At 70.5% G+C, this 56,526-nt stretch carries 53 protein-coding genes and 2 riboswitches (1 of these 55 only partly in view); of the genes, 29 read left to right on the top strand and 24 right to left on the bottom strand.

Annotated features, from left to right (window positions below; genetic code table 11):
* Nucleotides 1-304: 304 nt before the first annotated feature.
* The 3 genes from FHS07_RS07850 to FHS07_RS07840 form a co-directional block, all read right to left on the bottom strand.
* On the bottom strand, nt 305-1,318 hold the full coding sequence (locus tag FHS07_RS07850) for an aldo/keto reductase family protein (protein WP_183419269.1): 1,014 nt from the start codon (nt 1,316-1,318) through the stop codon (nt 305-307).
* Nucleotides 1,319-1,509: 191 nt separating this feature from the next.
* A complete protein-coding gene (locus FHS07_RS07845; protein WP_183419268.1) occupies nt 1,510-2,313 on the bottom strand; it encodes an ABC transporter permease in 804 nt (267 codons plus the stop codon).
* The gene (locus tag FHS07_RS07840) at nt 2,310-3,185 is read right to left on the bottom strand and encodes an ABC transporter ATP-binding protein (RefSeq protein WP_183419267.1); all 876 of its coding nucleotides are present in this window, start codon (nt 3,183-3,185) and stop codon (nt 2,310-2,312) included. The genes FHS07_RS07845 and FHS07_RS07840 overlap by 4 nt, the downstream gene beginning before the upstream one ends.
* Nucleotides 3,186-3,464: 279 nt before the next feature.
* Here FHS07_RS07840 and FHS07_RS07835 point away from each other — a divergent pair, with 279 nt between their 5' ends.
* From FHS07_RS07835 to FHS07_RS07820, 4 genes are all read left to right on the top strand, one after another.
* On the top strand, nt 3,465-4,943 hold the full coding sequence (locus FHS07_RS07835) for a glycosyltransferase family 2 protein (RefSeq protein ID WP_246383149.1): 1,479 nt from the start codon (nt 3,465-3,467) through the stop codon (nt 4,941-4,943).
* Entirely contained in the window at nt 4,940-6,919 is a 1,980-nt protein-coding gene (locus FHS07_RS07830; RefSeq protein WP_183419266.1) for an ArnT family glycosyltransferase, read from the top strand. Before FHS07_RS07835 ends, FHS07_RS07830 begins: the two co-directional genes overlap by 4 nt.
* A 62-nt stretch (nt 6,920-6,981) precedes the next feature.
* The gene (locus tag FHS07_RS07825; protein ID WP_183419265.1) at nt 6,982-7,884 is read left to right on the top strand and encodes a DUF4397 domain-containing protein; all 903 of its coding nucleotides are present in this window, start codon (nt 6,982-6,984) and stop codon (nt 7,882-7,884) included.
* Nucleotides 7,881-9,509: a class F sortase gene (locus FHS07_RS07820; protein WP_183419264.1), complete on the top strand. Its 1,629-nt coding sequence runs from the start codon at nt 7,881-7,883 to the stop codon at nt 9,507-9,509. The genes FHS07_RS07825 and FHS07_RS07820 overlap by 4 nt, the downstream gene beginning before the upstream one ends.
* A 110-nt stretch (nt 9,510-9,619) precedes the next feature.
* Here FHS07_RS07820 and rlmN read toward each other — a convergent pair whose 3' ends face one another.
* On the bottom strand, nt 9,620-10,933 hold the full coding sequence (rlmN, locus tag FHS07_RS07815; protein WP_183419263.1) for a dual-specificity RNA methyltransferase RlmN: 1,314 nt from the start codon (nt 10,931-10,933) through the stop codon (nt 9,620-9,622).
* Between the two features lie 298 nt (nt 10,934-11,231).
* On the opposite strand from rlmN, the gene FHS07_RS07810 reads away from it, so the two are divergent.
* From FHS07_RS07810 to FHS07_RS07795, 4 genes are all read left to right on the top strand, one after another.
* Nucleotides 11,232-12,140: a PRD domain-containing protein gene (locus FHS07_RS07810; RefSeq protein ID WP_183419262.1), complete on the top strand. Its 909-nt coding sequence runs from the start codon at nt 11,232-11,234 to the stop codon at nt 12,138-12,140.
* A 191-nt stretch (nt 12,141-12,331) separates the two neighbouring features.
* Nucleotides 12,332-14,191, top strand: coding sequence for a beta-glucoside-specific PTS transporter subunit IIABC (locus tag FHS07_RS07805; protein ID WP_183419261.1), 1,860 nt, complete (start codon nt 12,332-12,334; stop codon nt 14,189-14,191).
* Between the two features lie 19 nt (nt 14,192-14,210).
* Complete coding sequence (locus tag FHS07_RS07800; protein ID WP_183419260.1) at nt 14,211-15,626, top strand: glycoside hydrolase family 1 protein; 1,416 nt, start codon at nt 14,211-14,213, stop codon at nt 15,624-15,626.
* A gap of 58 nt (nt 15,627-15,684) precedes the next feature.
* Nucleotides 15,685-16,530, top strand: coding sequence for a Cof-type HAD-IIB family hydrolase (locus FHS07_RS07795; RefSeq protein WP_183419259.1), 846 nt, complete (start codon nt 15,685-15,687; stop codon nt 16,528-16,530).
* 233 nt (nt 16,531-16,763) lie between these two features.
* On the opposite strand, the gene FHS07_RS16815 is transcribed toward FHS07_RS07795, so the two are convergent.
* Entirely contained in the window at nt 16,764-17,465 is a 702-nt protein-coding gene (locus tag FHS07_RS16815) for a GntR family transcriptional regulator (RefSeq protein ID WP_183419258.1), read from the bottom strand.
* A gap of 187 nt (nt 17,466-17,652) precedes the next feature.
* Between FHS07_RS16815 and FHS07_RS07785 the strand changes: the two genes are divergently transcribed.
* The 6 genes from FHS07_RS07785 to FHS07_RS07760 are packed head-to-tail and all read left to right on the top strand — an operon-like array spanning nt 17,653 to nt 24,913.
* Nucleotides 17,653-18,570, top strand: a complete 918-nt coding sequence (locus FHS07_RS07785) for an ABC transporter permease subunit (RefSeq protein ID WP_183419257.1) — start codon at nt 17,653-17,655, stop codon at nt 18,568-18,570.
* Nucleotides 18,567-19,466 carry an ABC transporter permease gene (locus FHS07_RS07780; protein WP_183419256.1) on the top strand — a complete coding sequence of 300 codons (900 nt, stop codon included), beginning with the start codon at nt 18,567-18,569 and terminating at the stop codon, nt 19,464-19,466. The genes FHS07_RS07785 and FHS07_RS07780 overlap by 4 nt, the downstream gene beginning before the upstream one ends.
* Nucleotides 19,463-21,169 carry a dipeptide ABC transporter ATP-binding protein gene (locus FHS07_RS07775; RefSeq protein WP_183419255.1) on the top strand — a complete coding sequence of 569 codons (1,707 nt, stop codon included), beginning with the start codon at nt 19,463-19,465 and terminating at the stop codon, nt 21,167-21,169. Before FHS07_RS07780 ends, FHS07_RS07775 begins: the two co-directional genes overlap by 4 nt.
* Complete coding sequence (locus tag FHS07_RS07770) at nt 21,166-22,704, top strand: ABC transporter substrate-binding protein (protein ID WP_183419254.1); 1,539 nt, start codon at nt 21,166-21,168, stop codon at nt 22,702-22,704. Before FHS07_RS07775 ends, FHS07_RS07770 begins: the two co-directional genes overlap by 4 nt.
* Nucleotides 22,701-23,924, top strand: a complete 1,224-nt coding sequence (locus tag FHS07_RS07765) for an amidohydrolase family protein (protein WP_183419253.1) — start codon at nt 22,701-22,703, stop codon at nt 23,922-23,924. Before FHS07_RS07770 ends, FHS07_RS07765 begins: the two co-directional genes overlap by 4 nt.
* On the top strand, nt 23,924-24,913 hold the full coding sequence (locus FHS07_RS07760; RefSeq protein WP_246383146.1) for an ornithine cyclodeaminase family protein: 990 nt from the start codon (nt 23,924-23,926) through the stop codon (nt 24,911-24,913). The genes FHS07_RS07765 and FHS07_RS07760 overlap by 1 nt, the downstream gene beginning before the upstream one ends.
* Before the next feature lie 465 nt (nt 24,914-25,378).
* On the opposite strand, the gene FHS07_RS07755 is transcribed toward FHS07_RS07760, so the two are convergent.
* Genes FHS07_RS07755 through FHS07_RS07740 form a run of 4 tightly spaced genes read right to left on the bottom strand, consistent with a single transcriptional unit; the run spans nt 25,379 to nt 28,811 of the window.
* Entirely contained in the window at nt 25,379-26,269 is an 891-nt protein-coding gene (locus FHS07_RS07755; protein ID WP_221189144.1) for an SDR family oxidoreductase, read from the bottom strand.
* On the bottom strand, nt 26,266-27,042 hold the full coding sequence (locus FHS07_RS07750) for an enoyl-CoA hydratase/isomerase family protein (RefSeq protein WP_183419252.1): 777 nt from the start codon (nt 27,040-27,042) through the stop codon (nt 26,266-26,268). Before FHS07_RS07750 ends, FHS07_RS07755 begins: the two co-directional genes overlap by 4 nt.
* Nucleotides 27,039-27,800 carry an SDR family NAD(P)-dependent oxidoreductase gene (locus FHS07_RS07745; protein WP_183419251.1) on the bottom strand — a complete coding sequence of 254 codons (762 nt, stop codon included), beginning with the start codon at nt 27,798-27,800 and terminating at the stop codon, nt 27,039-27,041. Before FHS07_RS07745 ends, FHS07_RS07750 begins: the two co-directional genes overlap by 4 nt.
* A gap of 45 nt (nt 27,801-27,845) precedes the next feature.
* Nucleotides 27,846-28,811: a hypothetical protein gene (locus FHS07_RS07740; RefSeq protein WP_183419250.1), complete on the bottom strand. Its 966-nt coding sequence runs from the start codon at nt 28,809-28,811 to the stop codon at nt 27,846-27,848.
* Between the two features lie 141 nt (nt 28,812-28,952).
* Between FHS07_RS07740 and FHS07_RS07735 the strand changes: the two genes are divergently transcribed.
* A complete protein-coding gene (locus FHS07_RS07735; RefSeq protein ID WP_183419249.1) occupies nt 28,953-29,447 on the top strand; it encodes a GNAT family N-acetyltransferase in 495 nt (164 codons plus the stop codon).
* Between the two features lie 185 nt (nt 29,448-29,632).
* A complete protein-coding gene (locus FHS07_RS07730; protein WP_183419248.1) occupies nt 29,633-30,367 on the top strand; it encodes a phosphotransferase in 735 nt (244 codons plus the stop codon).
* 93 nt (nt 30,368-30,460) lie between these two features.
* Here FHS07_RS07730 and FHS07_RS07725 read toward each other — a convergent pair whose 3' ends face one another.
* From FHS07_RS07725 to FHS07_RS07715, 3 genes are all read right to left on the bottom strand, one after another.
* Nucleotides 30,461-31,234 (bottom strand): energy-coupling factor transporter transmembrane component T family protein, encoded by a 774-nt coding sequence (locus FHS07_RS07725; RefSeq protein ID WP_183419448.1) that lies wholly within the window; start codon nt 31,232-31,234, stop codon nt 30,461-30,463.
* Nucleotides 31,235-31,242: 8 nt separating this feature from the next.
* On the bottom strand, nt 31,243-32,691 hold the full coding sequence (locus tag FHS07_RS07720; protein WP_183419247.1) for an ABC transporter ATP-binding protein: 1,449 nt from the start codon (nt 32,689-32,691) through the stop codon (nt 31,243-31,245).
* Entirely contained in the window at nt 32,691-33,323 is a 633-nt protein-coding gene (locus tag FHS07_RS07715) for an ECF transporter S component (protein WP_183419246.1), read from the bottom strand. The genes FHS07_RS07720 and FHS07_RS07715 overlap by 1 nt, the downstream gene beginning before the upstream one ends.
* Nucleotides 33,317-33,426, bottom strand: a riboswitch (TPP riboswitch). Its footprint overlaps the gene before it by 7 nt.
* A 36-nt stretch (nt 33,427-33,462) precedes the next feature.
* Between FHS07_RS07715 and FHS07_RS07710 the strand changes: the two genes are divergently transcribed.
* The 6 genes from FHS07_RS07710 (at nt 33,463) to FHS07_RS07685 (ending at nt 39,206) form a co-directional block, all read left to right on the top strand.
* Nucleotides 33,463-34,992: a D-alanyl-D-alanine carboxypeptidase family protein gene (locus tag FHS07_RS07710; protein ID WP_183419245.1), complete on the top strand. Its 1,530-nt coding sequence runs from the start codon at nt 33,463-33,465 to the stop codon at nt 34,990-34,992.
* Between the two features lie 3 nt (nt 34,993-34,995).
* Complete coding sequence (locus tag FHS07_RS07705; RefSeq protein ID WP_183419244.1) at nt 34,996-35,352, top strand: GntR family transcriptional regulator; 357 nt, start codon at nt 34,996-34,998, stop codon at nt 35,350-35,352.
* Nucleotides 35,353-35,489: 137 nt separating this feature from the next.
* Nucleotides 35,490-36,155, top strand: coding sequence for an SDR family oxidoreductase (locus FHS07_RS07700; protein ID WP_183419243.1), 666 nt, complete (start codon nt 35,490-35,492; stop codon nt 36,153-36,155).
* Between the two features lie 38 nt (nt 36,156-36,193).
* Nucleotides 36,194-36,286: riboswitch (TPP riboswitch) on the top strand.
* Entirely contained in the window at nt 36,278-37,099 is an 822-nt protein-coding gene (thiM, locus tag FHS07_RS07695) for a hydroxyethylthiazole kinase (protein ID WP_183419242.1), read from the top strand. Its footprint overlaps the riboswitch before it by 9 nt.
* Entirely contained in the window at nt 37,096-37,740 is a 645-nt protein-coding gene (thiE, locus tag FHS07_RS07690) for a thiamine phosphate synthase (protein ID WP_183419241.1), read from the top strand. Before thiM ends, thiE begins: the two co-directional genes overlap by 4 nt.
* Nucleotides 37,737-39,206 carry a bifunctional hydroxymethylpyrimidine kinase/phosphomethylpyrimidine kinase gene (locus FHS07_RS07685; RefSeq protein WP_183419240.1) on the top strand — a complete coding sequence of 490 codons (1,470 nt, stop codon included), beginning with the start codon at nt 37,737-37,739 and terminating at the stop codon, nt 39,204-39,206. The genes thiE and FHS07_RS07685 overlap by 4 nt, the downstream gene beginning before the upstream one ends.
* A gap of 84 nt (nt 39,207-39,290) precedes the next feature.
* Here FHS07_RS07685 and FHS07_RS07680 read toward each other — a convergent pair whose 3' ends face one another.
* Nucleotides 39,291-39,473: a DUF5302 domain-containing protein gene (locus FHS07_RS07680; protein WP_055951754.1), complete on the bottom strand. Its 183-nt coding sequence runs from the start codon at nt 39,471-39,473 to the stop codon at nt 39,291-39,293.
* Nucleotides 39,474-39,734: 261 nt separating this feature from the next.
* Between FHS07_RS07680 and FHS07_RS07675 the strand changes: the two genes are divergently transcribed.
* Complete coding sequence (locus FHS07_RS07675) at nt 39,735-39,920, top strand: SHOCT domain-containing protein (RefSeq protein WP_343054639.1); 186 nt, start codon at nt 39,735-39,737, stop codon at nt 39,918-39,920.
* 40 nt (nt 39,921-39,960) lie between these two features.
* Here FHS07_RS07675 and FHS07_RS07670 read toward each other — a convergent pair whose 3' ends face one another.
* The 6 genes from FHS07_RS07670 to FHS07_RS07645 form a co-directional block, all read right to left on the bottom strand.
* Entirely contained in the window at nt 39,961-40,644 is a 684-nt protein-coding gene (locus FHS07_RS07670; RefSeq protein WP_183419238.1) for a collagen-like protein, read from the bottom strand.
* A gap of 52 nt (nt 40,645-40,696) precedes the next feature.
* Nucleotides 40,697-41,389: a GAP family protein gene (locus FHS07_RS07665; protein ID WP_183419237.1), complete on the bottom strand. Its 693-nt coding sequence runs from the start codon at nt 41,387-41,389 to the stop codon at nt 40,697-40,699.
* Between the two features lie 106 nt (nt 41,390-41,495).
* Nucleotides 41,496-42,551, bottom strand: coding sequence for an AI-2E family transporter (locus tag FHS07_RS07660; RefSeq protein WP_183419236.1), 1,056 nt, complete (start codon nt 42,549-42,551; stop codon nt 41,496-41,498).
* Complete coding sequence (locus FHS07_RS07655) at nt 42,551-44,074, bottom strand: leucyl aminopeptidase (protein WP_183419235.1); 1,524 nt, start codon at nt 44,072-44,074, stop codon at nt 42,551-42,553. The genes FHS07_RS07660 and FHS07_RS07655 overlap by 1 nt, the downstream gene beginning before the upstream one ends.
* A gap of 21 nt (nt 44,075-44,095) precedes the next feature.
* Nucleotides 44,096-45,655 (bottom strand): SLC13 family permease, encoded by a 1,560-nt coding sequence (locus FHS07_RS07650; protein WP_183419234.1) that lies wholly within the window; start codon nt 45,653-45,655, stop codon nt 44,096-44,098.
* Nucleotides 45,656-45,664: 9 nt separating this feature from the next.
* Entirely contained in the window at nt 45,665-47,293 is a 1,629-nt protein-coding gene (locus FHS07_RS07645; protein ID WP_183419233.1) for an MFS transporter, read from the bottom strand.
* A 134-nt stretch (nt 47,294-47,427) separates the two neighbouring features.
* Here FHS07_RS07645 and FHS07_RS07640 point away from each other — a divergent pair, with 134 nt between their 5' ends.
* The 3 genes from FHS07_RS07640 (at nt 47,428) to FHS07_RS07630 (ending at nt 49,693) form a co-directional block, all read left to right on the top strand.
* Nucleotides 47,428-48,411: an AraC family transcriptional regulator gene (locus FHS07_RS07640; RefSeq protein WP_183419232.1), complete on the top strand. Its 984-nt coding sequence runs from the start codon at nt 47,428-47,430 to the stop codon at nt 48,409-48,411.
* Nucleotides 48,412-48,557: 146 nt separating this feature from the next.
* Nucleotides 48,558-49,286 carry an META domain-containing protein gene (locus tag FHS07_RS07635; RefSeq protein ID WP_183419231.1) on the top strand — a complete coding sequence of 243 codons (729 nt, stop codon included), beginning with the start codon at nt 48,558-48,560 and terminating at the stop codon, nt 49,284-49,286.
* Nucleotides 49,287-49,300: 14 nt separating this feature from the next.
* The gene (locus tag FHS07_RS07630) at nt 49,301-49,693 is read left to right on the top strand and encodes an SHOCT domain-containing protein (RefSeq protein WP_183419230.1); all 393 of its coding nucleotides are present in this window, start codon (nt 49,301-49,303) and stop codon (nt 49,691-49,693) included.
* Between the two features lie 68 nt (nt 49,694-49,761).
* Here the strand turns inward: FHS07_RS07630 and FHS07_RS07625 are convergent, their stop codons facing one another.
* From FHS07_RS07625 to FHS07_RS07610, 4 genes are all read right to left on the bottom strand, one after another.
* On the bottom strand, nt 49,762-50,688 hold the full coding sequence (locus FHS07_RS07625) for a DnaJ domain-containing protein (protein ID WP_183419229.1): 927 nt from the start codon (nt 50,686-50,688) through the stop codon (nt 49,762-49,764).
* An 85-nt stretch (nt 50,689-50,773) separates the two neighbouring features.
* Nucleotides 50,774-51,259: a hypothetical protein gene (locus FHS07_RS07620; RefSeq protein ID WP_183419228.1), complete on the bottom strand. Its 486-nt coding sequence runs from the start codon at nt 51,257-51,259 to the stop codon at nt 50,774-50,776.
* Nucleotides 51,260-51,351: 92 nt separating this feature from the next.
* Nucleotides 51,352-52,188, bottom strand: a complete 837-nt coding sequence (locus tag FHS07_RS07615; protein ID WP_183419227.1) for an LssY C-terminal domain-containing protein — start codon at nt 52,186-52,188, stop codon at nt 51,352-51,354.
* Nucleotides 52,189-52,195: 7 nt separating this feature from the next.
* Nucleotides 52,196-53,260, bottom strand: coding sequence for a 3-hydroxyisobutyryl-CoA hydrolase (locus FHS07_RS07610; protein WP_183419226.1), 1,065 nt, complete (start codon nt 53,258-53,260; stop codon nt 52,196-52,198).
* Between the two features lie 109 nt (nt 53,261-53,369).
* Here FHS07_RS07610 and FHS07_RS07605 point away from each other — a divergent pair, with 109 nt between their 5' ends.
* The 3 genes from FHS07_RS07605 to FHS07_RS07595 all read left to right on the top strand — a co-directional run bounded on the left by FHS07_RS07605 (nt 53,370) and on the right by FHS07_RS07595 (nt 56,370).
* On the top strand, nt 53,370-54,599 hold the full coding sequence (locus FHS07_RS07605; protein WP_183419225.1) for an ABC transporter ATP-binding protein: 1,230 nt from the start codon (nt 53,370-53,372) through the stop codon (nt 54,597-54,599).
* Nucleotides 54,596-55,414, top strand: a complete 819-nt coding sequence (locus FHS07_RS07600) for an ABC-2 transporter permease (RefSeq protein WP_183419224.1) — start codon at nt 54,596-54,598, stop codon at nt 55,412-55,414. Before FHS07_RS07605 ends, FHS07_RS07600 begins: the two co-directional genes overlap by 4 nt.
* Before the next feature lie 137 nt (nt 55,415-55,551).
* On the top strand, nt 55,552-56,370 hold the full coding sequence (locus FHS07_RS07595) for a TSUP family transporter (protein ID WP_183419223.1): 819 nt from the start codon (nt 55,552-55,554) through the stop codon (nt 56,368-56,370).
* Between the two features lie 133 nt (nt 56,371-56,503).
* Here the strand turns inward: FHS07_RS07595 and FHS07_RS07590 are convergent, their stop codons facing one another.
* On the bottom strand, nt 56,504-56,526 hold the end of the coding sequence (locus FHS07_RS07590; protein WP_183419222.1) for a hypothetical protein. Its footprint extends 367 nt past the window's final position; only the last 23 of its 390 coding nucleotides appear in the window; the start codon falls outside the window, past its right edge; its stop codon occupies nt 56,504-56,506.

Here is a 56,526-nt window from a genome sequence, read left to right as displayed (position 1 = left end):
ACAGGGTACGACGCGATCCCTGCTCTCTCCTGAGCGGCGCCTGAGGCGCTGCCCAGCGGCGCGCGGGATCACATCCCCCGCGCGAGATCACATGCGATTACGACCCCGATCGTGTCACCTCGAGCGGAGCAGATCATCTCGACGAATGACCGGCGCCCCGCAGAACGCCGCCTGCGAAGCCCGCGCCGCCTAGCCGCACCACGCCACGGTGCCCCGCGCCGCCTAAACACTCCACGGCGCCCCGCGCCGCCGGGCACACGGTGGAGCGGGCCGGCCGCGAACGCCCAGCCCGCTCTCGCCGTCGTCAGATCAGTCGTTGCTTCGGCGAAACCTCGTACGTGTTCTCGGGGTCGGAGAACACCGCGCCGCCCAACGCCTCGTCGATGGCGGTGAGGGTGTCGGCATCCAGCGTCACGCCCGACGCTTTCACGGTGTCGGCGAGTTGCTCGGGCCGGGAGGCTCCCACGAGCGCCGCGGCGATGTTGGGGTTCTGCAGCACCCACGCGATCGCAAGCTGCGGCATGGCGAGCCCGGCCTCGTCAGCGATGGGCTTGAGGCGCTGCACGGCCTCGAGCGTGTCGTCGTTCAAGAAGCGCTTGATGAAGGTGGCGCCGCTCTTCTCGTCGGTCGCGCGCGAGCCCTCGGGCACCGGTTGGCCGGGCAGGTACTTGCCGCTGAGCACGCCCTGCGCCATGGGCGACCAGACGATCTGCGAGATGCCCAGCTCTTCACTGGTGGGCACGACTTTGCCCTCGATCACACGCCAGAGCATCGAGTACTGCGGCTGGTTCGAGATGAGCTGGATGCCGAGCTGCTTCGCCAGCGCGTGACCCTCGCGCAGCTGTTCAGCGGTCCACTCCGAGACGCCGATGTAGAGGGCCTTGCCCTGGCGTACGACGTCGGCGAACGCCTGGAACGTCTCTTCCAGCGGGGTCTCGTAGTCGAAGCGGTGCGCCTGGTAGAGATCGACGTAGTCGGTGCCGAGGCGCTTCAGTGACCCGTTGATGGAGTCCATGATGTGCTTGCGGCTGAGACCGGTGTCGTTCGGCCCCATCGGGCCGGTGGGGAAGTACACCTTCGTGAAGATCTCGAGCGACTCGCGCCGCTGACCTTCCAGCGCCTTGCCGAGCACCGTTTCGGCCGCCGTGTTGGCGTACGTGTCGGCGGTGTCGAACGTCGTGATGCCCGCGTCGAGCGCCGCATGCACGGTCTTGATCGCCGCGTCGTCACCGACCTGCGAGCCGTGGGTCACCCAGTTGCCGAGGGTGATCTCCGAGATCTTGAATCCACTGTTTCCGAGGTAGCGATAACCGACCATTCCTCCACGCTAACGCTCCCCTCCGACACCGGGGCCGTGGCATCCCTCGCCCTCCGTCGAGAAACGCGGTTCGCGCGAAGAAACGCCGGCAGCACGCGTTTCTTCCGGCAGATGGCGTTTCTCACGACGAACCAGCCGCCCCCTGAAGCCCGCGCGCACCCCGCCGAACACCGAGGCACCCGGGCGCAGCGTCAGGAGTCCTTGCGGATCCACCGGAACGTCACGCGCACCAGGGCGAGCCCGACCACCAGCCAGATCAGGGTCACCAGCAGGATGAGGGGGTGATCCCACGAGCCCGACGGCTCGGCATCCGCGAAACTCTCCGGCAGGAACACCGAACGGAAACCCTGCGCCAACCACTTCAGCGGGAAGATGCTCGCGACGTTCTGCAGCCAGTCCGGGAGGGCTGCGAAGTTGATGTAGACGCCCGAGATGAATTGCAGCAGCAGCACGATCGGGATGACGACGCCGGTGGCGCTGCGGCCGGTGCGCGGGAGCGCCGACAGGCCGATCCCGAGGATAGCGCACGTGGTGACCCCCAGCAGGAACACCCACGCGAAGGTCAGCCACCGTTCCGGCTCGGTCGGGAGCGGCACGCCGAAGAACACCGCGGCCACCACGATGAGCAGCACCGATTGCAGGAAGCCCGTCACCAGCACCTGCCCGAGCTTGCCGATGAAATAGGACACCGGGCTCAGCGGGGTTCCACCGAGGCGCTTGAGGGTGCCGTCGCTGCGCTCCATCGCGATGTCGATCGACATGTTCTGCAGTCCCGACAGCAGCACGCCGGCAGCGAGCATCGCGGGGAGGTAGAACTGCGCGGCATCCACTTCGTCCCCCGGCGGACCGAACGTCTGCGCGTCGAAGGCGACGGCGAAGATGAGCAGGATCATCACCGGGAACAGGAACGTGAAGAACACCGAGTCGCCCTGGCGGAAGTAGGCGCGCACCTCGAACGCGACGCGCGCGGCTCCCAGTCGCAGCACCCGGCTCATGCCACACCTCCCGCGGAGGTGGTGCGACGTGCTTCGTCGCCGAGGAACGAGAGATACACGTCTTCGAGGCTCGGGCGAACGACCTCGAGGCGATCGGGCTCGCCGCCTCGGGCGTACAGGGCGGAAACGAGCGCTCCCGGGTCGTCGGTTCGCTCCTCGCGCGTCACCCCGCCCTCGCGCCACCGCACGAGCGGCACACGGGCGTCGGGCCCGCCGAGCTCGTCGATACGACCGACGGATGCCATCTGCCCGCCGACGATGATCGCGGCGCGCTCCGCGAGTTCGGCCGCCTCGTCGAGGTAGTGGGTGGTGAGCAGGATCGTGGTGCCCTCGCGCTGCAGGTCGCGGATCAGGTCCCAGAACTGCCGCCGCACCTCGGGATCGAACCCCGTCGTGGGCTCGTCGAGGAACAGCAACTCGGGACGACCGACGATGCCGAGCGCCACGTCGACGCGGCGACGCTGTCCGCCCGAGAGCTTGCGCACCGAGACCTTCGCCTTCTCGGTCAGCCCCACCGAAGCGATCACCTCGTCGACGTCGCGGGGCCGCGGGTAGAACGAGGCGAAGTGGGCGAGCAGCTCCCGCACGCTCGCGGTGGGCGCCTCGCCCGTGTTCTGCAGCACGATGCCCAGTCGTGCCTTCCAGTCGAGTCCGCCGCGGTGCGGGTCGATGCCGAGCACGCGCACCTCGCCGCTCGTGCGATCGCGATAGCCCTCGAGGATCTCGATGACCGTGCTCTTGCCCGCCCCGTTGGGCCCGAGCAGCGCGAACGTCTCGCCGCGATGGATGTCGAAGGTCACGCCGCGTAGCGCTTCGACGCCTCCGCGGTAGGTCTTGCGCAGATTCTCGACCTCGACGACGTTCTCGCTCATGCCTTCAGTCTGGTGGTGGGCGGCGTCGACCGGAACGCCCGACCGGCGGAACTGGCATCCGCCCCGGCCCCGGGCGAGGCGGTGGGCCCGACTCCGGCGGAGGGGCGATCGACGCGTGAGGCGGTCCCCGGTCGTCGACGCGAACCTGGCAATCGTCTGTGCCGCCCAAACCATCCCCCCCACCCGCCCCCGAAGGACCCGTGCGAGGCGTTTGTCGCCCGGCCGTCGTCGCATCCCCTTACCGCCCTCGAACCGTCCACGTGGACGCTGGAGGCTCCTTTGTCGTTCCCTTACGCCCCCCTCGCGCAGACCGCCCCCGATCCGACCCCCGAACCCCTCCTGACCCCGGTCGCCCCCGCCCCCGGGCAGGGCTCTACCGGTATCAGCGACACCGTCATCCCTGCCCAACCCGGCACCTCCACCACCGGCGGGTTCCTTCCCGACTGGTCGATCGGAGAATGGCTCGGCTACAGCGGCATCATCGTGCTCGCGCTGGTCCTGACCGTCGTCGCGACGACGACGCTGTGGTGGATGCTGCACGCGTGGCGTTCCGCCGACGACCTGCGGGCCACGCAGTTCAGTTCGTCCCCGCGCCCCGCTCGGCACCGCTTCACCCTCCTCGTCCCCGGTCGGCACGAGGAGGAGGTCATGGGTCAGACCCTCGACCGCCTCGCTCAGCAGGACCACCCCGATTTCGAGATCATCGCGATCGTCGGGCACGACGACCCGGGCACCGAGCTCGTGGTCCGTCAGGCGGCGGCGCGGCATCCCGACCTCATCAAGGTCGTCGTCGACGACAGCGTCCCCAAGAACAAGCCCAAGGCACTCAACCGTGCTCTGCAGATCGCCACCGGCGACGTCGTCGGCGTGTTCGACGCCGAAGACGAGGTGCACCCCGGACTCCTCACCGTGGTCGACTCCAAGTTCCAGGAGACCGACGCCGATGTGGTTCAGGGTGGCGTGCAGTTGATGAACTTCGAAACGAGCTGGTGGTCGCTGCGCAACGTGCTCGAGTACTACTTCTGGTTCCGCTCGCGCCTGCACTTCCACGCCCGGTCGAAGTTCATCCCCCTCGGTGGGAACACCGTGTTCGTCACCCGCGAGCGCCTGACGTGGTCGGCCGGTTGGGACGACCAGTGCCTCGCCGAGGACTGCGAGCTGGGGGTGCGCCTGTCGAGCGACGGCGCGAAGGTCGTCGTCGCCTACAACCCCGAGTACGTCACGCGCGAAGAGACCCCGCCCACGCTCACGTCGCTCTACAAGCAGCGGACTCGCTGGAATCAGGGTTTCCTACAGGTGCTCGGCAAGGGGGAGTGGAAAGCTCTCCCGACCCTCCGCCAGCGCATGTACGCCCGCTACTTGCTGAACATGCCCTTCCTTCAGGCGGCGACCGGACTGCTGATCCCCATCTCGCTCGCGTTCATCCTGCTGGTCAAGGTGCCGACGCCCGTCGCCCTCATCACGTTCCTCCCCCTGGTGCCGACCGTGATCACCCTCGTCGCCGAGGCGGCGGGGCTGACGGAGTTCGGACGCGTCTATGACAAGAAGGTGCGCGTGCGCGACTACGTCCGTCTCGTCCTCGGACTCGTCCCCTACCAGGTGTTCCTCGCGGCCGCGGCCGTGCGGGCGGTCGTGCGGCAGCTCAAGGGCGACGGAAGCTGGGAGAAGACCGAACACACGGGCGCCCATCGGGATGCCGCTGCGACCCCGGCCACGACCCCCGAACTCGCGACCACGACGGTGGGGGTGGCCGGATGACCTCCACCCTCGACCGCCCGTCCCCCGCCCCCCATCACGCAGAGCGTGTCTTCGAGACCCGGAGCCCGCGATGGCGCCGCCGTCTCATCGATGCCGCGTGGCTCCTCCCGCCGCTGCTGATCGGCATTCTCGTCAATGCCGTCAATCTGGGCGGCTCGCCCCAGCGCATCGACGACGAGGGCACGTACACCGCCCAGGCGTGGAGCCTCAGCAATCTCGGCGAGCTGACGCACTACACGTACTGGTACGACCACCCGCCCCTCGGATGGATGCAGATCGCGGCGTGGGCCGGGCTCACCGGCGCGTGGGACCGGTACGACATCGCCGTGATCGCCGCTCGGGAAGCGGTGCTGGTGGCGACGGCCATCGCGGCCGTGCTGCTGTGGTACCTCGCGCGACGCATCGGTTTCGCCCGACTGACGGCCTCCGTCGGCGTGGCGATCTTCCTGCTGTCGCCCCTGGCGGTGCAGTTCCACCGTCAGGTGTATCTCGACAACATCGCGACCGCGTGGCTGCTGGCCGCACTGCTGCTGGCGATGAGCCGGCGTGCTCAGCTGATCGGCTACATCGGCGCGGCGGCGGCCTTCGGTGTGGCCGTTCTGACGAAGGAGACCTACCTGCTGGCGCTTCCGCTGGTGGCGTGGCTCATGTGGCGCGGCGCCGATCGCACGACCCGTCGATACACCCTGCCGGTCTCGGCGTCGGTGCTCGGTCTGATCGGCTTGACGTACGTGGCGTTCGCTCTGGTCAAGGGCGAGGTCGCCCCCGCCCCCGGTCGGGTGAGCCTGTGGGACGGTCTCGCCTTCCAGCTGTCGTCTCGAGAGGGCAGCGGCTCGATCCTCGACCCCGAGAGCCTCATGTCGCGGACGGTCGGTCTGTGGTGGCAGCTCGACGCCGTACTCATCATGACCGCTCTGGCCGCGGCCGTGGCCTCATTGTGGGTGCGGCGCCTGCGCCCGTGGGCGATCACCCTGCTGGCGCTGACGGCGTTCATGTTCCGCGGCGGCTACCTGCCGGTGCCCTACGTCATCCTGCTTCTTCCGTTCGCGGCGATCGTCGTCGCCGGCATGGGACAGCTCGCCGTCGAATCGTTGCGCTCACGTGCGACGCTGCGCCGCTTCGGCGGTGTCGCCCTGGCATCCGGGCTCCTCGTCGCCCTGGTGTCGGCGGGTCCGCTGTGGGCCGCGCAGCTGCGCGGCTTCCTCCTCGCCGACCTGGACCGCCCGCTCCGCGACGCCGAGGCGTGGATGACCCAGAATGCGCCGGGAGACGCGCGCATGCTGGTCGACGATGCGATGTGGGTCGACCTCGTCGACGCCGGCTTCGGCCGAGAGAACGTGGTCTGGTACTACAAGGCCGACACCGACTCCGATGTGCAGGAGCTCGCTCCCGACGGCTGGCGGGACTACGACTACGTCATCACGACCGACTCGATGCGCACGTTCCCCACCGAGTTCCCGACCGTCCGACAGGCCATCGAGAACAGCGCGGTGGTGGCCTCGTTCGGCGAGGGCGCCCAGCAGGTCGATGTGCGACTCGTCGATCGCGATCAGGCGGCGCTCGCCCAGGCCTCCGACGGCGGGCTGTACACCGCCCGCTCGGTCGCCGGCCAGCAGCTGCTGCGGAACCCCGACGTCGGCGTTCCCGGCGCGGAGCAGGACCTGCTCACCTCCGGCATCGTGGACGGCCGCATCCTGGTCACGCTGGGCCAGCTGTCGTCGACCGGTCGCATCGACGTCGCCGACATCACGCAGCTCGAAGGCGATCCCTCGGGTGTGCACCGGCAGCTCGTCGTGAGCTCGTTCGCGGGCCAGGACGTGCGCGGTGACGCCCCGGGATCGGATGAGGTCGTGCGGTTCTACTCCTCGCTCGCGGGCCCGTTGCGTCCGGTCTCGGTCGAGCGCGGGGACTCCGGCGTCGTCGTCACGTTCTCCCCCGATGAGCCGACCGACCTCCTGCCGCGTCCGACGACGTGATCGTCCGACGATGTGTTCCCCCTTCCCTTCCTGATCCGCACCGCCCGACGAAAGGATCCCTCATGACCCGCATGACCGACACTCCCCGCCCCTCGATCCGCACACCCCGGAGGGGCCTGCGCGGCCTCGCTCTGACGGCCGCGGCCATGGCCCCGTTGGCGCTCGGCCTGGGCATCGCGCCCGCGGCCAACGCGGCGGCGCCGGCCGAACCCGGCGGATGGGCCCGCGTGGCCCATCTCTCGCCCGACACGAAGTCGGTCGATGTGCAGATGACGGCCCTGGCCGGCGGCGCCGTCGTCTACGAGCTCGACGACGTGGCCTACGGCGCCGTCAGTGACTACATCCCGCTCGCCGAGGGCACCTACGTCGTGTCGATGGTCCCCTCCGACGCCGCCGACGACGCCGAGCCCGTCGTGCAGCAGTCCGTCGATGTCTCGCAGGGCGCGCCCGTCACGGTCGCCGCCTACGGCCGGAACGCCGAGCTGACGACGACGGTGTTCGCGGACGACCTCACCGCCCCCGCCGAGGGACAGGCCCGCGTGCGGGTGGTCCAGGCGTCCACCACCGAGCCGACGGTCGACGTGGACACGACGGCGGGCCGCGCGATCGCCCGGGGCGTCGCCACCGGGACCGCGACCGACTACGCCTCCGTCTCGGCAGGATCGTGGGACCTGGAGCTGACCGGGGCGGATGCCATGGCATCCTCGGCCGTCGACCTGCCCGCCGGGTCGGTCTCGACCCTGTTCGTGCTCGATGACGCCGCCGGGTCGCTGACCGCCCGCGCCGTCACCGACTCCGCCACCCTCGCGGACATGCCCATCGGCGGCATCCACACCGGCGGCGGGGGGACGGCTGCGTCCTCATCGGACACCGCGGGCGTGCTCGCCGGTGCGGCCGCCGTGCTCAGCGGCCTCGTCGCGGCGTTCGTCGTCGTGCGCCGTCGCACGGCCCGGGGCACCGCGTGACGAGCGTCCGCACGATCCTCGCGGCCGGCGCGTCGGCCGTCGCCGTCGCGCTGACCCTGACCTCCTGCGCCGGACCGGCCGAGCCGGACCGCGGGGGGAACGACCGGACCGTCGAGACGGCATCCGCGTTCCTGTCGACCTATGTCGATGACGGACGCGTCGTGCGAACCGACCAGGGTGGCGACACCGTGAGCGAGGGGCAGGCCTACGGCCTCCTCCTCGCCGTGGCGGCCGGCGATGAGGGCCAGTTCGACAGGATCTGGTCGTGGACCACCGAGAACCTGCAGCGCGATGACCTGCTGCTGTCGTGGCGGTGGGTGGACGGCGCGGTCGTCGACGACGAGCCCGCCTCCGATGCGGACCTGGATGCCGCCCGCGCCCTTGTGCTCGCCGCGGACCGGTTCGACCGCGATGATCTGCGCGCCGAAGGCATCGCGCTCGGCGCGGCACTGCTCGACGAGATGACGGCCGAGACCGCCCTCGGACGGATCCTTCTTCCCGGTCCGTGGGCGACGTCCGCACCGCACGCCTACAACCCCTCGTACGCGTCCCCGGCGGCCTATGCGGTGCTGTCCGAGGCCTCGGATGATCCGCGGTGGGAGGAGCTGGCCGAGGGCAGCCGATCGGTGACTTCGGCCCTTCTCGATGCGAACCCGCTGCCCACCGACTGGGCCACGGTCGCCACCGACGGGACCGTCGCGATCGCCGGCGCCGCCGACGGACAGGGCGAGCCCGGGTACGGCTACGACGCGACGCGCACCCCGATCCGTCTCGCCGAATCGTGCGACGCGGCCGACCGGGCCCTCGCGGGCCGCATCGCCACGGCACTCCCCGCGGACGACACGCTGGCGGCCGAGCTCGACACGGGGGCGGGGGCGGTCACGGGTGACCAGCACGCGGTCGCGTACGCGGGCCGCGCGGCCGCCTACGCCGGCGACGGACGGATGGATGCCGCTGCCGCCGACCTCCAGCGGATGTCCGAGACCTCGTCGACCACGCCGACGTACTACGGCGACGCGTGGAACGCTCTGGCCACGGCGATGCTGAGCGATGACGTGCTCGCCGGGTGTCCTCCGCTCGGCGAGTCGGCATCGGCCGCGCCGGCGGGGGCCGCGGACGCGGCGGCGGGCACGTCCAGCGCCGCCTCGGGCTTCCAGGACCCCGTCGCCGCCCCCTCGGCGTCGACCGCGACGCCCGTCCACCTCTCCATCCCCGCCATCGGCGTCGAGTCGGACCTCATCGGCCTGGACCGCGGGGCGGACGGCTGGATCGAGGCCCCCACCGACTTCGACGCGGTCGGCTGGTACGAACGGGGCGTGCTCCCCGGCGAGGTCGGCCCCGCGGTCATCGCCGCGCACGTGGACTCCCCCACCGGACCGGCGGTGTTCTTCGATCTGCCGAAGTTGGCCCCGGGCGACACCGTGTCGGTCCGGCGCAGCGACGGCACCACGGCGGACTTCGTCGTCACGGGGCTGCAGACGGTCGAGAAGGACACGTTCCCGACGGCATCCATCTATGCCCCCGTCCCCACCCCCGAGCTGCGCATCGTCACGTGCGCGGGAGCGTGGGACCCGGCAACCGGTCACTACGTCGACAACCTCGTCGTGACCGCCGTCGCGGCCTGACGCCCGCTCCGCCCGCGCCCGAGAAACCGGCCCCACCAGGACGCCCGCCGTGACTCTCGCGAAGCACGGGGTGACGGCACCCGCGGAGGCCGGCGAATCCGCCGCGGATCTCAGCCCACGGGCGTCGCGGCGGCGGCGACCTCGTCGTCCTCGGTCGCGACCAGCTGACCGCACGCCCCGTCGATCTCCTTGCCGCGGGTGTCGCGCAGGGTCGTCGGGATGCCGGCGTCGTTGAGCCGGCGAACGAACTCGTTCTGCACCGGCACCTCGGATGCCGTCCAGATCGACCCCGGAGTGGGGTTCAGCGGAATGGGGTTCACGTGTACCCAGCCGCGGCCGCGGGCGTTGAGCTTCTCGGCCAAGAGGTCGGCGCGCCACGCGTGGTCGTTCATGTCCTTGATCAGGGCGTACTCGATCGACACACGGCGCCCGGTCGCGTCGAAGTAGGCGCGCGCGGCATCCAGGGCTTCGTCGACCTTCCACTTCGAGTTCACCGGGATGAGCTCGTCGCGCAGGTGGTCGTCGGGGGCGTGCAGCGACAGGGCGAAGGTCACCGGGATGTCTTCGTCGGCGAGCTTCTTGATCGCGGGGACGAGCCCCACGGTCGACACCGTGATGCCGCGGGCGCTCATGCCGAGGCCGTGCTCTTTGTCGACCATGACGCGAACGGCCTGCATGACGCGGTTGTAGTTCGCCAGCGGCTCCCCCATGCCCATGAAGACGATGTTCGAGACGCGATCGAGCGAGTGATCAGTGCTCTTCTTGCCGCCCAGGCCCCCGGCGGCGATGAGGGCGTTGGCCCGCACGATCTGCTCGATGATCTCGGCCGCCGACATGTTGCGGGTCAGCCCCGCCTGACCGGTCGCGCAGAACGGGCAGTTCATGCCGCACCCGGCCTGGCTCGACACGCACAGCGTGATGCGGCCGGGGTAGCGCATGAGCACGGACTCCACGAGCGCGCCGTCGTGCAGCTTCCAGAGGAACTTGATGGTGTCGCCGCGATCGGTCTCGAGCCGGCGCACCTCGGTGAGCAGCGGCGGGAGCATCCCCGCGACGAGCTCTTCGCGACCGGATGCCGGAAGGTCGGTCATCGCCGCCGGGTCGGAGGTGTAGTGCGTGAAGTAGTGCTTCTCGAGCTGCTTGGCGCGGAAGCCGGGCAGGCCCAGCTCCTTCAGCTTCGTGATCCGCTCGTCGTGCGTGAGGTCGGCGAGGTGAACGGGCGGCTTGCCGCGCTTGGGGCTGGCGAACTGCAGGAGCGGGCGACCGGTCTCGTCTTTCGCCTGCTGCCATCCCTCTGTCTTCGGCCGCACCTGACGGACGCCGGTGTCTTTCGGCCGCGTCTCGCGGACGGCGGTGTCGGCCGGGGCCCCCGCGGGGCGCGCCTGCCGGGGCGTGGTGGAGCGCACGGGGGGCTGATCGGTCATGTTTCCAGGGTACCGGGGCGCGCCTGCGCCGCGGCTGGGCGCGGTCACGCGTACACAACGCAGGAGATTCGCATGCGAGGCGGCACCGGACCGCGGCGTTTCGGGCCGGCCCACCCTCGGATACCCGAAACTCCTGCGTTGTGTCCGAGCACGGCCGCCGACCCGATACGTGCGGATCCCCGAAACTCCTGCGTTGTGTCCGAGCACGGCCGCCGACCCGATACCTGCGGCTCCCCGCAGCGGGACGGCCGCCCGGGTGCCCGCCGACGGCACGGCGCCGCACTCTAGGATGCATCCCATGCCCGGTGCCGGTGACGCCTCCCTCCCGCCCGGCGGCGTGCAGAGGCTGCTGAACAACAACGTCGTCGTGGCGATCGACGCCGACGGCCGCGAACGCGTGCTGATGGGCCGGGGCATCGGCTTCCAGCTCAAGCACGAGGGGCGCGTCGACCCCGCGAAGGTCGAGAAGACCTTCGTGCTCGATCAGGCCACCGACACCGCGCACGCGCAGAAATTGCTGACCGACGCACCGTACGCGCTCGTGCAGGCGGTGCTCCACGCCGTCGACGAGGCCGAGCGCGAGCTCGGCCGCGATCTGGGCCGGCGTCTTCCGCTCGCCGTCATCGATCACGTGAACTATGTGATCGAGCGCCTCGACCAGGGCATCCGCATTCCGGGCACCTCGATGCCCGAGCTGCGCATCCTCCACCCCGACGAGTCCCGCGCGGCGGAGCACATGGCGGCCTCGATCGCGGCATCCCTTGATCGCGAACTGCCGCCCGAAGAGGGGGTGTTCCTGACGATGCACCTGCTCAACGCCACGCGCGACGAACCCAACGGGACGGCGGCGTTGCTTTTCCGGCGCGTGCAGCACGTCGTGCGCACCGTGGAGACCGGTCTCGGCGTCATGCTCGACGCCGAGGGTCCCGACTACGCGCGGTTCATCCTGCACGTGCGTTTCCTGCTGCAACGTCTCGTGAACCGCGCGATGCTCACCAGCGGCGACTCGTCGTTCTTCGAGTTCGCGAAGCATCGCTACCCGCGGGCTTTCGGCATCGCCGAGGCCGTGAAGGCTTACGTACTCGCGGCGACCGGCTCGACTCTCACCGACGAAGAGGTGCTCTACCTCACCGTGCACGTCGAACGGTTGGCGACGAGCCTGGGTCGAGCAGACACCACTGGCGGGCCCGACGCACCGGTGCTATAGTCACCGACGCAGGCTCACACCTGCCGACGATTTCCGGATTGTTACCGCGCGAGCGGGCAAGACCTGAATCCACATCGCTGACGAGCGATGAACGGATTCGGGTCTTTTTTATTGCCCGAAAACACTCCCCAGTCGTCGCCACAGAACATTCGACAGGCCGCACCGATGCGGCGAAAGGCAGGCGGATTCCGATGGCGGATCACGCGAAGACAGCGGCGGCGGTTATCACCGGCGTCGGCGGAGAGACCAACATCACCTCGATGGTGCACTGCGCGACCCGACTCCGGTTCGTCCTGAAGGACGAGAGCAAAGCGGATGCCGCAGCCCTCCGCGCCACCCCGGGTGTCATCACCACCGCGCAGGCGGGCGGGCAGTACCAGGTCGTGATCGGCAACGACGTTCCCGACGTCTATGCGGCCATCCAGGCGCAGACGAAGCTCGGCGGCGCCGGCGGTGAGGGCGGCGATGAAGGCCCCCGGGGCAACCTCTTCAACCGCTTCATCAAGATGATCTCGTCGATCTTCACCCCGATCCTCTGGGCGCTGGCCGGCACGGGCCTGCTCAAGGCGTTCCTCGCTGCGGCGGTGACCTTCGGATGGCTGGATGCCACGACGACGACCTACACGATCCTCAACGCGCTCTCCGACGCGTTGATCAACTTCCTGCCGATCGCCCTGTCGATCACGGCGGCGCGGTACTTCAAGGCGTCGGAGTTCACCTCGTTCGCGATTGCCGCAGCCCTGGTCTACCCCTCGATCGTCGCGCTCAACGGCCAGCCGGACATCACCTTCTTCGGCATCCCGGTGACGATGGTGAGCTACGTCTCCAGCGTCATCCCGGTCATCATCATCGTGTGGCTGCAGAGCCACGCGGAGCGGTTCCTGCTGAAGGTGCTGCCGGGTGCCGTGCGACGGTTCATGACGCCGATGATCGTCGTGCTCGTCGCCGTGCCGCTGGTGTTCCTCGTCATCGGCCCGATCTCGAGCCTCGTCGGTGGTGGCCTCGCGGCCGGTATCGGCTGGGTCTTCCAGACGCTGCCGTGGCTGGGTGGCGCCATCATGGGCGGCCTCTGGCAGGTCTTCGTGATCTTCGGTCTGCACTGGGGTCTCGTGCCGCTGTTCCAGCTCGAGTACCAGACCACCGGAATGATCCTGCTCCTCGGACCCGTCTTCGCCGCCGTCCTCGCCCAGGCCGCCGCGGTCGCCGGTGTGCTCGTTCGCACCCGCAACAAGAACCTGCGGTCGCTCGCCGCCCCGGCCACCCTCTCGGGCTTCCTCGCCGGCATCACCGAGCCCGCGATCTACGGCATCAACCTGCCGCTGAAGCGCCCCTTCGCCTTCGGCATCGTCGGCGGTGCGCTCGGTGGCGCGCTCATCGCGATGGGCGGGGTCTTCTCGAAGGCATTCGTGGTCCCCTCGGGCCTGGCGCTGCCGGCCCTGCTCGGCAACGGCAACATGGTCATGCTCGGCATCGGTCTCGCCGTCGCGATCCTCGTGCCGTTCCTACTGGTGGTCCTTCTCGGCTTCAAAGATCCGGTCGACGCCACCGCCACCGCGACTCCCGTCGCCGCCACCGACACCGTGGTGCGCAACCCCGTCGACGGCACCGTCGTCGCCCTGAGCGAGGTCCCGGATGCCGCCTTCGCCGACGGCTCGCTCGGCAAGGGCGTCGCGATCCGCCCCACCTCGGGCGCGGTCTACGCCCCCTTCGACGGCACGGTCGTCGCCGCGTTCCCCACCGGTCACGCGATCGGTCTGCGGGGCACCGACGGCGTCGAACTCCTCATCCACGTCGGCCTGGACACCGTCAAGCTCGGCGGCACCCACTTCACCCTGAAGGTGCAGTCCGGCGGCGAGGTCAAAGCGGGCGACCTGCTCGTGGAGTTCGACGGCGCCGCCATCGAGAAGGCCGGATACGACCTGATCACCCCGGTCATCGTCACCAACGGCGACCTGTACCCCGACGTCGCCGACGTGGCATCCGGCCCCCTCTCGCACGGCGAGACGCTGTTCCGCGCCGTCTCCGTCGACTCCCTCACCACCGCCCGCTGATCCCCCGGAGACACGAACAATGACGAACACCCCCTTCCCCGACGGCTTCCTCTGGGGCGGCGCGACCGCCGCAAACCAGATCGAGGGCGCGTACGACGAGGGCGGCAAGGGACTGTCGGTGCAGGACGTGATGCCCCGCGGCATCTCGGCCCCCCGCAGCGAGCAGCCCACCCCCGACAACCTCAAGCTCGTCGGCATCGATCACTACCACCGCTACGCGGAGGACATCGCGCTCTTCGCCGAGATGGGCTTCGGCGTCTACCGCTTCTCGATCGCGTGGAGTCGCATCTTCCCGAAGGGCGACGAGACCGAGCCCAACGAAGAGGGCCTCGCCTTCTACGACCGCGTGCTCGACGAGCTCGAGAAGCACGGCATCGAGCCGCTCGTGACGATCTCGCACTACGAGACGCCCCTGCACCTGGCCGAGACCTACGGCGGATGGACCAACCGCGAGCTGATCGGCTTCTACGAGCGCTACGCCCGCACCCTGTTCGCCCGCTTCGGTGCGCGGGTGAAGTACTGGTTGACCTTCAACGAGATCAACTCCCTGCTGCACGCGCCGTTCATGAGCGGTGGCATCCCGATCCCCGAGGGCGGCGTTCCCGCGCAGCAGCTCTATCAGGCGATGCACCACGAGCTCGTGGCATCCGCCCGCGCCACCCGGATCGCCCGCGAAGTGGCCCCCGAGGCGAAGGTCGGCTGCATGGTGCTGTCGATGCCGATCTACCCGCTGACCCCGTCGCCCGACGACGCGCGCGCCGTGATGGACGCCGACCACGGCAACCTCGTCTACGGCGACGTGCACACCCGCGGCGCGTACCCCGGGTACTTCCTCCGCACGCTCCGCGAGAAGGGCATCGAGCTCGAGATCACAGAGCAGGACCGCGACGACCTGACGAACACCGTCGACTTCGTCTCGTTCAGCTACTACATGTCGATCGCCGAGACCGCCGACCCCGCGAAGCGCGCCCAGGGCGAGGGCAACATCATGGGCGGCGTCTCGAACCCGACGCTCGAGGCGAGCGAGTGGGGCTGGCAGATCGACCCGGTGGGGCTCCGCCTCGTGCTGAACCAGTTCTGGGACCGGTGGCAGAAGCCGCTGTTCATCGTTGAGAACGGCCTGGGCGCACGCGACCAGCTCGTCGAGGTCGACGGGGAGAAGACGGTGGTCGACGACTACCGCATCGCCTACCTCAACGACCACCTCGTGCAGGTCGGCGAAGCGCTCGAGGACGGCGTCGACGTGCTCGGATACACCTCGTGGGGCTGCATCGACATCGTCAGCGCCAGCACCGCGCAGCTGAGCAAGCGATACGGTTTCATCTACGTCGACCGCAACGACGACGGAACCGGAACGCTGGATCGCTACCGGAAGAAGTCGTTCGGCTGGTACGCCGACGTCATCCGATCCAACGGCGCATCCCTCACCCGCTGACCCCCGTCCGGTTCGGCCCCGGGCCCTCTGGGTCCGGGGCCGACCCTTTGGAGTGCACATGACCCGCATCGCCTTCCTCGACGTCGACGGCACGATCCTCGAGCACGGCTCGGTGATCGCGCCCTCCACGGTCGAGGCCATCCGCCAGGCCCGCGCGAACGGGCATCTCGTGTGGCTGTGCACCGGCCGAGCCGAGGCTGATATCCACCCCGACGTCACGGCCATCGGCTTCGACGGCGCCATCTCCAACGGCGGCGCGTACGCCACACGCGGGGGCGAGACGCTCATCGAGCGACCCCTGCCGCGCGCTGACGTCGAAGCTCTCGAGGGCTACTTCCGGTCCCACGGCATCCATTACTTCCTGCAGACGCACGACGCCGTATACGCCTCGCCCGGCATGGCCGAGACGATGGAGGAGTTCCTGCGCGCCCGTCACGCCCAGCAGGTGGAAGAACTCGCCGCGCTCGGCATGCCGTCCGACGTCGACCACCGCCAGCGCGACCTGCGGGCCGTGGCCGAGGTCGACCGCGATCGCGTCGCGAAAGCGGTGTTCGTCAGCTCTTCCCCCGACACCGTGGCCCACGCCGCCGCCGAGCTCGGCGCCGGATTCCATGTCATCCCGGGGTCGATGCCCCTTCCCGGCGGGTCGAACGGCGAGATCGGCCAGGCCGGGGTGACCAAGGGCTCGGCCATCATCGAGGTGCTCGACGTGCTCGGTCTCTCGGCGACGGATGCCATCGGCATGGGCGACAGCTGGAACGACGTCGAGATGTTCGAGGTCGTCGGCACCCCCGTCGCGATGGGCAACGCCGAACCCGAGTTGCAGCGCCTCGCCGGCCGTGTGACCACCGCGGTGCTGGAGGACGGCGTGCACAACGCGTTCGCGGAGCTGGGCCTGATCTGAGGCGCGGCTGCGGCTGCGGCTGCGGCTGCCACCTCGTCGAGAAACGCGATTCGCGCGCAGAAACGCGTTGACGGGGCGTTTCTGCCCGCGGATCGCGTTTCTCGGCGGGAGCGGGCCGGGCCACACGGCCCCGCGCGCGCCTCGGCGTCGACCCGGCGCGACCCGGCGAACCGGCAGGGGCGGGGCGCGCCTCGGCGGTACCCCGGCGCGACCCGGCGACCGGCACGGGCGGGTCAGACGTCGGCGACGACCCGGCGCGGCCGGCGACGACGCTCCGCCCGCTCGACGGGGTGAAGCCGCTCGGTGAGGCCGGGCATCGACTCCACGCGGGCCCGCTCGACGTGGGCGGCGGCGAGCGTCTGCGCCAGCGACACGTGCCCGCCCACGATCGCCTCCACCATCTCGGCGTGCTCGTCCCATCGACCGACCGTGTCTCGTTCGGGCGTGAGACGGAAGAGCCATCGCGTGCGCCCCGTGAGCAGACCGCTCATCCGCGAGAGCAGGGCGTGACCGGCGAGGGCGAAGATCTCGTCGTGCAGATCGGAGTTGCGCGACGACGCCGACGCCGCAGCGACCGAAGCGACGTGCGCCACGTCGAGCGCGGCCCGGAGCGCTGCAGTGTCGGCGCCGGCTGCGGCGCGCTCCGCGGCGAGCGCCGCGGCGAAGGGCTCGAGGTGCATGCGCATGTCGAACAGCTCCTTCGCGTCGTCGACCGTGAAACGGTGTACGACGGCGGCCCGGCGATGGGCCGACGACACGAACCCCTCGGCCTCGAGCACGTGCAGCGCCTCCCTGACGGGGACGCGCGAGACGCCGAGCTCCTCGGCGATGTCGCGCTCGCCGAGCCGGTGCCCCATGTCGATCTCGCCGGTGATGATGCGCTCGCGCAGGATGTGCGCGATACGCCGGCCGGTCGCGTCGATGTCGTCGTCCACGCCTCCATCCTGACAGGGGTGGGACGTGGGGAGAAACCGCCGTTTGGTATTCCAGAAGCACGTTACGAGGGCTATCACCGGCCTCGGAACGCTCTTTGGTACTCCAAAGTGACGCCCGCGTAAGAACTACATTGCATGTTCGTTGCATCGCCTTGGTATACCCGTTGCGCACCGTAGCGTCACCTCCGTGCTCGCCTTCCTCCTCCGCCGCCTCGCCCTGGCCGGCGCCACGGTCTTCCTCGTGGTCACGATCGGCTTCGTCCTCGGTCGCCTCACCGGCGCCCCCGGCGCACTCCTCCTCCCCGACAACGCCAGCAGCGCCGACGTCGACGCGCTCAACGCCAGCCTCGGCTTCGACCGCCCGGTCCTCGTGCAGTACCTCGACTTCCTCCGCGGCGTCGTCGTCGGCGACCTCGGCGACTCGTACCGCCTGCACGAATCCGCGCTCGGACTCGTGTGGGAGCGCCTCCCCGCCACGGTGGAGCTCGCCTTCTGGGCGTTCCTGGCCGGCTTCGCCCTCGCGCTCGTGGCCGCCGTCGTCATCCACCTCAGCGGCAGCCGGATCCTCCGCGCCGTCGTCGGATGGCTCGGCGCCACCCGCCAGGCGGTGCCCGACTTCTTCTTCGCCCTGCTGCTCGTGCTGATCTTCTCCGTGACGCTCGGCCTGCTGCCGTCACTGGGCCGCACGAGCCCGGCGAGCCTCGTACTCCCGGTCGTGACCCTCGCCACCGGCCAGTTCGTCATGTACCTCCGCCTGCTCGACGCCGCGCTGAGCGATCAAGCGGAGCAGGACTACGTGCGCACGGCCTTCGCCATCGGCCAATCCCGACCGACCATCTTGTTCACCCAGATGCTCCCCAACGCCCTTCCGCCGGTGCTCGGCATGGCCGGCCTCAACCTCGGCGGGCTGCTCGGCGGCACGGTCGTGGTCGAGGTGGTGTTCGCGTGGCCCGGGCTGGGCAGCCTGCTGACCGCCGCCGTGAGTCAGCGCGACTTCCCGATCGTCCAGGCGGGGCTCCTCTTCGTCGCCGTCGCCTTCGTCGTCGTCAACACCCTCGTCGACCTGCTCGTCGCCCGCATCGACCCCCGAACGGCCACCTCATGACCACCGTCGCCCTGCCCCCGATCCCCGAGGCCGCGACCTCGGCACCGCCCCCTCGCTCCCGTCGTCGGCGCCTGCGCCCCTCGGCCGTCGTCGGCATCGTGATGCTCGCCGTCGTGATCGGCGCGACCGCGCTGCGTCCCGTCCTGCCCGGCTTCGACCCGTTCGGGCAGGACCTGTCGCGCGCCCTACTCCCGCCCTTCGTCGACCCGGCGCACCCGCTCGGCACCGACCCGCTCGGGCGTGACCTGTTCAGCAGAATCGCCCTCGCCTCGGCCGTCACCCTCGGCATCACGGTGGCCATCGTGTGCCTCAACGCGGTGATCGGCACCACGGTCGGCATCCTGGCCGGCTTCTTCGGCGGGCGGATCGAGTCCGCTCTGTCGGTGCTGTCGAACACCGTGCTGGCGATGCCCGTCGTGCTCCTGCTCATCGCCGTCTGTGCCGTCGTCCCGCCCAGTGCCGGACTGACGATCCTCGTCGTCGGCTGCACCTGGTGGGTGGGCTACGCGCGGGTCACCCGTAACGTGGCCGCCGCCCTTCGGGCGCAGGACTTCGTGGTCGCACCGCGCACGCAGGGTGCCGACCGCTTCTGGTCGCTCACCCGACACGTGCTGCCGAACGTCTGGCCGCACACGCTCATCATCGCCGCGACCGACATCGCCACCATCGTGCTCATCGAAGCCTCCCTGGAGTACCTCGGTCTCGGTGTGCAGCCGCCCACGCCCAGCTGGGGCGCCATGATCTACGACGGCCAGAAGTACCTGGCCACCGACCCCTGGCTGGTGATCCTGCCCGGCGTGGCGATGTTCCTCGCCGTGGGCGGCGTGCAGTTCCTCAGCCAGCAGTTCACCGCCGAGGCGCGTGGCGCCTTCCTGCGCAAGGGAGCCCGCCGATGACCCGTCCCGTCCTGTCCATCGAGAATCTGCGTCTGGATGCCACGACGGACGAGGGTCACCGCACCGTCGTGCACGACGTCTCGTTCGAGGTCGCGCCCTCGGCCGCCCTCGGCGTCGTCGGGGAGTCCGGTTCCGGCAAGAGCCTGACGATGCTCGCCGCCCTCGGCCTGCTGCCCCCGGGCGTGCGCGTCGCCTCCGGGAACGTCTGCATCGACGGCCGCGACGTGACGTCGATGAGCGAGCGCGACCTCCGCAGTATGCGCGGGCGGGTCACCGGAATGGTGTTCCAAGACCCGATGTCGGCGCTGAACCCCCTGCGCTCGGTAGGGGCGCAGGTCGCCGCCGCGGTCCGGGCCCATTCCCCCGCCACCTCGCGCGCTGCCGCCCGACGACGCGCGGTCGAGTTGCTGCAGTCGGTGGGAGTGCGAGACGCCGCGGAACGCGCGGCGTCTCGGCCCCACCAATGGTCGGGCGGCATGCGCCAGCGCGCGGTCATCGCCATGGCCATCGCCAACGACCCGCTCCTGCTCATCGCCGACGAGCCCACGACGGCTCTGGACGTGACGGTCCAGGCGCAGGTCATGGCCCTGTTGGACGAGGTGCGCGAGCGCACCGGGTCGGCGTTGGCGCTCATCAGCCACGACCTGGGCCTCGTTGCCCAGCACACCGACGACCTCGTCGTGATGCGCTCAGGACGGGTCGTCGAACGCGGGGGGACCCGCGCAGTGCTGTCGGCCCCCTCTCACGAGTACACGCGTCGGCTGCTCGCGGCGGCGCCGTCGACCCGGACCGGGGCGAACCGCCCGGTGCTCGTCGAGACCGCCGAGGAGCCCGCCCTCGACGTGACCGACCTCGTCGTCGAGTACCCGGGTCGACGGGGCCGCCGCACCCGGGCGGTCGACGGCGTATCCCTGCGCATCCGCGCGGGAGAGACGGTCGCCGTGGTCGGAGAGTCCGGATGCGGCAAGTCGTCGCTGCTGCGCGCCATCCTGGGCCTCACCCCGGCGAGCGCCGGCACCATCCGCTTCGAGGGGCGCACCGTCTCACCCGACATCGCCGGTCGCAGCGCCGAGCTCCGCTCCCGTGCCCAGGTGGTCTTCCAAGACCCGTCGTCGGCGCTGGACCCGCGGATGAGCGTCGCCCGCTCCGTCGCAGAACCGCTGAAGATCCGTCGGAGTTTCACGTCGGCGCGCGTGCGCACCCTGCTCGACGGGGTCGGCCTCGACAGCTCCTACGACGACCGTCTTCCCACCCGCCTGTCCGGTGGGCAACGCCAGCGCGTCGGCATCGCCCGGGCGCTCGCGCTCGATCCCGCCATCGTGCTGCTCGACGAGCCCGTGTCGGCGCTCGACGTCTCCATCCAGGCGCAGGTGCTCGATCTGCTGGGCGGCCTGCAGCGCGAGCAACGGCTCGCCTACCTGTTCGTGTCGCACGACCTGGGCGTCGTCCGAGGCATCGCCGACCGCGTCGTCGTCATGCAGTCCGGCCGCATCGTCGAGGAAGGCCCGACCGAGCGCGTCTTCGCCGAGCCCCGGCATCCGTACACCCGGACCCTGCTCGACGCCATCCCGCACCTCTTCTCCGAATCGCCCACCCGCTCCTCGTCGCCCGATCTCGCCCCCTCGCCCGCCCTAGCCCCCTCGCCCGCCCTCTCCGACTCACCCACGCTCTCCGGCTCACCCACCCGAAAGGCCCTCCCATGACCCGCTCGACAGCCCGCCGCGCCCTCGCCGGCGTCGCCACCTTCACCCTCGGCAGCGTGCTCCTCGCCGGATGCGCCGGAGGATTCGACGCCCCCACCGGCTCGGGCGAAACCGCCCGCACCAGCCTGACCGCCGCGCTGCCCACCGACCCCAGCTCGATGGACCCCATCCGCTCCGGGGCGCTGGTGGTGCTGTCGGTGTTCTTCCACACCCACGATCAGCTGGTGAAGATCGCCGCCGACGGCACCCTCGAGCCGAAGCTCGCGACGGACTGGAAAGCGAACGACGACCTCACCCAGTGGGAGTTCACGCTCACCCCCGACGTGACCGCGAGCAACGGGGAGGCCATCGACGCCGACGACGTGGTCTTCACCTACGAGACGATCCTGAGCGATCCGAGCGGGGAGAACTACGCCTACCTCTCGTCGCTCGACAGCGTCGAGGCGGTGGATGCCACCACCGTGCGCTTCACCCTCAAGCAGCCCTTCTCAGCCTTCCCCCGCAACACCTCGCTCATCTCGATCGTGCCCGCCGACACCTACCAGGACATGGGCGCGGACGCCTACGCCCGGGAGCCGATCGGATCGGGGCCGTACGTCTTCGACAGCATCACCACGGGCGTGTCCTACGACCTGAAGCGCAACGACGATTACTGGGGTCCGGCGCCGGCCATCGAGGAGATCTCGCTGCAGCCGGTGTCGTCCACCGAGTCGCGCGCGAACGGCGTGCTCTCGGGCAGCCTCGACGTCGCCCAGATCGGACCGACGCAGGTGGCGTCGGTGCAGGCCGCGCCGTCGGCCCAGACCTTCTCGGCCGCCTCGAACGGGGTCGTGTTCCTCGGCGTCAACTCCACCGCCGGTCCCCTGCAGGACGTGCGCGTGCGCGAGGCGGTCGCCAAGGCCATCGACACCCGGGCGATCGTCGACTCGCTGCTGTCGGGACTCGCCGAGCCCGCGAAGGCCATGATCGCGCCAGCGGTCGAGGGCTTCTCCGATTCCGTCCAGCCCGTCGGCTACGACCCCGACGGTGCGCGAGCGCTGCTGGCCGAGGCCGGCTACGACGGCACGCCGATCCCGTTCGACTACGCCACCGACGGCCGCATCCCGCTCTCGAGCGAGGTGGCGCAGAGCATCCAGGGCTACCTGCAAGACGTCGGGGTCGCCGTCGACATGCGCGGCGCCGACCAGCAGAGCCACACGCTGAAGGTGCGCGGCCGCGAGATGCAGGGCGTCTACCTCAACACCTGGGCACCCTCCACGCTCGACGGCGACCTGCCCCTCACCGACTTCTACGAGACGGCCGGCAACAACAACTACGCGCAGGACCCCGCCACCGCAGCCTGGGCGGCGGAGCAGCGCGGAGTCGAAGGCGACGCACGCCAGGAGGTGTTCGCGAAGCTGCTGGACTACAGCAACACGCAGGGGTACTTCGTGCCGCTGTACGTGCCGTTCAACAACTTCGCGGCGGTGAGCGGACTGCGCTGGACGCCGCGTGCCGACGGACTGTACGACTTCACCGGAACGAGCTTCGAATGACCTCCACCGTCGTCACCGACGTCCGCCCCTGGGGCGGCCCTCTCTCCGACGTCGTCCTCGCAGACGGCCTCATCACCGGCATCCATCCGGCGGGCACGGAGTCCATCGACGCCTCGACCGAGACGGTGTCGGGCCGCGGACGCATCCTGCTGCCGTCTTTCGCCGACGTCCACGTGCACCTCGACTCGACCCGCATCGGCCTGCCGTTCCGACCGCACACCGGCGTGCCCGGGGTGTGGGGGATGATGCTGAACGATCGCGACAACTGGCGCCACGCCGAACGGAGCATGGAGCACCGCGTGGCGACGACGCTGGAGAGCGCGATCGCCCGCGGCACGACACAGGTGCGCACCTACGCCCAGGTCGACGTCGACGCCGATCTGGAGAGATTGGATGCCGTGCTCGCGGCGCGCGAGGCCAACCTCGACCGGTGCGAGGTCGAGATCATCGCGTTCCCGCAGGCGGGTCTGCTGCGCGAGGCGGGGTCGATCGATGTGCTCGATCGGGCGATGGCCCGCGGTGCCGATGTGGTCGGCGGCATCGATCCGTGCGCTCTGGATCGCGACCCCGTCCGTCATCTCGACGCCGTGTTCGGCATCGCGGAGCGACACGGCGCCCCCGTCGACATCCACCTGCATGAACCGGACCAGATGGCGAAGTTCTCGGCCGAGCTGATCGTCGAGCGCACCCGCGCCCTCGACATGCGCGGTCGCGTCACCATCTCGCACGGCTACGGCCTGGGGCGCCTCCCCGAGGCGGAACTGCGCGCGCTCCTCGAGCAGTTCCGCGACCTCGGCATCTCGATGGCCACGGTCGCCCCTCAGGCACCTCTGCCCACACACCTGCTCGACGAATACGGCATTGCACTCGGCCTCGGCCAGGACGGCCAGCGCGACTACTGGTCGCCCTACGGCAACACCGACATGCTCGACCGCACCTGGCAGCTCGCCTTCACCAACGGCTTCCGCCGCGACGACGACATCGAGCACTGCGTCGCGATCGCCACAGTGGGGGGCCGCGCGGTGATGGGCCGCGCGGCCATGCCGGCCCGCGGCGCCGAGCGCCCCGGCGTCGGCGTCGGCGACCCCGCCGACCTGCTGCTGGTCGCGGGCGACACCGTGACGGCGGCCGTCATGGACCGCCCGGCCGACCGCACCGTGATCTTCCACGGTGACGTGGTCGCCGACGCCCTCGAGCTGACCGACGGGAGCCGCGCCTGATGCTGCTGCTGAGCACGCCCCAGTTGGAGGGTCTCGTCGACCGCGGGGCCATCGCCGACGCCGTCTCCCGGGGGTTCGCCGAGATCGCCGAGGGGCGCGCCGATCAGCCCGGCCCGACCTCGATGGCCACCCCCTCGGACTCGGCCCGGTTCATCCTGATGTCGGCGGTGTCGGAGGCCTCCGACCTCGCGGGGGTCAAGCTCCTGGCCGACGTGCCCGACAATGCGGGGCGCCGGCTGCCGACCCAGCGCTCGATGATCCTCGTCGTGGACCGCGTCGACGGATCGCCGGTCGCGCTGCTGCACGGCGCCGTCCCGACCCGGGTGCGCACCGCGGCCGCCAGCGCGGTGGCCACCCGCACGCTCTCCCGGCCCGACAGCCGGACCCTCGGTCTCATCGGCGCAGGGGCCTTGGCCCGCGAGCACGCCCTGGCCCTCCGCGACGTGCGGCCGTTCGACCGCGTCGTGGTGTGGTCGCGTACGCGCGAGCGCGCCGAGGGCCTCGCCGCCGACCTGCTCGGCGAGGGGTGGCCCACGGCGATCGACATCGCGGCATCCCCTCGCGAGGTGGTGGAGACGGCCGACGTCGTGTGCACGCTGACCCCGTCGGTGGAGGCCATCGTCGAGGGCGCGTGGCTGCGCCCGGGGCAGCATCTGAACGTCGTCGGAGCCCGCCCTCGCGCGGACGAGCGGGAGGTCGACGGCGAGACCATGGCGCGCTCCTCGATCTGGGTCGACGACCGGGCGACGGCGCGCACGAAGTCGGGCGACCTGTTGCGGGCGATCGCTGAGGGTGCGATCTCCGAGGCCGACGTGGTCGGCACGATCGGAGAGGTCGTCGCCGAGCGGGTGCGGGGCCGCCGCTCGCCGCAGGAGATCACGCTGTTCGACTCGGTGGGGATCGGCGCGCAGGATGTCGCCGTCGCCGACGTCTTCATCCGCGCCGCTCGCGCGCAGGGCCTCGGCACCACGGTCGACCTGAGCGCCTGACCGCTGCCCCTCGCCCCCCCTGCGCTAGGTCCTTGCGCTAGGTCCCTTGCGCCGAGAAACGCGATTCGCGCGAAGAAACGCACTGACAAGGCGTTTCCTCGCGCGGATCGCGTTTCTCGATGCCCTGCGCCACTCGTCCGCGCGCCCGCACCTCGCACTCGCGCGCGGTGCGCTCGGCCGCCGATGCGTCGAGCGAGCGGCATCGTCCGCCGAGAAACGCGATTCGCGCGAAGAAACGCACTGACAAGGCGTTTCTTCGCGCGGATCGCGTTTCTCGATGCCCTGCGCCACTCGTCCGCGCCACCCGCAGGTCCGCAGCGCACCACACTCCCGCGCCACCCGCAGGTCCGCAGCGCACGACACCCCCGCGCCACCCGCCGGTCCGCAGCGCACCACACCCCCGCGCACCACACCACCGCGCCACCCGCCGGTCCCTCAGCGCGACGAGGGACCCGAACCCCGGCGTCAGTCGAGGAAGATGTCGGGGTACATCGCCTCGTCGGGCGTGCCCGGCACGGCGGCGTAGCCCGCGAAGTCCGTCGCACCCGCGGCGAGGAGCACGTCCTCGACGATGAGCGTCTGACCGGTCCGCTCGCGCGAGGGGGTTCGCAGCACCTCGTACGCGGCATCCGCGTAGATCTCGGGCGTCCGCGACACGCGCATGAGCCGGTCGCCGCCGATGACGTTCTGCACGGCCGCCGTCGCGATGGTCGTGCGCGGCCAGAGGGTGTTGGCCGCGATCCCGGCATCCGCGAACTCCGCCGCCAGGCCCAGCGTCGCCATCGTCATACCGAACTTCGCGAGGCTGTAGCCCGTGTGCGCCCCGAGCCATTTCGGCGTGACGTTCAGCGGCGGCGAGAGCGACAGGATGTGGGGGTTCGTCGCCTCGCGAAGCTGCGGCACCGCGGCCCGCGAGAGCAGGAATGTGCCGCGGACGTTCACGTCCTGCATGAGGTCGTACTTCTTGGTCGCGAGCTCGAGCGAACCCGAGAGGTCGATGACGCTGGCGTTGTTTACGACGATGTCGATGCCGCCGAACTCTCCCACCGTCCGCATCACCGCCTCGGTGATCGACGCCTCGTCGCGCACGTCGCCGACGATGGGCAGCGCCCTCCCGCCCGCCGCACGGATCGCCTCGGCCGCCGTGTGCACCGTGCCCTCGAGCTTGGGATGCGGGGTGTCGGTCTTGGCGAGCAGCGCGACGTTCGCACCGTCCCGGGCTGCGCGGAGCGCGATCGCCAGGCCGATGCCGCGGCTTCCGCCCGACATGAGCATGGTCTTGCCGGCGAGTGTTCCCCCTCCCCCGGAGGCTCCGGGCGACGCGCCGGCGGCGGCTGGAGGGTCGGCGGGCGTCATGGGCGTCCTTTCGCGGAGGCGGCGGCGAAGGCGGACACGCGCGCCTGCGCCTCGGGGGTGTCGAAGGCGGCGCCGATCGTCGTGGCTTCATCGTCGAGGTTGGCCGCAAGGGTGCGCCCGGCACCGACGCGCACGAGTCGCGTCGCCTGACCGAACGCCGCGGTCGCCCCCTCGAGCCAGAACCGCGCGATCTCGTCGACCCGCGACGAAAGATCTCCGGATGCCACGACCTCGGCGACCAGACCCCACTCCAGCGCCTCGGCGGCCGAGAGCATCCGGTCCTGCAACAGCAGCTGCAGGGCCCTCCGCTGGCCGACCGCCGCGGGCAGCAGCGTGGACACGCCGAGGTCGGGGGTGAGTCCGATGTTGGCGTAGCGACTGACGAAGCGGGCGTTCTCGCTCGCCACGACGTAGTCGGCGGTGAGCATCAGCCCGAGCCCGCCGCCGGCGACGGCGCCCTGGACGGCGGCGACCATCGGCAGCGGCGCTTCGGCGAAGGTGCGGATGCCGTCGTGGATCGCCCCCGCCGTCTCGGTGACCTCACGACCCGACGCACCGGTCGTCGCCATCGCCACGACGTCGCCGCCCGCGCAGAATGCGGGGCCGTTGGCATCCAGGATCACCGCTCCGACCGACGGATCGGCGGTCACCTCGTGGGCGACGGATCGCCAGCGCCGCGCCATGGGGAAGTCCATCGCGTTGAGCGATGCGGGGCGGTCGAAGGTGACGCGCGCGAGTCCGCTCTCGACGTGGAGCAGGATGCCGTCGGTCATTTCGGTGCCATCCGGATCGCGCCGTCGAGGCGGATCGTCTCGCCGTTGAGGTAGCCGTTGTCGACGATCGCGAGCACGAGGCGCGCGTATTCGTCGGGGGCGCCGAGGCGGGAGGGGTACGGCACCTGCTGGCCGAGCGAGTCCTGCGCCGCCTGCGGTAGGCCCTTCAGCATCGGCGTCTCCATGATGCCGGGGGCGATGGTGACGACCCGGATGCCGTGGCGGGCGAGCTCTCGCGCGATCGGCAGCGTCATGGCGTGCACGCCGCCCTTGCTCGCGGAGTACGCGGGCTGACCGATCTGCCCGTCGAAGGCCGCGACGCTGGCGGTGTTGACGATGACGCCGCGGTCGCCGCCCTCGGCGGGGTCGGTCTGCGCCATCACCGCCGATGTCTGGGCGATGACGTTGTAGGTGCCGATGAGGTTGACCCGGATGACGCGCTCGAAGTCGGCCAGTGCGGAGGGCACCCCTTCGCGGTCGAGCACCTTGGCGGGAGGAGCGATGCCGGCGCAGTTCACGACCACTCGCAGGGGGCCGGCTTCGGCGGCGCGGGCGGCGGCGTCCGCGATCTGATCGGCATCCGTGACGTCGGCGGCGATGAAGGATCCGCCGAGCCCCTCAGCGACGGTGGCGCCGTTCGAGGAAGGAAGGTCGACGATCGTGACGTTCGCGCCCGCTGCGGTGAGACGGCGGGCGGTGGCCAGGCCCAGGCCCGAGGCACCGCCGGTGACGAGGGCGGAGGCTCCTGCGATATCCATGCGTTCTCCTTCGAAGCTGAAACCGGGTCCCACCCTAGTCGAGACTCAGGACCGCGCCGAGCGTCTCGGAAGGCGCAGCCCGCGCCACGGGTGGGTGCGGATCGCGGCCGTCTCGCCCCCGTCGACGAGCAGGATCGTCTGCTCCGGTTCCCAGCCGTAGGCCGATCGCAGGTGCTCACCCAGGACGACGGCGGCGTTCTCCAGGGCGATCTCGACACCGCTCGGGACGTCGACGGCATCCGGACGAAGTTCGCGTGCCGCGGCGCGTAGTTCAGCGACGAGGGTGCGCATGCGGTCGGGACCGTAGGCGGCGGATGCCAGGTCCCAGTCGCCGATGACGACGGCCGCGCCCGCCGGGCAGCGTTCCGGCTGCTCGGCACGAGGCGGGCCGGTACGCAGATGGACGACGGCGGACCCGATCAGCAGGACCGCCAGCGCCCCGAGGATCGTCGCCGGGGCGAACGAGAACGCGGCGAGATACACGGCGGAATCCCATCCGGCCGCGATTCCCACCACCACGCGTGCGACGCAGTACACCGCGTACACCGCGGTGGTCAGAGCGATGAGGCGGAGCGGACCGCGGCCCGGCACGTTCGAGCGGAACGCCGTCCACGCGGTCGCCGCGCACGCCGCTGCCAGAGCGAGCGCCTTCACGGCCAGCGAGCCCGGCAGGGGCACCGTCGCCGAGACCACGGCCACCACCAGAGCCAGCCCCCCGGCCGTGAGCGACGACCCGACGGCTCGTCGGCCGGCGAGCACGCTGAGGGCCACGAACATCAGGACAGGAGCGAGGACCATCGCCACGTCGCCCATCACCAGACTGAGTGAGCCGCCACCCGCGCCGTAGATGAAGTACATCGCGCTGGAGCCCACCGCGCACACGCCCGAGACCGCCGCGAACCGCAGGAACAGGGTCATCTCCCCGGGGGTGCCGACGCGCGGCACCGCAACGAAGAGCACCGTCGTCGCGACGGCGACGCTGACCGCCAACAGAACGACCGACAGCTCCATGACACCCCCTCGTGCCATTGTGCCCCGTGGCCGCCTGGGGACCACCCGCATGCGACGGGTCGACCGTCTGTGCAACGCTCGATCGCGACCACGGCCGTTCTCCCCCGACGCGGGCTGATCTTCCGCACGTAGGCTCGTGGCGTGAGCGAGCGGCGGTTGCGCATCGAGCGGGTGGAGGTCGACGATCCGCGCGCGGCCGCACTGCGCGGCATCCTGGATGCCGACCTCGACGAGCGTTACCGCGACGCCGATGACGGCGAGGCCCCCGCCTTCGCCGCGAAGCGCGAGGCGGCCCTCGCCGTGCACCCCGAGCAGGTGGTCGCGACCCTCCTGGCGGTGGATGCCGACGGCACACCGCTCGGACATGTGATCCTCCGCCGCCTCGGCGACGAGTGGGAGCTGAAGCGTCTCGTCGTTGTCGGGTCCGCCCGTCGGCGGGGCGTCGGTCGCGCCCTCACCGCCGAGGTGGTCGACCTCGCCCGCCGCGGCGGCGCTGCGCGGGTGATCCTGCAGAGCGGGCGGATGCAGCCGGAGTCGCTGCGGCTGTACGCCGCCGTCGGCTTCACGCCGATAGCGGTGTATGAGCCGTACGTCGAGACGATGCCGAGCTCGTTGTGCTTCGAGTACGTGCTGTGAGGGCGGGTATCGGCATCGGCCCCGCCGCGCCACCGTCGGGTGCGGGGCCGCAATCCTCCAGCTGAGCGTCCTCGACACTCGGACGCCCCTGACGGTTCGTCCCGGTGTTATCGACGCCCGACGGGATCGACCGCCGATGAAGCCCGCCCCGTGACCCCGCCGCGCTCATTCGCGATGATCGAATCGTGAGCATCCCCGACGAGAGCGAGCCCGTCCCCGACCGTGTCCGCGCACTCGCGGGGGACGCGACGCTCGAGCCGGTCTGGCGGAACAACATCGGCGGCGTGACGTTCCGCGCCACCGACGCCGATGGCATCCGGTTCGTGAAGTGGGGGCCGCGCAACGCCGAGACGTCGATGCGTGCCGAGGCCGAGCGCCTGCGATGGGCGGCGCCCTTCACGCCCGTGCCTCGCGTGCGCGACGAAGGACGGGATGCCGCCCACGAATGGCTCGTCACCGAGGGCATTGCGGGTCGCTCGGCGGTCGATCCGCGCTGGGTCGCGCAGCCGGGGCGGGCGGTGCGAGCGCTCGGACGCGGCCTCCGCGCCCTGCACGAGGCGTTGCCGGTGGAGGACTGCCCGTTCTCGTGGAGCGTGCCCGACCGTGTCGCGAACGCCGCCGTCCGCGGCGTCCGGGTTCCCGACGACCTGCGTGATGCCCCGCCCGTCGACCGGTTGGTCGTGTGCCACGGCGACGCGTGTGCACCCAACACCCTGGTCGGCGACGACGGCGAGTGGACGGCGCACGTCGATCTGGGCGCACTCGGCCTCGCCGATCGGTGGGCCGACATCGCGGTCGCGGCCTTGTCGACCGAGTGGAACTACGGCCCGGGCTGGCACGGCGCCCTGCTCGACGCCTACGGAGTGGCCCCGGATGCCACCCGCCTGGCCTTCTACCGGTCTCTTTGGAACGCGACGTAGCACCCCGCCCCGTTGAGTGTCCAAGACACTCCGTTGGCATCGCGCCGCAGCGGCGTGTCGTGGACGCTCAACCAGCCGGGGGTTCGGGACGCCTCACGAACCCACCACGCGGAACGCGCCCGTCACCACCGCCGCCCCGAGCGACACGGTCATGAGCAGGACCGCGCCGCCGACGGCCACGGCATCCCGCGTCGTCAGCGCCGACGGGCGCGCCCAGGTGCGCTCGATGCCGGCGCCGAAACCGCGCGCCTCCATGGCGGTGGCGAGCTTCGTGCCGCGGCGCACGGCGAACACCAGCAGCACGAACGCCATCGAGAAGAACCGGCGCACCGCCCCCCGGTCGCCCAGGCCGCGGGCTCGACGGGCGAGCGCCATCGTGCGCCAGTCATCGACGAAGAGTCCGACCGTGCGGGCGCCGGCGAGCACGCCGAGCACGAAGCGGCTCGGCAGCTTCGCCACCTGTGCGAGGGCGTCGGCGAGCTCGGTGGGATCGGTGCGGGCGAACAGCAGGATCATCGGCAGCGCCAGGGCGACCACGCGCAGCAGCACCGCGACCGCCAGTGATATCGAGTTGTCGCTGATCGTGGCGAAGAGGAAGGAGCCGTAGACGGTTCCCCCCGGGCGGGCGTACAGCAGCATGCTGATGCCGGCGACCGGTGCGAAGATCAGCACCGGCAGCAGACGCTTCAGCACGACCGCGAACGCGACGCCCGTGAGCGGCACGCACAGCAGCTCGAGAACGATGGCCGTGGCCGCACTCACCGCGTCGATCGAGACCAGTAGCGGCACCGCGAGCACGATGACCATCGCGACCTTGGCGACGGGATTCACCCCGTCGAGCCACACCGGCCGCGCGCGGACGAGCATCGAGGCGCTCACGCGGCGCTCCCGAGCGTGATCCGATGCTGACCCAGGTGCCGCACCACGTCGGCGTCGTGCGTGACGGCCACGACCGTGCGCCCCCGCGCGATCTCGCGCTGCAGCAGGCCGATGAGCTCACTCCATCCGCGGCGGTCCTGTCCGAACGTGGGTTCGTCGAGCACGATCACCTCCGGCGAGGCCGCGAGCACCGTCGCCACCGACAGGCGCCGCTTCTGCCCGCCCGACAGGGTGAAGGGATTAGCGAGGGCGAGGGATGCCAGATCCAAGCGGTGCAGAAGCTCATCGACGATCGCGTCGACCTGGGCCGCCGGCATCCGGAGCGCCCGCGGACCGACCGCGAGCTCGTCGCGCAGGGTCGAGGCGAGGAATTGGTGCTCGGGTTCCTGGAACACCGTGCCGATGCGCGTCAGCAGCTCCGTCGAACGCCAGCGCGAGGGGCGACGGATGCCGCGGGCGGCGAGACCGGATGCCGCGACGACCTCGCCCGAGAGTTCGGGGAGCAGCCCTCCGAGGGTCAGCGCGAGGGTGGACTTGCCGGCGCCGTTGGGCCCGGTCACCACGGTTCCGGCCGCTCGGGGGACGACGACGTCGAGTCCGGATGCCACGACCGCGCGCTTCTCGCGCCCGATCGACAACGCCCGCGCCGACAGCACGGCATCCGGTGTTCCGAGCGGGGCGAGCACCGGGAGGTCGACGGGACGTCCCGGCACCCACACGCCCGCGTCGGCGAGCGCATCGCCGTATTCGGCGAACACGCGCGCGGGCGGTCCGTCGGCCAGCACGCCTCCGCCCGGGGCGAGCACCACGACGCGGGTCATGAGGTCGACCCACACGTCGGTGCGGTGCTCGATGAGGACGAGGGTGGTGCCGTCTGTGCGGACGACGTGCTCGACGGCCGCGCGCACCTCGGCGACGCCCTCGGGGTCGAGGTTGGCGGTGGGTTCGTCGAGCAGCAGCAGTCCCGGCCGCATCGCGAGCACTCCCGCGAGGGCGAGGCGTTGCTTCTGCCCACCCGACAGCGCCTTCGTGGGGCGATCGAGGGGCACGGTCAGACCCACGGATGCCACGGCCTCCGCCACCCGCGCCGGGATCTCGACCGCGGGTACGCCGAGGTTCTCGCAGCCGAAGGCGACGTCGTCGCCGACCTTCGACAGCACGATCCCCGACTCGGGGTCTTGCAGCACCAGGCCGATCCGGCCGCGCTGCTCTTCGGGCGCCCGACCGTCGACGCGGACGCGCCCGGTCGTCTCGCCCTCGTCGCTGCCGCCGAGCAGGCCCGCGAGGCCCGCGAGCAGCGTCGACTTCCCCGCCCCCGAGGCGCCGAGCAGCAGAACGCGCTCGCCGGGCTCGATCGACAGCTCGACGTCGCGCGTAGCGGGGAGCTTGCGACCGGCGTAGCGCCAGCCCCAGCCTTCGACGTCGACGCGCGCGGGGCCCGCCATCAGACGTCGCGGCGTGCGTCCCGACCGACGGCGAAGCGGCTGAGCGCTCCGGTGGCGGCGAGCGCGCGCACCAGCAGCCAGCCGACGAGGCCCGCGAGCAGGGCACCCGAGACGATGAGGGAGCCGAGGTAGATGAGGTTGAACTCCACGGTCTTGGCGATGTTCGCCGACAGGAACAGCTCGAGCACCCACGCCCCGATCCCGGCGCCGGCGCCCGCGAGCATCGCGACGGGCAGCGTGAAGCGCACGTAGAGGAAGGCCAGGAAGATCAGCTCGGCGCCGAGGCCCTGCGCGAGGCCGGAGAAGATCGTCGTGACGCCCCAGACGTTGCCGATCAGGGCCGAGACGATGGCCGCGATCAGCTCGACGAGCAGCGCCGCGCCGGGCTTTCGGATGACGAGTCCGCCGATGACGCCGCCGATCAGCCAGATGCCGACCGCGAGGCCGCCGAGGCCGGGGGTCAGACCGTCCATCGCGACGAACCACAGGCCGCCGACGGTGTTCCAGCCCCAGAAGACCAGGCCGATCGCGACACCCAGGACCGCAGCGACGACGATGTCGACGACCCGCCACCGGAAGCGGTCGACGGTGGCGACGGCCGGGGCCGTGCGGGCAGACGTGGTCGTGTGCATTTTCTGCTCCTCCCTGCGCCGGCATGATCCGGATCAGGTTCGACGGTCGAAGCGTGGATCGCTTCCTCTCAGCCCGGCTCACCGGACTCCCGTGGTTGACGTCACGAGTATAGGGGGATGCCCGGGGTAGCGTGGGCGGGTGCACGAGCAGACCCCGGCCACGCGACGCGACCAGCGCCGTGGAGGGGCGGCCGCGGATCTCGGCTCCGGGGCGGCGGACGAGGCGACCGCGAACCCGGCGCCCACGGCCCCCGCGGCATCCGGCGCTCCCGTCGACCCGGCGCGCACGGCACCCGCCTCCGGATCGCCGGCGAACTCGGCATCCGGAGCCCCCGCGCTCATCGGCGCACTGACCTGGATCGACCCCGATGACGCCGCCGACACGCGGCCCGCACCCACGTTCGTCGTATCGGGTGCCGCCTCTCGGCCCGTCGACCTGCTGGCGGGTCGCCGCCGACGCCGCCTTCGTCCGGCGACCGTGATCCCGCCGGTGCTGATCGTGCTGATCCTCGGGCTGTACGCCGCGGCGACCCTGCTGTGGCCCTTGAACGCCGTGGCACCCACGACGCGCGCCGTCGGCGTGCAACCCGCCGCCGCACCCGTCGCGCAACCCGCGTGGCCGGCCGAGGGCGAGGCGGCCATCGCGATCGACGGCGTTGCCGAGACGCTGTCGACGGGGGCGACGGCGCCCGAGTCCATCGCGAGCATCACCAAGGTCGTCACGGCCCTCGTGGTGCTCGACCGCCTGCCGCTCGCGCCCGGCGAGCAGGGACCGTCGTACGCGTTCACGCAGGCCGACAGTGCCGACTACTGGCAGTACCGCGCCCGCGGGGAGTCCTCGCTCGACGTCCCCATCGACGGGAGCCTCACCGAGCTGCAGATGCTGCAGGGAATGCTGATCGCCTCCGCGAACAACTACGCCCAGCGTCTGTCATCCGATCTCTTCGGCACGGATGCCGAGTTCTCGGCCGCCGCGAACCAGTACCTCGCCGAGCGGGGCATCGAGGGCATCACGATCGTGAACCCCACCGGCATCGAGGAGGGCAACACCGCCACCCCGGCCGCGCTGATCGCGCTCGCCGAACGGGCTCTCGCCAACCCCGTGATCGCCGAGATCGTGCGCACGCCGGAGCTGACGCTCCCCGGCGCCGGCACGTTCTCGAACGGCAACGCCCTGCTCGCCGATCCGGGCGTGGTGGGCGTCAAGACCGGCACGCTCGACGCGTGGAACCTGCTGACCGCCAAAGACATCACCGTCGGCGACGCCACCATCCGCGCCTACGCGGCGGTGCTCGGCCAGCCCGGACCCGACACCCGCAACCAGGCCACCCGCGACCTGTTCGCGCGCATCGAGCAGGAGCTGCAGCCCACCCCCTCGGTCACCGCGGGAACCGTCGTCGGCAAGGTCGAGACGCGGTGGAGCGACGACATCGACCTCGTCACCGCCTCCGACGCCACCGTCGTGCTGTGGAACGGCGGCGCCGCCCAGACCTCCACCCGCTTCGACCTGGGCGAGGCCACCGACCCCGGCGCCACGATCGGCACCTTCACCGCGACCGGTCCGGTCGACGCCGACACGGTGGACGTGCAGCTCGCCGGTGAGATCGAGCCGCCGAGTCCCTGGTGGCGCCTGACGCATCCGCTCGACCTGTTCGGCCTGAACGACTGAGACATGGACTTCTCCCTGGATGCCACGTCGCCCACGCCGCCGTTCGAGCAGGTGCGGGCGCAGGTCATCGCCGCCATCGACGACGGGTCGCTCATCGCCGGCACGCGCTTGCCGCCCGTGCGGGCGTTGGCCGCCGACCTGAATCTCGCCGCGAACACCGTCGCCCGGGCGTACCGGGAGCTCGAGGAGGCCGGGTACGTCGAGACGCGGGGTCGGGCCGGCACGATCGTCCGGGGTGGCGACAAGGCGTCGTCCCAGGCGGCGCAAGCCGCACGGACGTATGCCGAGACGGTCCGGCGTCTGGGGATCGAACCGGATGACGCGATGGCGCTGGTGCGGGCGGCACTCGGCGAGCGCTGACGCGCGGGTCGAGGGTTGCTCAGCCCGTCGACGCCACCGGACCTCGCCCGGCCCCCGTGCCGGATTCGACGCGACGCGACACCCGCCCTCCGCGGCCGACACGTACCCGGCACTCCCCACCCGCGTAGCCTCGTCCCATGCCCCTCGCCCTCGTGACCGGAGCCGCCCGCGCGAACAGCATCGCCGCGGGCATCGTCCCCCGCCTCGAACACGACGGCTGGGCAGTCGTGACCAGCGAGCTCGACTCGGGCGACTACCCGTGCGACCTCGCCAGCCCCACGGCGCCGACGCAGCTCATCGAGCGCGTCTCGAGCGAACGCGGCCCCATCCAGGCCCTCGTCCTCAGCCACGCGCACGGCGTCGAATCCGGCATCCTCGACACCACCGCCGAGAGCTTCGACCGCCACGTCGCGGTCAACGCCCGCGCGACGCTGCTGATGATCGCCGCCTTCGCCCGACAGGTCGACGAGACCGGAGGGGCGATCGTCGCCTTCACGAGCGATCACACCACCGGCAACCTGCCCTACGGCGCGTCGAAGGGCGCCCTCGATCGCATCGTGATCTCGGCCGCACGCGAGCTCGGCCCCCGCGGCATCTCGGCCAACGTCGTCAACCCCGGCCCGATCGACACCGGATGGATGGATGCCGAGACCCGCGACGCCCTCGCCGGCTACCACCCTCTCGGCCGGTTCGGCACCCCCCGCGACATCGCCGGCATCACCGCATTCCTCCTGTCGGACGAGGGCCGCTGGATCAGCGGACAGCTCCTGCACACCGACGGCGGCTTCTCCGCGCGGTTCTGAGCGCCCGACGCGACGGCATCCGTCGTGCTAGCGTCGCCGGCAGTGACACGGGGTGCCCGCAAGGGGCTGAGAACACACCCGTTGAACCTGATCTAGCTCGTACTAGCGAAGGGATGTCGCGAATGGTCGTTCGCACGTCGTCGTCTCCGTCCACCTCCACACCCGCGGGGGAAGCCGACCCCGCCGGGGCGCTCGCACGCCTGCGCGCGGCGTCACCGCTCACACAGTGCATCACCAACGCCGTGGTGACGAACTTCACCGCCAACGCCCTGCTCGCACTCGGCGCCGCCCCCGCGATGTGCGACATCCCGGGCGAAGCGGGCATGTTCGCGGGCATCGCCGGCGGCGTGCTCGTCAATCTCGGCACCCCCACCGCCGAGCAGCGTGACGCGGCCCGCGAGGCCGTCAGCGCGCCCACTCCCTGGGTGCTCGACCCGGTCGCCGTCGGCGCCCTCCCCATCCGCACCGCCCTCGCGCAGGAGCTGCTCGCGGCACGCCCCGCGATCATCCGCGGCAACGCCTCGGAGATCCTCGCCCTGGCGGGAGTCGGCGCCGGCGGACGCGGTGTCGACGCCACCGACGCGGCCGACGACGCCCTCGACGCCGCCCGCGCGCTCGCCGCGCGCACCGGCGGTGCGGTCGCCGTCTCGGGTGAGATCGACCTGATCGTGGATGCCGAGCGCACGGTCCGCGTGCCCGGCGGCAGCGCCCTGCTGACCAAGGTCACCGGTGGCGGCTGCGCCCTCGGCGCCGCGATGGCGGCTTTCGCGGCCGTGGCCGAGCCGTTCGAGGCGGCGATCGCGGCGAGTGCCGTGTGGGCTGTGGCGTCGGAGCGGGCGGCATCCGGATCCCGAGGACCGGGATCGTTCGCCGTCGCGTTCCTCGACGAACTCGCCGCGGTGCACCCCGAAGACCTCACGGGACGCGCGGAGGTCACCCGATGACCGACCTCTCGCTGCACCTCGTCACCGACCACCGCGTCCCCTTCGACCGTCTGCGTGAGATCGTCGACCAGGCCGTGGCCGCGGGCGTCACCGTCGTGCAGCTGCGCGACAAGGTCGCCACCGGCGCCGAACTGTTCGCCCGCACCCTCGAGCTCTCCGACGTCGTCGCGGGGCGGTGCGCCTTCATCGTCGACGACCGCCTCGACGTCGTCCTCGCCGCACGCGACCGCGGCGCGCGGGTCGACGGCATCCACCTCGGCCAGAGCGACCTTCCGGTCGACGCCGCGCGCGCCCTGCTCGGCGCCGACGCCCTCGTGGGCTGGACAGCGAACACGCCGGCCCACTTCGCCGCAGCCGCGGCTCTGCCGGAAGGCACCGTCGACTACCTCGGCGTGGGGGTCATCCGCGCCACGTCGACGAAGCCCGACCACCCGCAGCCCCTGGGGATCCGAGGATTCGCCGAACTCGCGGCGTCCACCGGCCTGCCGTGCGTGGCGATCGGCGGGGTCGACGTCGACGACGTCACCGCCCTCCGTGCGGCGGGAGCGGCCGGCGTCGCCGTGGTCTCGGCGGTGTGCGCGGCCGACGACCCGGGCGCGGTGGTGCGCGCCCTCACGACGGCGTGGGGGGTGGACGCGTGATCCCTCGCGTGCTCAGCCTCGCCGGCACCGACCCCACCGGGGGCGCCGGCATCCAGGCCGACCTCAAGTCGATCGCGGCCTTCGGCGGCTACGGCATGGCCGCGGTGACGGCGCTCGTCGCACAGAACACCCTCGGCGTCCGCGAGGTGCACGTGCCGCCGCTATCGTTCCTCGACGCGCAGTTGCGCGCCGTCAGCGACGACGTCGACATCGACGCGGTGAAGATCGGCATGCTCGGCTCGGCCGACGTCGTCGCCACCGTCGACGCCTGGCTGGCCGAGGTGCGCCCGCCGATCGTCGTGCTCGATCCCGTGATGGTCGCGACCAGCGGCGACCGTTTGCTCGACGCCGACGCCGAGGAGGCGGTCCGCGCCCTGTGCCACCGCGTCGACCTCGTCACGCCGAACCTTCCCGAGCTCGCCGTCCTGGTCGGCGAATCCGTCGCGGTGAGCTGGGACGAAGCCGTCATCCAGGCGCAGACCCTCGCCGGCAGAGCCGACACCGCGGTCCTGCTGAAGGGCGGCCACCTCCACGGCGAACAGAGTCCGGATGCCATCGTCGACGGCGCCGACGTCTACCCCGTGCCCGGGCGCCGGGTCGCCACGCGTCACACTCACGGCACCGGCTGCTCGCTGTCGTCGGCCATGGCGACCCTCGCTGCGCACGGTCTGTCATGGCCCGAGGCCCTGACGCGCGCGAAGCACTGGCTCACCGGCGCCCTCGAGCACGCCGATGCCCTGCGGGTCGGACGCGGCAACGGTCCCATCGACCACCTGCACGAATTGCGCCCGCACATCGAGCTCCGCCCACGAGTACCCGACGCCCCGCGGGGCGAAGCGGAGTCGTGGAGCACCGGGCGATGGGATGCCGCGGCCCAGGTGAGAGCCGACGTCGACGCCTGCGGCTTCGTGCGGGGGTTGGCATCCGGCGATCTGGACCGCGACGCCTTCACCTGGTACCTCGGGCAGGACCTGCTGTACCTCCGCGAGTACGCGCGCGTGCTCGCCCGCGCGGCGGCGCTGGCACCGACCGTCGATGAGCAGCGCTTCTGGGCCGCGGCCTCCGTCTCGTGCCTCGAGGAGGAGGCGGCGCTGCATCAGACGCACGTCGACCCGGCGGGACTCGAGCCGGCGGCATCCACCCTCGACTACACCGACCATCTGCACGCGGCGTCGACCGTGGGCTCCTACGCGGTGCTGGTCGCAGCAATCCTGCCCTGCTTCGTGCTGTACACCGACATCGGCGCGCGCTGGCGGGGCACCTTCGCCGCCGACCACGCCTACGCCGACTGGCTCACCGCCTACGGCGACGAGGCGTTCGCGACGTCGTCGGCTCAGGCGGCCACGATCGTAGATGCCGCAGCCCGCGCGGCATCCGAGTCCGAACGCTCAGCGATGGCCGGGGCCTACGACCGTTCCATGGCCCTCGAGCTGGCATTCTTCGAGGCACCGCTCCGACGCCGCTGAAACGCACGGAGGTGTCGCCGCCGCGAACGGCGAGGCGACACCTCCGTGCGCTCCGCTACTCGCCCTGTCAGAAGGGCCGCTGCGTCAGCCGCTCTTGCGGCGGAACTCGCGCTTGGTGACCGCTCCGTGCGTGCCCTGCACGGCGGAGTGGCCGTCGAGGTGCGCCTGACCCGAACGCTGATGCCCGTTCTTCTTCTCGAGCGCTTCCTTGAACTTGCGTTTCATGTCGTCGGACGCCGAGGCATCCGAGGTCTCGTCGGTACTCATGGCTCCACCCTACGGAGGTCGGCGCCCCCGCAGGACTCGTTTCAGCACGGGTTCGACACGGTCCCCGAACGGACGATCTTCCGGAGCGTCATCGTTCGACGCCGCGGCAGACAGCGAATGACGCCATGGAGGGGCACGGGCGAGCGCGCTGGGATACCGTGATCGCGACCGAAGGAAGTGGTGGCGATGGCATTTGGCCGCAGTAGGCGTTTGGCTCGAACAGCAGCACACACGGCGGTCGCTGCGGCGACCATCGAGGCGGTGAGCGGGCGATCGGCGCGTAAGAACGCGACCGCGGCCCCGGCGCCCGCGGTCTCGCCCGCCGCAGGTAAAGCGCTCCCCTCCGACGATGCGATCGCCAAGATCGAACGCCTTGCCGCCCTGCACACCGCGGGCGCACTGACCGACGAAGAGTTCACCGAGCTGAAGTCGCGCGCACTCAACTGAGCGACGGCGAGGTCCCTTCGCGGGGAGCCCACCGTCGCTGTCACTGGGGGCCGAACCGCACCCAGTTGTCGCCGTCGCACTGGTAGAACGCCACCGTCGTCGTATCGACGACGATCTCGTCCCCCGCGCACGATCCCGTCGGCGATCCGGCCGAGAGAGCAACACGTGTGCCGTCTGCACCGTCTCGCCCGCTTGCTCCCGTCTCGCCCTGTGCACCCGCTTCGCCCCGCGCACCTGCTTCACCCTGCGCGCCCGCTTCGCCTTGCGCACCTGCTTCACCCTGCGCGCCCGCTTCGCCTTGCGCACCTGCTTCACCCTGCGCGCCCGCTTCGCCTTGCGCGCCCGTCAGATTCTCGATGGCGGCCGTGCGCAGGTCGCCGACCCGCACCCATGCGCCGTCGCGGTGCAGGTAGAGCGCGGTCGAGTCGATGTCGACATAGACGTCGCCGTCCTCGCCGTATGCCTGGCCCGGGGTGCCCGTACCGGCGCGCACGTCGCTTCCGGCCGGAAGCACGATCGGCTCCGACTCCGTGACCTCGGTAGACGGCGTCTCGCTGGCGACCGGGTTCGATGCGGCGGACGAAGGAGCGCCGAGACGCGCGCCGAGGAACGCCGCAGCGAACGCGAGCACCACTAGCGCGATCGCCCCGATGACGAGGGTGCGCGTACTGAGGCGGATGGATGCGCGTGTGGATTCGGAAGGCGAGGGAGGGGTGACGCTCATGCGGATCTCCTGTCGATCGTGGACGCCATTGTGCGGATGGGGGACGGTGAGCTCACCACGGCGGCTCCGCGAGGCCGAAGGCGAGGACCACCAGCCCGACGGCGATGACGAGACCACTCGTGATGTGGGAGGAATGACGTTCCATCGTCCGCTGCGCCGTGCGGAGGGCCCCCACGATCCGGGGTCCGCCGACGACGGCCAGGATGAGGGGAACGACGACCCCCAGCGAGCCCACCCCGGTCACCAGCAGCACCAGGATCGCCGACGACAGCAGCGGACGACCTTCTGCTCCGACGATCGCGCCGGCGGCGAGAAGGGCGGCGATGCTCTTCGGCTTCAGCAGCGCCAAGCCCGCTCCCAGCGCGACGGCCCGCGCGGGCGTCAGCGAGTCGAGGGTCTTCATCAGGGGCGAGGGCGTCACCCGGGGCTTGCGGGCCCACGACAACACCCCGAGTACGATCAACGCCACCCCGAGCACGATGGGGAACCAGGAGCCTCCCTCGGCACCCGCTCGCATACTGCCATCGGCCTCGAATCCGACCGATGCTCCGATCACGGCTGCCATCCCCGTCGCCAGCAGGCCGAGGACGACCATCAGTGCTCCTGCCCAGCCCGACGCGAGCGCCACGGCGGTCGGTCGTCCCCCCTCGCGCGTCACGAGAGTCAGCTGTCCGACGACGGGAAGGGGATTGGCCGCGACGACGACGCCCAGGCCGATGATCTCGACGATGTCGATGGTGTCCATGGAGAGATTCCCTACTGGCGAAGGCGAGTACTCGTCGACCGATAGCGGTCCTCCACCGCACGCACACGATCGACGAACCCACCCCTCACGTGCGCGGGCACGTCATTCATGCCGCCTCCTGTCGAGGCATGACCACCTTTTTGACGATGAGGAGTACCGACGCCGACACCGGGCACGCGATCAGCGCACCGAGCAGACCGAGGAGGGTGGCGCCGACCATCGCACCGATGAGCACGAGCGATGCGGGGATGCTGATGGCCTTGCCCACGATCCGCGGGGTGAGCACGTACGACTCGATCTGCACGTAGACGAGCATCGCGAGTCCGACGAACAGCGCCGTCTCGGGGCCCGCGAACAGCGACACGGTGGTGATGATGACGAGGTTGATCACGCTTCCGATCAGCGGGATGAGCGTGTTGGGGAAGGCCAGCGCGGCCAGCACCGGCGCGAAGGACACCCCGGCCACGGTCAGCAGCAGGAACGTGAAGACCGCATTGATGGCGGCGAGGATGACCATGCCACCGAGGTACTTGCCGACCGACTCCATGATCGTCTCGGCCAGGTCGATCACCCCGGCCCGGCGCGAGGCCGGCACCAGGGCGTAGAAGCTGGACTTCATGGCCTCCAGGCCCGCCACGAAATAGATGGTCAGGGCGAGCACGAAGATCACGCCGAACACCTGGTTGATGATGCCGGTGCCCACCTTCAACGCCCCGCCGCCCACGGCGAGCCACGTGTTGGGGTCGCTGGCCGTCGTGCGGGCCCACTCGAGCCCCGGGGTGAGGGCCCCGCCGAGGCCCGCGTCGAGGTCGATGAACCACTGCTGCTCGGAGATCTCGTCGTAGCCGCTGGGCAGGTAGGTGAAGAGCTGCCCGAGCTGCGCGACGACGATCGGCAGAACGAGCCAGAGCAGAAGCCCGACGACCACCAGGAAGCAGCCGACGACGGTCGCGACCGCTCCCCCGCGCGAGAAACCCCGCCCCTCGAGTCGCCGAACAGTGGGGTAAAGCCCCAAGCACACGAAGAATGCCACGAATATCAGCGTCAGAGCGGTGCTGAGCGACACGACGGCCGCACCGAGCAGCAGCGCGAGGAGCACGCCCAGGGTTGCGACGAACCCGAAGCGGAACGGACCGCTGCGCAAGAGGGTGAAGCGGTCCACTAGCTGAGGGGGTAGTCGACGACGAGGCGCGCGATCAGGCGCGCCCCGAAGCCTGTGGCACCCTTCGACCGCCACGAGTCGTCGGCCTCCGACTGCATGGTGCCGGCGATGTCGAGGTGCGCCCACGGGACGCCGTCGACGAATTCGTTCAGGAACAGCGCCGCCGTCGTCGCGCCGGCGAAACGTCCACCGAGGTTCGCGATGTCGGCGATGTCGGAATCGAGCTGTGCGCGGTACTTCTTCTCCAGAGGGAGCTGCCATGCGGGCTCGTCCGTCGCCGCGGACGCCGCCAACACCCGTTCCATCAACGGTTGGTCGTTGCCGAGCGCGGCCGCGGTCGCGGGTCCCAGCGCCATGAGCGCCGCCCCCGTGAGCGTGGCGATGTCGACGATCGCGGTCGGCTTCGACTCCGCGGCCAGGACCAGGGCGTCGGACATCACCAGCCGCCCCTCGGCGTCGGTGTTCTTGACCTCGACCGTGGTCCCGCCGCGGATGGTCAAGACGTCGCCGAGCGCGATCGCCGATCCCGAGGGCATGTTGTCGGTGCACATCAGGTAGCCCGTGACCTCGCTCGCGCACCCGAGGTCACGTAGAGCCGTCATCGCGCCGAACACCGCGGCTGCGCCCCCCATGTCCATCTTCATCAGCAGGTGCATCGGATCGGAGGGCTTCAGCGAGATTCCGCCCGAGTCGTACATGATCCCTTTGCCCACCAGCGCGATATGCGTCGCGACGGGGGGAGCGGCCTCCGCACGAGAGGGGGCGTAGCGCAGCACGATCATGCGGGGCTCTTCGACACTGCCGGCGTTGACGCCCAACAAGCCGCCGCAGCCCAGTTCGATCAGGCGGGCCTTTTCGGCCACTTCGACGTCGAGGCCGTAGCGCGGGCCGACCTCGACGGCCAGATCGGCGAACACCTCGGCCGTGAGATGGCCGGGAGGGGTGTTGGCGAGATCACGAGCGATCGTCGTCGCACGGGCGAGGACCATCCCCTCGCGGATGCCGTCGGCGACCAGATCCCCGTCCACCTGTGTGACCACCTCGAACGCGACCAGCGGCACGTGCGTCGAGGAGCCCTTGAGCGGCGTGTACTCGTACCGTGCGAGCACAGCGGCCTCCGCGACGGCACGTCCGAGGGCGACGCCATCGAGGGCGAAAGCATCGCCGAGCTCGAACGACAAAGCCGACGAGCGCTTCTCCGCACGGACGAATGCTGCCACCGCGTCACGCAGCGACGCTTCGCTGCGGTCGTCGGGAGCACCGACGCCGACGAGCACGACGTCGGGCGCGTTCGAGCGCAGGAGGGCGAACGCCTGTCCCGTCTTTCCCTCGAACCCGTGCAGACGCAGCACGTCCCACCCCAGGTCGACGACGTGGGGAAGCTCACCGTCGGGGGCGACGGGATGACCGACGGCTGTCGCCGCACCGGTCGTCTCCGTCGCGGCGGTCACCTCCGTGCTCGCGCTCACGGACGGGAGCAGGGGAAAGCCGTCGGGAATCAGACGGTGGGAGCGGTCGGACATGTGTCTCTCTTTTCGCAGGGGTCAGAACGGCCAGAAGATCGGGACCACGAGCGTGGCGACGGCGATGAAGAGCACGACCAGGGGCAGGCCGAGCTTCCAGTAGTCGGCGAACCGGTATCCCCCGGGTCCGTACACCATCGTGTTCGCCGGGGTGGCCACGGGAGTGAGGAAGGATGCCGCGGCCGACACGGCGACGGCCATCAGAAGAGGGACGGGCGAGATGCCCGTCTCCGCCGCCACGGCGACCGCGATGGGCGCCAGGATGAGCGCGGTGGCCATGTTGCTGATCAATTGACCGAGGATCACCGTCACCAGGCTGATTCCGAGCAGCAGCAGGTAAGGGCTCGCTTCCCCCAACACGTCGACGATCCCGTTGGCGATGAGATCGGCCGCGCCCGAGGACTGGATGGCGGTGGACAGCGGGATCATTCCCGCCACCAGGATGAGGGTCGTCCACGAGATCGATCGGTGGGCCTGCGTCACCGTGACGACGCGCAACAGCACCATCGCCGCCGCGGCGACGAGGGCGGCGATGGCCGGGGGAACGACCCCCACCGCCAGCAGCAGCACCATGCCGGTCAGGACGCCGATGGCGGCCTTGGCCCGACCACTGAGGGGAACGGCCTGTCGGCGCACCTGGTCGGGATGGTCGATGACGACGACATTCCGGTCGACCTCGGTGTGCTGGCTGAGGGCATCCCAGGTGCCTTGCAGCAGGAGCACGTCTCCCGCGCTCAGGACGGTGCGACCGAGGTCCTCACCGCGCCGCTGCACCGCGACGACGACGAGGTCACCGCTCTCGGTCGTCATCCCCGGGAAGACCGTGTCGCCGATGAACTCGGATCGCGGAGTGACGATCACCTCGGTGAGCCCGGTGGTACGGCTGAGTCGTGCGACCGTGTCGTCGAGGGAGTACTGCTCCGCGAAGACGGCGGCCTGGGTGCTGAGGTCACGCGCGGCGTGTTCGACTTCTCGGGTCGGAAGGAGCCTCGGCCCGAGAACGACGAGGATGAGGATCGTGCCGACGACGAGCGGGATGCCGACCAGACCGAATTCGAAGTAGCCGATGGGTCGCCCCGCGGCCTCGACCGCGAGTTCCGAGATCAGGACGTTGACAGGGGTTCCCGACAGCAGCAGAAGCGATCCGGCGTGCGCGGCGAAGGCGAGCGGCATGAGCAACTGCGAAGGCGCCTGCTTGATCTTCAGTGCGAGCACGACCACCATCGGCACCAATGCCGCCACGGCCCCGTTCACGCTGATCAGCGCCGTGAGCACGGCGACCAACACCGACACCAGCACGACGATGCGGGACCGTTTCGTTCCGGCTCTCCGGGTCAGCTGCTGCCCGGCCCACGTCGTCACCCCCGTGGCATCCAATCCCTCCCCGACGACGAAGAGGGCGGCGATGAAGATGATGACGGGATCACCGAAGCCCGCGATGGTCTGGTCGAAGCTGTTGATGCCGGTCACGTAGAGCGCGAGCGCCACCCCGATGGCGACCAGGCCCACCGGGACCGCATTCCAGACGAAGGCGACGATCGCCAGCAGCAGGACGACCAGCGTGACCGCGATGGGGCTCACGGACGCTGCTCAATCCTCGTCGGAGTCGGCGGCCGGCTCGTCGCCCATGCGGGCGGGCATGCGCCCCGCGGGGATGATCGCCAGCAGCGCGATCCCGGCGAGCACGAGGAGCGAGACTTTCAGCGCCTGGAGCCTCGCCAGCGCGTTGACCAAGACGGCCTCGTCGACCTGTGCGGCAGTGGCATCCGTCGTACTGAGCACGTCGCGAAGGCGATCGTCGACGACGAAGTTCACGCTGTCGAGGGGCACCTGGACCTGCAACTCCGGCGGAAGTCCCGGATGGTCGACGAGTCCTGCGGCGATGAAGCTGCTCAGCATCCCGACCGCGAACACGGTCATCACGGCGATGCCGACGCTGCCCGAGATGTTGTGCACGAGCCCGCGCCACGCGCCGACATCACCGGCGATTCGCTTCGGCGCAGACGACAACAGCGTGTTGAACACCAGCGCGACGATCGCACCCTGTCCGAGGCCGAGCAGGATCAACCCGATGACCACGACGATCTGACCCCAGTCGTTGCGCACGGTGAAGGCGATCAACGTCAGGGCGAGCGCCACGACGATGAAGCCCGCCTGAGCGATGCGACGCGGGGCGAACCGCTCGTAGAAGCTGGCGACGACGCTGTTGGCGACGAATATGGAAATCGTGTACGGAATGATCGACAGCGACGTTTCGATACTCGAACGCCCCTGCACCACCTGGATATAGAGCGGAATGAGGAAGTTCGCCGCCGTCCCGATGAAGAGCATTGCGGCCATGCAGAAAGTCGTGGCCTTCTCTGCGCCGGATTTGAGGACGTCGAGATCGAAGATCTGCGGACGGCCCGCGGCTTTACGTCGTCGCAGGTAGAGGAAGAAGCACTGCCCCCCGAATGCTCCGAGCACCAGCAGGATGAGCGCGGGGGAAATCCCGAGCACCTCGAATGGCGCATTCGGCGTGGCCACGACCACACCCCAGGATGTGAGGCCCGAGAAGCCGAAGCTCAGCAGGATGATCGAAGCCGCGGCCAGCAGCGCGCCGACGATGTCGATCGAGAGATCCTTCTGCGCCGGAACGGCCTGGAATCGAAAGCTCAGGACCAGATTCACCGCACCGAGCACCGCGATGAGCACGAAGGACCACCGCCAGCCGATGGTCGATGCGAAACTGCCGGCGATCAGGAGTGCGAGCACCCCCGCGGCGGGAATGGCGGCGGCCAGATAGCCGATGGCCTTCGCCTGTTGCGCGCCGGAGTAGTTCGTGGAGATGAACACCACGAGCGCGGGGGCGATCAGCGCGATGACGGCGCCGGAGGCCGCCTGGGCGATGAACAGCATGGCCGGACTCACGCTCAGCGCGATCGCGGCCATGGACGCTGCGTGCACGACCACGGCGATCTGGAAGACGCGCCGCGTACCGAAGCGTGCGCCGATCTTGGCACCCAGCAGAATGAACGCCGCCATGGCGAACGTGCCGGTGGTGATGGCCGTACCGATGCTGGTGGCGGGCATGCCGAGGTCGCTCGATATCCCCGCCATGGAGACAGTGAGAGTGTTCACCGCGAAAGACGCCTGAATCTGCGTGAGCACCACGACGATCAATGGCAGCCACGACGCGGCCTTCATCGATGTGGAACTCAGAGCGGAATTGGTTGTCATGGTGCCCCCCTCAGCGCCGACTCCGACGTTCACAAATTAGGCCTGTTCGCTTTTCGCCAGTACCGGTTGGCGTGTTTTGCCGCATGATCTGGCGCTGATCGTCAAGCCCTCGGCAGCGGGGCCATACTGTCCCCATGACAGGCGGGCCCGACTCTCCGACACCGTCGCTCTTTTTCACGCCTCGTCGTCCCGTATCGGCTCAGCTGGCGGGGCGCCCCGGCCTCGAGGCGATGGGGTGGCATTCCGCGATAAAGGCGGATCCCGCGAGCTTCCGCATCTCGTTGGACCTCGTCGTCTTCGACAACGTCGCCATCGCGCGAACCGCGATCACCCCGTCGATCGTCGTGCGGACACCCGAACACGTCGCGTCGCTGCGCGTGGGCAGTACCTTCTATTTCCTGCTCGCGGGCAGCGCCATCATCGTCCAAGGCGGCGTGAGGCACTCCATGAGCCCCGGGACCGTTGCGGTGATATCGGGGTATCTGCCCTTCGAACTGATCGTTCCCGCGTCCGCCCAGATGGTGACCGTCCTCCTCAAGCGCGGGGCATTGGACGGCCGCGGCGTGCAGTCGCCGGAAACGGACACGCGCGTCTTCTCACCCTCTCCCTACGTCGCGCTGGTCACCTCGTTCGTCACCGCGCTTGCCGGCGACCTGCCCGGCCCCAAGACACCCCGGGGCGTCTGCTCACAGCAGGCACTCCTGCACCTTCTGATCGGTCTGCTTCTGGAGGAGCTGGAGGCCTCACCCCCCTCCGACCAGCAAGAGAATCGCATCGCCCACGCGCTGGCCTTCATCGAGGAGAACTACTCCAACGCCGATCTGAGCACGGCCGATGTCGCTGTCGCCGTGGGGGTATCCGTCAGGCACCTTCAACGCATCCTGACCGAGGCGCACACGTCGGTATCCCTCGAGCTGCGACGCTCGCGCCTGCGATGGGCGTCGGTCTATCTCCTGCAGAAGGACCGCAAGAAGCTGCAGGTCGACGAGATCGCCCGTCTCACCGGCTTCGGAAACGTGGAACGCCTTCGGCGTGCCTTCGTGCACGATCTCGGCACCACACCCGCCGGATATCGCATCACGGGGGGTCTCGCATCCGACCCCGGGGTGGCCCGCTAGGGGCTACGCCACCGGCGGGTGAGCTCGTGTCGACCCTCACCGCGCGCCATCGCGTTCCGGCGGATCGCGCCACTTTCGCAGGGAGCCCGCACGGGGCGCTACCGTCAGTGCTGATACGCCCCGCGGGCGCGTGAAGGGAGACGAGAATGCGCAGAGTCGCGGTCGCGGTCCTCACCGCGGTGATGCTCGTGCCCCTCGTGAGTGCTTGCGCCCCGACGCCGACGGCGTCGCCGCAGTCCGAGAGTCCGCGTGCCGACGACATCGTGGGAACGTGGACCGTCGATGGTGCATTCGACACCCCCGAGCACCCGTTCGTGGCTTTCGCCGACGACGGACGCTGGACGGCATCCGATGGATGCAACCGCGTCAACGGCACGTGGGACCTCAGCCCCTCCGGCGTTCTCACGACGACCGCCGGACCGCACACCCTGATGTGGTGCGACGGTGTGCAGCTCCCCGTCGCCGTTGCCCTGGCCGACTCGGCGAGCGTCGAGGGCGACACACTCACCGTCACCAGCTCCCAGGACGCGACCGTGACGGAGCTCGTGCGCACCGACGACAGCGACATCGGTCTCCAGGGCGTGCCCATCGGTTACTGGGTCGCCATCCCCGGCGTGGCGGCACCGTTCCTGTCCATCAGCGCCGACGGCACCTACACCGGCAACGACGGCTGCAACGTCATCAACGGAACATGGGAGGCGTCCCCCGACGGGACGATTTCTCTCACGCCCGGCGCGACGACGCTGATGGCGTGCCCCGATACCGACAACTGGCTGAACGCAGCCGGCGGCGTCTCCCTCCGCAACGGCACTCTGACGGTGCAGGACGCGCAGGGGGAAGTGCTCGGCCAACTCACCTCTCCACCCGACACCTGAACGAAGGCAAGATAATGAGTGTTCTTCCCCCACTGTGGGATCTGATCGTCTGGTTCTTCTACATCTTCGTCGTCGTCGCCTACCTGATGGTGATCTTCTCCATCGTCGGCGACCTGTTCCGCGACCGCTCCCTGAGCGGGTGGTGGAAGGCCCTCTGGATGCTGTGCCTGGTGATCGTTCCCTTCATCACCGCGTTCGTGTACCTCATCGCCCGGGGGCGGGGAATGGCGGAGCGTCAAGCGGGCGAAGCGCGAGCCGCCCGCGACGCCACCGACACCTACATCCGAGAAGTCGCCGGTTTCAGTGCCACGGACGAGATCACCAAGGCGAAGGCCCTGAAGGACGCCGGTGCCATATCCGACGCCGAGTACGAAGCCCTGAAGGCCAAGGCACTCGCCCACCCCTGAGGCAGCGGTTCCCCGCTGGTGCGAGCCCCGCCGCGGACCTGTCGCGACGGGTTCTCCTCCGTCGTCGGTCAGACGTGGCGCACGCGCTGCTGCAACCGGGTGCGGATGTCGAACAGCTCGGTTCCGCCCACCTCGCGCGCGCCCGGGATGCCGCGACGCAACAGCGTCGTCAACGCGCTGCGCGTGACGAGGGCGACCGGTGTGCCGCGCATCTTGCCGAGCTCGGTGACGGCCTCGAGCACGTCGTCGTCGGGAAGCACGACCATCGCACCGCTGAAGCGCACGCCCGCGGAACGCGCGATGACGCGGGCGCGCGACACCAGCTCGGTCACCGGGGCGCCGATGACGTTCGGGCCGCTGATCTCGCCGCGGCGCACGCCCACCGGGCCGCCGAAGTCCTCGCTGAGCAGCGCGTAGAGTCCGCTGGGGCCGAGCACGAGATGGTCGAGCTTCTGCTCGGGGTCGCGCCCGTCGCGATCGGCGAACACGTCGTGCCAGACCGTGTATCCCATGCCCAGTTCCGACACGAGCCGCGCCGTCTCCTCTTCGGCGAGCGCGTCGGCGAGGATGTGCCGGATCTCGGGCGGTGCCGAGCGAACGAGCGCAGGGGCGTAGGGATCGGCGATGTCGACACCGCGTCCGACCCACTCGCGGATCAGTCCGAGATAGCGCTCGCGACGCCAGCCGCCGGGCTGTCCGTACGACCGGGCGCGCGGGCGCGTGTCCGTGGGACGGGAAGGAGCGGATGCCGTGGACCCGCTGCCCCATTCACCGGCGGTGGACCCGCGACCGCGGTCGTAGACGCTGCGGGCCTCCGGCGTCCCGACGAGCTCCCATGCGCGCTGCACCTGCACGAACAGCGCGGCGTCGCCGCCGGTGTCGGGGTGCGTCTCTCGCAGGCGTACGCGGTAGGCGCGGCGCAGGCCCTCGTCATCGACGTCGGCCGCGACGCGGAGCACCTCGTATGCCGAGGACGACATGGGACTGTCGAACACGTGCCTCATCCGTTCTGCCGCCCGGGCGCGCGGCGCCTCTCAGGCTAACCCGCCGCGGCTGTGCGCGGCCCGTGGCGACGGCGTCTCACACCGCTTCCGCGGCATCCGCCGCTCCACGACGACGATCCCGACGCCGCTGCCGGGGCCGACGCGGACGCCGCGCATAGGCGGCGGCGTCTCGGCTCGAGAGGGCGAGCAGCACCAGGATGTCGAGGCTCAGGGTGATCAGCGTCGTGCCCACCGTGATCTCCTGGTCGTACGCCCACCACCCGATGAAGCTCCCGCTGATCGATCCCACCGAGAGCACCATGACCGACACCCGCGCGAGGTTGCTGCCGAAGAGGATCAGGATGCCGAACAGCACCTGCACCGCGCAGACGACGCCGAGCACGCCGAGGAAGACCGCGGTACCCACGCCCAGATCGGACACGGTCAGATCGATCGGCTCGTCCGCGTTCCCGCTCGCCGCTCCCGCGAATTCGCGCAACCACGGCGGCAGCGAGAACGCCACGCCCGCCGCCCACAGCGCCCCCGCCGCCGCGCGCATCAGCACGAGGACGCTGCCGGTCACGATGGAAGCCGGCCGACGCATCGCCGGGTCGGCCGTGGTCGGGTCGACCGGCGGCTCGAACGCCGCACGTTTGTCGGGATGCCGCTCGACGCTCACCTGGCCGTCACCCCCGTCGATGCGGGCGGGCGCACCGCGCTGACGTCGATGATCGGCAGATCGCCATCTGTGCTGATGCTGTCGCCGCCGCCGTTTCGCGAGTGGTATCCGGTGGCGAAGTCGCGGATGACGTCGACCTCGACGCCCGGCACCCCGCGGACGCTCGCGACGATGTGGTCGCGCTCGATGTCGGTGTCGGCGTCGATGCGGTGCGTGACCTGCAGCGTGAACAGCGACAGACCGACCGCGCGATCGAACGTGCCCGCGGCGAGCCAGTCGACGCGGCGTCCCCCCGGCAGGAGCCACCCGTCGGGGCACTTCCACAGCCGCACGTGGTGGCGCTGGGCGGGAGAGCCCGCCACCTCCTGCTGGTACGCGAGATCCTGCATCCGCCCGAAGAGGAACAGCGGACTCACGGGCGCTCGCGGGTAGCTCCGACGACGGAGCGTCGACACGACGATGCGCCATGAGGACCGCAGGCTCACCGGATCCGCCGGGATCCATCCGGCCGCCGCCATCACGGCCTCGACGTTCTCGCGAGACCCCTGCAGGGCGAGGTTCACCGGATCGCCGAGCAGCCCGTCAGAGGTGCGCGTGCGGCCCATGAAGTAGTCGGGCACGTAGATCGCGGTGAGGATGCGGTGAAGCCGCGGCAGCGCGAGGTAGGCGAGCAGCGCCCAGAACGCCACCGCCATGAGCACCCCGCCCCATCCGAGCGAGAACGACTGCGTGAGGCTGAGGTAGGCGAGCCAGATCGCGGCGACACCGGCGAAGACGAAGAAGAACCCGTCGAGGGCTCGACCGATCGACCAGCGGCGCCGCGACGAGGTCATCTGCTCGTCACCACAACGCAGGGATGGGCTCGTAGGCGAACGCCTCGGCGACGCGCTCCGGGGGGAGGTCGTCGAGGCGCGCCGGCGACCATGACGGCGAACGGTCCTTGTCGACGACCTGCGCGCGGATGCCCTCGACGAGGTCGGGCTGCGTGAACGCGAACCACAGCACGAGGCCGTACTCCTGCGTGAGGGCGGCCCGGAGCGAGGGCAGCTCGCGCGCCCTCCGGACCGCCTCGAGGGTCACGGCGAGCGCCGTCGGCGACGCGGTCGCCAGCACCTCGGCCGTCTGCCGCGCCTCGGCCTCGGGTCGGGCGCGCAGTCGTTCCAGGATGCCGGGAACGTCGGCGGCCGAGAACGCCGCGTCGATCCATTCCCGCGCGGTCTCGAAGCGCGACGGCTCGGGGGTCTCGTCGAACAGCAGCACCAGCTCGGTGGGGCTGGAGGGGTCGGCGCGATACTCCAGCGCTTCGTAGAGCGCCGGGAGGTGCGCGGTGGGCACCATGTGGTCGGCGAAGCCGGCGTACAGGGCGTCCGCGGCATCCATCGTCCCGCCCGTCAGCGCGAGGTACTCGCCGATCCGGCCGGGCGCACGACCGAGCAGCCACGACCCGCCGACGTCGGGGGTGAACCCGATGCGCGTCTCGGGCATCGCCAGACGCGAGCGTTCGGTGACGATGCGGATCGCCGCGTGGCCGGCCAGGCCGATGCCCCCGCCCATGCACACGCCGTCGGCGATGGCGACGACCGGCTTCTTCGACGTGGAGATGCGGTGGTCGAGGGCGTACTCCTCGCGGAAGAAGGCATGCACCTCGTCGACGCGGCCCCCCACCACCATCTCGTGCAGGGCCCGCACGTCGCCGCCGGCGCAGAAGCCGCGCTCGCCCGCCCCGTCGAGCAGAACGATGTCGACGTCGGTGTCGCTCTCCCACCTGTCGAGGGTGAGGTGGAGCGCGCGGATCATGCCGAGGTCGAGCGCGTTGATCGCCGCCGGACGGTTGAGCGTGAGGTGGCCGAGACCACCGCGGCCACCGACCAGGAGATTGTCGTTCTCGGTTCGCTCTGCGTGCACGCTGCCACGTTACACAGGCCCGGTGGACCGCCTCCGACTCGGGGAGGATGCGTTTTCGGCCCCGGATCGGGGAAGATAGGCGGAACGTCTGCCGAAGGAAAGGGGCCGCATGCCCGACGGACAGGTGCTCGAACTGGCCGGCCTCACCAAACGGTTCGGGGCGATCTCGGCCGTCGACGGCCTGACCGCCCGCATCGAACCCGGGCAGGTCACGGGTTTTCTCGGCCCGAACGGAGCGGGCAAGACGACGTCGCTGCGGATGCTGCTCGGACTGGTGCGCCCCACCGCGGGCACCGCCACGATCGGGGGCAAGCGGTACGCCGACCTCGCCTCGCCCTTGCGGAGCGTCGGTGCCGCTCTCGAGGCATCCAGTTTCCACCCCGGTCGCTCGGCCGCGAATCACCTGAAGGTCTACGCGCGCGCCGCGACCCTCCCCACCTCCCGTATCGACGAGGTGCTCGGTCTCGTCGGTCTCGCCGACGTCGCGGGGCGCCGCGTCGGCGGTTTCTCGCTCGGCATGCGCCAGCGCCTGGGCCTGGCCACCGCGCTTCTCGGCGATCCCGGCGTACTCGTGCTCGACGAGCCGTCGAACGGGCTCGACCCCGAGGGCATCCGATGGATGCGCTCGCTGCTGCGCCATCTCGCCGAAGAGGGCCGTACGGTGCTGATCTCCTCGCACCTGCTCGCCGAGGTGCAGCAGACCGTCGACGCGCTGCTGATCATCTCGCGGGGGCGCCTGGTGTTCCAGGGCGGTATCGAAGACCTCGCCGACCCCGACGAGTACGCCACGGTCGTCGACTCCCCTGACCGTGCCGCACTGTCGCGCCTGCTCGACGACCGCGGGATCGACCATCAGTTGCTGCGCAACGGCTTCACGATCCGCCACCACGAACCGGTCGAGATCGGATCCCTCGCCGCGGGCGCCGGCATCGCGCTGTCGAACCTGCAGAGCAGGGGCGCGAGCCTGGAGGACATCTTCCTCGAGCTGGTCAGCGGCGTGCGCGTGCATTCGAGTGCCGGCGCGGCGCCTGCTCCGGTTACCGACGAGATTGCCTCCGCGGCGCAGGATCCCCGGGAGGTTCCGGATGCCGGGGAGGTTCCGGATGCCGACGCACCGACGCCCTCGCCGATCGCGGCACCCGCTGCATCAGCGGATCCCGACGACGACGACCCGCGTCCCTCGACGGCCATGGTGGCGGTGGCGCCGCCACCTCGGTCCGCCCGTCCCGCGGCGCCGCCGGCCGGTGAAGGTCCTCGGAACTCGTACTCCGTCGCATCGACGGGGGTCATCGACATCGTCCCCTCAGCAGCACCCGATGAGACGGAGGCCCCGCGATGAGCCTCATCGCTGCGACCCGTTCCGAGTACACCAAGCAGTTCACCACCGCCGGGTGGTGGGTGCTGGGCATCGTGCTCGTCGTCTACGTCGCCTTCACGGCCGGTGTCCTCGCCCTCGTGTTCGGCGGGGTGGCATCCGGTCAGCTGGCGGGGTCTCGCGGTCCCGCACCGTCCACCGACGGCATCCCGGCCCTCGTGTACAGCTCTGCGACCGCGGTCGGCTACGTCTTCCCCCTGCTCGTGGGCACGCTGATGGTCACGACGGAGTTCCGTCACAAGACGCTGACGCCGACGTTCCTCGCCAGCCCGCGCCGCGGCACGGTGCTGGTGGGCAAGTTCGTCGTCGGCATCGTGGTGGGCCTGCTGTACGGCATCCTGGGCTCGATCGCCGCGCTCGGCGCCGGTGCCGGCGTGCTGAGCTTCTTCGGCATCGACACCGCCCTCGGCGCCCCCGACACCTGGGAGCTCGTCGGCCGGATGCTGCTCGCGTTCGCGCTGTGGGCGCTCGTCGGTATCGGCGTCGGCACGGTCGTGCGCAATCAGGTCGCCGCGATCGTCATCGTGCTCGCCGTCACGCTGTTCGTCGAGCCGATCGTGCGGACCGCCGGTGGTCTGGTCGAGGGCTTCGCAGGGGTTGTGAAGTGGTTCCCGAGCGCTGCGAGCGACGCACTCGTCGGGCAGACGATCTTCGGCATCATGGGCAGCGCCGGCGGCGAGACCCTGGAGTGGTGGGCCGGCGGGCTCGTGCTGCTCGGCTACGCGGTGGTACTGGTCGTCGTGGGCCTGCTGACGACCTGGCGTCGCGACATCGACTGAGCACGGCGCTCCACCGGAACAGAACCCCCGACGGCTGACTGGGGCCGGAGTCGCCGTGCACCCGGGTTCGGCGGAGCGGCTCGGCCTCGACCCGCAGGGCGTTTTGGTGCGACCGGGACCAGCGGCGAGAATCAACCGTGCTCGATGGACCGGTGATCGCGGAGTGGCTGCCGGTGTCGGTGGCATCCCTGCTCCTGCTGCTGGTCGCCGCGGGGGTGGCCGGCTGGGTCGACGCGGTCGTCGGCGGCGGCGGACTCATCCAGCTCCCCGCCCTCGTCATCGCGGTGCCGAAAGACGTGGCGACGCCGTTCATCCTCGGCACCAACAAGCTCTCGTCGTTCTTCGGCACGCTGTCGGCCAGCTGGGTCTACCTCCGCAAGATACGGGTGCAGCTCGTGCTGCTCGTCCCCCTGGTCGCCGGGGCGTACGCCGGGTCGACCGCGGGCGCGGCGCTCTCTCGCTACGTGCCTCGCGAGGTGCTGACCCCGGTCGTGCTGGTGGCGGTGATCGCGGTGGCGCTGTACACCCTGTTCAAGCCGAAGATGGGCCTCGAGCACGCACCGCGCCACGGCGGCACCGCGGCCATCGCCTGGCGCGCCGCGACGATCGGTCTGCTGGTCGGCTTCTACGACGGCATCCTGGGTCCGGGGACGGGGTCGTTCTTCGTCATCCTCATCGTCGGGGTGCTGGGTTACGGCTTCCTGCAGGCGAGCGCCAACGCCAAGATCGCCAACCTCACCACGAACCTCGCCGCCCTCGCGGTGTACGGCGTGCACGGCGAGATCCTGCTGGTGCTGGGACTGGCGATGGCGGTGATGAACATCACCGGCGGCTTCATCGGCGCGCACATGGCTACGCGCCGTGGCAGCGGCTTCGTGCGGATCGTCTTCCTCGTGACCCTGTCGATCCTCATCGTCAAGCTCGCGTGGGACACCGTCGTGCAGTTCACCGCGTGAATCGCGCGGCGAAGCGCTCGTCTCCCGCCCGTCGTGTGTCCACGACATGCGGACGATCCGAGGAACCGTCCGCGTGTTCCGGACACTCGAAGGGGTCTGGTCGCCGGACGAGGGGCGCGAGCCGGGGCGCGCGTCAGGCGACGATGTCGGCCACGT

The organism is Microbacterium proteolyticum (assembly GCF_014192415.1).
In the GTDB taxonomy this organism is placed as follows: Bacteria; Actinomycetota; Actinomycetes; order Actinomycetales; family Microbacteriaceae; genus Microbacterium; species Microbacterium proteolyticum.
Note: the sequence above shows the minus strand (reverse complement) of the source record. Positions and strands in the feature narration are given on the sequence as shown.

Excerpts from the sequence above, each read along its gene's own strand:
- FHS07_RS07850 (WP_183419269.1), bottom strand. The coding sequence starts at position 1,318 with ATGGTCGGTTATCGCTACCTCGGAAACAGTGGATTCAAGATCTCGGAG.
- FHS07_RS07845 (WP_183419268.1), bottom strand. The coding sequence starts at position 2,313 with ATGAGCCGGGTGCTGCGACTGGGAGCCGCGCGCGTCGCGTTCGAGGTG.
- FHS07_RS07840 (WP_183419267.1), bottom strand. The coding sequence starts at position 3,185 with ATGAGCGAGAACGTCGTCGAGGTCGAGAATCTGCGCAAGACCTACCGC.
- FHS07_RS07830 (WP_183419266.1), top strand. The coding sequence starts at position 4,940 with ATGACCTCCACCCTCGACCGCCCGTCCCCCGCCCCCCATCACGCAGAG.
- FHS07_RS07825 (WP_183419265.1), top strand. The coding sequence starts at position 6,982 with ATGACCCGCATGACCGACACTCCCCGCCCCTCGATCCGCACACCCCGG.
- rlmN (WP_183419263.1), bottom strand. The coding sequence starts at position 10,933 with ATGACCGATCAGCCCCCCGTGCGCTCCACCACGCCCCGGCAGGCGCGC.
- FHS07_RS07810 (WP_183419262.1), top strand. The coding sequence starts at position 11,232 with ATGCCCGGTGCCGGTGACGCCTCCCTCCCGCCCGGCGGCGTGCAGAGG.
- FHS07_RS07805 (WP_183419261.1), top strand. The coding sequence starts at position 12,332 with ATGGCGGATCACGCGAAGACAGCGGCGGCGGTTATCACCGGCGTCGGC.
- FHS07_RS07800 (WP_183419260.1), top strand. The coding sequence starts at position 14,211 with ATGACGAACACCCCCTTCCCCGACGGCTTCCTCTGGGGCGGCGCGACC.
- FHS07_RS07795 (WP_183419259.1), top strand. The coding sequence starts at position 15,685 with ATGACCCGCATCGCCTTCCTCGACGTCGACGGCACGATCCTCGAGCAC.
- FHS07_RS07780 (WP_183419256.1), top strand. The coding sequence starts at position 18,567 with ATGACCACCGTCGCCCTGCCCCCGATCCCCGAGGCCGCGACCTCGGCA.
- FHS07_RS07775 (WP_183419255.1), top strand. The coding sequence starts at position 19,463 with ATGACCCGTCCCGTCCTGTCCATCGAGAATCTGCGTCTGGATGCCACG.
- FHS07_RS07770 (WP_183419254.1), top strand. The coding sequence starts at position 21,166 with ATGACCCGCTCGACAGCCCGCCGCGCCCTCGCCGGCGTCGCCACCTTC.
- FHS07_RS07765 (WP_183419253.1), top strand. The coding sequence starts at position 22,701 with ATGACCTCCACCGTCGTCACCGACGTCCGCCCCTGGGGCGGCCCTCTC.
- FHS07_RS07760 (WP_246383146.1), top strand. The coding sequence starts at position 23,924 with ATGCTGCTGCTGAGCACGCCCCAGTTGGAGGGTCTCGTCGACCGCGGG.
- FHS07_RS07755 (WP_221189144.1), bottom strand. The coding sequence starts at position 26,269 with ATGACGCCCGCCGACCCTCCAGCCGCCGCCGGCGCGTCGCCCGGAGCC.
- FHS07_RS07750 (WP_183419252.1), bottom strand. The coding sequence starts at position 27,042 with ATGACCGACGGCATCCTGCTCCACGTCGAGAGCGGACTCGCGCGCGTC.
- FHS07_RS07745 (WP_183419251.1), bottom strand. The coding sequence starts at position 27,800 with ATGGATATCGCAGGAGCCTCCGCCCTCGTCACCGGCGGTGCCTCGGGC.
- FHS07_RS07740 (WP_183419250.1), bottom strand. The coding sequence starts at position 28,811 with ATGGAGCTGTCGGTCGTTCTGTTGGCGGTCAGCGTCGCCGTCGCGACG.
- FHS07_RS07725 (WP_183419448.1), bottom strand. The coding sequence starts at position 31,234 with ATGCTCGTCCGCGCGCGGCCGGTGTGGCTCGACGGGGTGAATCCCGTC.
- FHS07_RS07720 (WP_183419247.1), bottom strand. The coding sequence starts at position 32,691 with ATGGCGGGCCCCGCGCGCGTCGACGTCGAAGGCTGGGGCTGGCGCTAC.
- FHS07_RS07715 (WP_183419246.1), bottom strand. The coding sequence starts at position 33,323 with ATGCACACGACCACGTCTGCCCGCACGGCCCCGGCCGTCGCCACCGTC.
- FHS07_RS07705 (WP_183419244.1), top strand. The coding sequence starts at position 34,996 with ATGGACTTCTCCCTGGATGCCACGTCGCCCACGCCGCCGTTCGAGCAG.
- FHS07_RS07700 (WP_183419243.1), top strand. The coding sequence starts at position 35,490 with ATGCCCCTCGCCCTCGTGACCGGAGCCGCCCGCGCGAACAGCATCGCC.
- thiM (WP_183419242.1), top strand. The coding sequence starts at position 36,278 with ATGGTCGTTCGCACGTCGTCGTCTCCGTCCACCTCCACACCCGCGGGG.
- thiE (WP_183419241.1), top strand. The coding sequence starts at position 37,096 with ATGACCGACCTCTCGCTGCACCTCGTCACCGACCACCGCGTCCCCTTC.
- FHS07_RS07680 (WP_055951754.1), bottom strand. The coding sequence starts at position 39,473 with ATGAGTACCGACGAGACCTCGGATGCCTCGGCGTCCGACGACATGAAA.
- FHS07_RS07670 (WP_183419238.1), bottom strand. The coding sequence starts at position 40,644 with ATGAGCGTCACCCCTCCCTCGCCTTCCGAATCCACACGCGCATCCATC.
- FHS07_RS07665 (WP_183419237.1), bottom strand. The coding sequence starts at position 41,389 with ATGGACACCATCGACATCGTCGAGATCATCGGCCTGGGCGTCGTCGTC.
- FHS07_RS07655 (WP_183419235.1), bottom strand. The coding sequence starts at position 44,074 with ATGTCCGACCGCTCCCACCGTCTGATTCCCGACGGCTTTCCCCTGCTC.
- FHS07_RS07645 (WP_183419233.1), bottom strand. The coding sequence starts at position 47,293 with ATGACAACCAATTCCGCTCTGAGTTCCACATCGATGAAGGCCGCGTCG.
- FHS07_RS07640 (WP_183419232.1), top strand. The coding sequence starts at position 47,428 with ATGACAGGCGGGCCCGACTCTCCGACACCGTCGCTCTTTTTCACGCCT.
- FHS07_RS07635 (WP_183419231.1), top strand. The coding sequence starts at position 48,558 with ATGCGCAGAGTCGCGGTCGCGGTCCTCACCGCGGTGATGCTCGTGCCC.
- FHS07_RS07630 (WP_183419230.1), top strand. The coding sequence starts at position 49,301 with ATGAGTGTTCTTCCCCCACTGTGGGATCTGATCGTCTGGTTCTTCTAC.
- FHS07_RS07615 (WP_183419227.1), bottom strand. The coding sequence starts at position 52,188 with ATGACCTCGTCGCGGCGCCGCTGGTCGATCGGTCGAGCCCTCGACGGG.
- FHS07_RS07605 (WP_183419225.1), top strand. The coding sequence starts at position 53,370 with ATGCCCGACGGACAGGTGCTCGAACTGGCCGGCCTCACCAAACGGTTC.
- FHS07_RS07600 (WP_183419224.1), top strand. The coding sequence starts at position 54,596 with ATGAGCCTCATCGCTGCGACCCGTTCCGAGTACACCAAGCAGTTCACC.